50 protein-coding genes and 1 rRNA gene (1 of these 51 cut by a window edge) are annotated in these 50,604 nt (G+C 41.2%); 18 read left to right on the top strand and 33 right to left on the bottom strand.

From position 1 onward, the window contains the following. A 16S ribosomal RNA gene (locus ACQCT8_RS16525) occupies nt 1–108 on the bottom strand; the annotation flags it as partial. A gap of 242 nt (nt 109–350) precedes the next feature. Next, complete coding sequence (locus tag ACQCT8_RS16520; protein WP_426872925.1) at nt 351–1,220, bottom strand: nucleotidyltransferase-like protein; 870 nt, start codon at nt 1,218–1,220, stop codon at nt 351–353. Nucleotides 1,221–1,370: 150 nt separating this feature from the next. Between ACQCT8_RS16520 and ACQCT8_RS16515 the strand changes: the two genes are divergently transcribed. Then, complete coding sequence (locus ACQCT8_RS16515) at nt 1,371–1,748, top strand: YgzB family protein (protein WP_426872923.1); 378 nt, start codon at nt 1,371–1,373, stop codon at nt 1,746–1,748. Nucleotides 1,749–1,767: 19 nt separating this feature from the next. Here ACQCT8_RS16515 and perR read toward each other — a convergent pair whose 3' ends face one another. The 4 genes from perR to ACQCT8_RS16495 form a co-directional block, all read right to left on the bottom strand. After that, on the bottom strand, nt 1,768–2,199 hold the full coding sequence (gene perR / locus ACQCT8_RS16510) for a peroxide-responsive transcriptional repressor PerR (RefSeq protein WP_426872929.1): 432 nt from the start codon (nt 2,197–2,199) through the stop codon (nt 1,768–1,770). 361 nt (nt 2,200–2,560) lie between these two features. Further along, complete coding sequence (locus tag ACQCT8_RS16505; protein ID WP_426872921.1) at nt 2,561–4,102, bottom strand: AbgT family transporter; 1,542 nt, start codon at nt 4,100–4,102, stop codon at nt 2,561–2,563. Nucleotides 4,103–4,263: 161 nt separating this feature from the next. Beyond that, complete coding sequence (bcp, locus tag ACQCT8_RS16500) at nt 4,264–4,755, bottom strand: thioredoxin-dependent thiol peroxidase (protein ID WP_426872919.1); 492 nt, start codon at nt 4,753–4,755, stop codon at nt 4,264–4,266. A gap of 52 nt (nt 4,756–4,807) precedes the next feature. Beyond that, complete coding sequence (locus ACQCT8_RS16495) at nt 4,808–5,209, bottom strand: ion channel (protein WP_426872917.1); 402 nt, start codon at nt 5,207–5,209, stop codon at nt 4,808–4,810. Between the two features lie 76 nt (nt 5,210–5,285). Here ACQCT8_RS16495 and ACQCT8_RS16490 point away from each other — a divergent pair, with 76 nt between their 5' ends. Then, entirely contained in the window at nt 5,286–6,572 is a 1,287-nt protein-coding gene (locus ACQCT8_RS16490; RefSeq protein ID WP_426872915.1) for a glutamate-1-semialdehyde 2,1-aminomutase, read from the top strand. Between the two features lie 285 nt (nt 6,573–6,857). Continuing rightward, nucleotides 6,858–7,940, top strand: coding sequence for an FUSC family protein (locus ACQCT8_RS16485; protein ID WP_426872913.1), 1,083 nt, complete (start codon nt 6,858–6,860; stop codon nt 7,938–7,940). Nucleotides 7,941–7,993: 53 nt separating this feature from the next. Here ACQCT8_RS16485 and ACQCT8_RS16480 read toward each other — a convergent pair whose 3' ends face one another. From ACQCT8_RS16480 to mutY, 6 genes are all read right to left on the bottom strand, one after another. Then, nucleotides 7,994–9,739, bottom strand: a complete 1,746-nt coding sequence (locus tag ACQCT8_RS16480) for an ABC transporter ATP-binding protein (protein ID WP_426872911.1) — start codon at nt 9,737–9,739, stop codon at nt 7,994–7,996. Nucleotides 9,740–10,079: 340 nt separating this feature from the next. Further along, nucleotides 10,080–10,625, bottom strand: coding sequence for a nucleoside tri-diphosphate phosphatase (gene ntdP / locus ACQCT8_RS16475; protein ID WP_278242031.1), 546 nt, complete (start codon nt 10,623–10,625; stop codon nt 10,080–10,082). 158 nt (nt 10,626–10,783) lie between these two features. Beyond that, on the bottom strand, nt 10,784–11,035 hold the full coding sequence (locus ACQCT8_RS16470) for a YgaB family protein (protein ID WP_426872908.1): 252 nt from the start codon (nt 11,033–11,035) through the stop codon (nt 10,784–10,786). A gap of 153 nt (nt 11,036–11,188) precedes the next feature. Beyond that, a complete protein-coding gene (locus ACQCT8_RS16465) occupies nt 11,189–11,383 on the bottom strand; it encodes a gamma-type small acid-soluble spore protein (RefSeq protein WP_278242029.1) in 195 nt (64 codons plus the stop codon). 59 nt (nt 11,384–11,442) lie between these two features. Next, nucleotides 11,443–12,189, bottom strand: coding sequence for an enoyl-[acyl-carrier-protein] reductase FabL (fabL, locus tag ACQCT8_RS16460; protein ID WP_278242028.1), 747 nt, complete (start codon nt 12,187–12,189; stop codon nt 11,443–11,445). Nucleotides 12,190–12,204: 15 nt separating this feature from the next. After that, nucleotides 12,205–13,308 (bottom strand): A/G-specific adenine glycosylase, encoded by a 1,104-nt coding sequence (gene mutY, locus ACQCT8_RS16455; RefSeq protein ID WP_426872905.1) that lies wholly within the window; start codon nt 13,306–13,308, stop codon nt 12,205–12,207. A 179-nt stretch (nt 13,309–13,487) separates the two neighbouring features. Between mutY and ACQCT8_RS16450 the strand changes: the two genes are divergently transcribed. Then, entirely contained in the window at nt 13,488–14,471 is a 984-nt protein-coding gene (locus ACQCT8_RS16450; protein ID WP_426872903.1) for a metal-dependent hydrolase, read from the top strand. Between the two features lie 212 nt (nt 14,472–14,683). Here ACQCT8_RS16450 and ACQCT8_RS16445 read toward each other — a convergent pair whose 3' ends face one another. Both ACQCT8_RS16445 and ACQCT8_RS16440 read right to left on the bottom strand, forming a co-directional pair. Further along, the gene (locus ACQCT8_RS16445; protein WP_426872901.1) at nt 14,684–14,953 is read right to left on the bottom strand and encodes a YfhJ family protein; all 270 of its coding nucleotides are present in this window, start codon (nt 14,951–14,953) and stop codon (nt 14,684–14,686) included. Next, a complete protein-coding gene (locus ACQCT8_RS16440; protein WP_426872899.1) occupies nt 14,950–15,291 on the bottom strand; it encodes a YfhH family protein in 342 nt (113 codons plus the stop codon). The genes ACQCT8_RS16445 and ACQCT8_RS16440 overlap by 4 nt, the downstream gene beginning before the upstream one ends. 88 nt (nt 15,292–15,379) lie before the next feature. On the opposite strand from ACQCT8_RS16440, the gene ACQCT8_RS16435 reads away from it, so the two are divergent. After that, a complete protein-coding gene (locus tag ACQCT8_RS16435; protein ID WP_426872897.1) occupies nt 15,380–16,087 on the top strand; it encodes an SDR family NAD(P)-dependent oxidoreductase in 708 nt (235 codons plus the stop codon). Here ACQCT8_RS16435 and recX read toward each other — a convergent pair. Next, nucleotides 16,084–16,896 carry a recombination regulator RecX gene (gene recX, locus ACQCT8_RS16430; protein WP_426872895.1) on the bottom strand — a complete coding sequence of 271 codons (813 nt, stop codon included), beginning with the start codon at nt 16,894–16,896 and terminating at the stop codon, nt 16,084–16,086. The two genes, ACQCT8_RS16435 and recX, sit on opposite strands and share 4 nt — an antisense overlap. A 95-nt stretch (nt 16,897–16,991) precedes the next feature. Between recX and ACQCT8_RS16425 the strand changes: the two genes are divergently transcribed. Next, entirely contained in the window at nt 16,992–17,894 is a 903-nt protein-coding gene (locus ACQCT8_RS16425) for a TIGR01777 family oxidoreductase (RefSeq protein ID WP_426872893.1), read from the top strand. A gap of 81 nt (nt 17,895–17,975) precedes the next feature. Here the strand turns inward: ACQCT8_RS16425 and ACQCT8_RS16420 are convergent, their stop codons facing one another. The 7 genes from ACQCT8_RS16420 to ACQCT8_RS16390 all read right to left on the bottom strand — a co-directional run bounded on the left by ACQCT8_RS16420 (nt 17,976) and on the right by ACQCT8_RS16390 (nt 26,288). Continuing rightward, nucleotides 17,976–18,932: a phosphotransferase enzyme family protein gene (locus ACQCT8_RS16420; protein WP_426872891.1), complete on the bottom strand. Its 957-nt coding sequence runs from the start codon at nt 18,930–18,932 to the stop codon at nt 17,976–17,978. A gap of 307 nt (nt 18,933–19,239) precedes the next feature. Continuing rightward, a complete protein-coding gene (locus ACQCT8_RS16415; protein ID WP_426872889.1) occupies nt 19,240–20,655 on the bottom strand; it encodes an aldehyde dehydrogenase in 1,416 nt (471 codons plus the stop codon). Between the two features lie 23 nt (nt 20,656–20,678). Continuing rightward, nucleotides 20,679–22,070, bottom strand: a complete 1,392-nt coding sequence (gene rlmD, locus ACQCT8_RS16410) for a 23S rRNA (uracil(1939)-C(5))-methyltransferase RlmD (protein WP_426872927.1) — start codon at nt 22,068–22,070, stop codon at nt 20,679–20,681. Continuing rightward, nucleotides 22,067–22,939: a DNA-3-methyladenine glycosylase family protein gene (locus ACQCT8_RS16405; protein ID WP_426872888.1), complete on the bottom strand. Its 873-nt coding sequence runs from the start codon at nt 22,937–22,939 to the stop codon at nt 22,067–22,069. The genes rlmD and ACQCT8_RS16405 overlap by 4 nt, the downstream gene beginning before the upstream one ends. Before the next feature lie 119 nt (nt 22,940–23,058). After that, complete coding sequence (gene pdaA, locus ACQCT8_RS16400) at nt 23,059–23,829, bottom strand: delta-lactam-biosynthetic de-N-acetylase (protein ID WP_426872886.1); 771 nt, start codon at nt 23,827–23,829, stop codon at nt 23,059–23,061. A gap of 500 nt (nt 23,830–24,329) precedes the next feature. Continuing rightward, nucleotides 24,330–25,871, bottom strand: a complete 1,542-nt coding sequence (locus ACQCT8_RS16395) for a fumarate hydratase (RefSeq protein WP_426872885.1) — start codon at nt 25,869–25,871, stop codon at nt 24,330–24,332. 234 nt (nt 25,872–26,105) lie between these two features. Next, on the bottom strand, nt 26,106–26,288 hold the full coding sequence (locus ACQCT8_RS16390) for an SE1561 family protein (RefSeq protein ID WP_278242014.1): 183 nt from the start codon (nt 26,286–26,288) through the stop codon (nt 26,106–26,108). Nucleotides 26,289–26,500: 212 nt separating this feature from the next. Between ACQCT8_RS16390 and yfkAB the strand changes: the two genes are divergently transcribed. Beyond that, a complete protein-coding gene (yfkAB, locus tag ACQCT8_RS16385; RefSeq protein ID WP_426872883.1) occupies nt 26,501–27,625 on the top strand; it encodes a radical SAM/CxCxxxxC motif protein YfkAB in 1,125 nt (374 codons plus the stop codon). Nucleotides 27,626–28,045: 420 nt separating this feature from the next. Here the strand turns inward: yfkAB and ACQCT8_RS16380 are convergent, their stop codons facing one another. After that, nucleotides 28,046–28,426 carry an OsmC family protein gene (locus ACQCT8_RS16380; RefSeq protein ID WP_426872882.1) on the bottom strand — a complete coding sequence of 127 codons (381 nt, stop codon included), beginning with the start codon at nt 28,424–28,426 and terminating at the stop codon, nt 28,046–28,048. 267 nt (nt 28,427–28,693) lie between these two features. Here ACQCT8_RS16380 and ACQCT8_RS16375 point away from each other — a divergent pair, with 267 nt between their 5' ends. The 4 genes from ACQCT8_RS16375 (at nt 28,694) to ACQCT8_RS16360 (ending at nt 32,075) form a co-directional block, all read left to right on the top strand. Then, a complete protein-coding gene (locus tag ACQCT8_RS16375; protein WP_426872881.1) occupies nt 28,694–29,881 on the top strand; it encodes an MFS transporter in 1,188 nt (395 codons plus the stop codon). Between the two features lie 238 nt (nt 29,882–30,119). Next, the gene (locus ACQCT8_RS16370) at nt 30,120–30,494 is read left to right on the top strand and encodes a GntR family transcriptional regulator (protein WP_426872878.1); all 375 of its coding nucleotides are present in this window, start codon (nt 30,120–30,122) and stop codon (nt 30,492–30,494) included. Next, nucleotides 30,491–31,381, top strand: a complete 891-nt coding sequence (locus tag ACQCT8_RS16365; protein WP_426872876.1) for an ATP-binding cassette domain-containing protein — start codon at nt 30,491–30,493, stop codon at nt 31,379–31,381. The genes ACQCT8_RS16370 and ACQCT8_RS16365 overlap by 4 nt, the downstream gene beginning before the upstream one ends. Beyond that, the gene (locus ACQCT8_RS16360; protein WP_426872874.1) at nt 31,368–32,075 is read left to right on the top strand and encodes a hypothetical protein; all 708 of its coding nucleotides are present in this window, start codon (nt 31,368–31,370) and stop codon (nt 32,073–32,075) included. Before ACQCT8_RS16365 ends, ACQCT8_RS16360 begins: the two co-directional genes overlap by 14 nt. A 257-nt stretch (nt 32,076–32,332) precedes the next feature. On the opposite strand, the gene ACQCT8_RS16355 is transcribed toward ACQCT8_RS16360, so the two are convergent. Genes ACQCT8_RS16355 through ACQCT8_RS16345 form a run of 3 tightly spaced genes read right to left on the bottom strand, consistent with a single transcriptional unit; the run spans nt 32,333 to nt 34,246 of the window. Then, on the bottom strand, nt 32,333–33,325 hold the full coding sequence (locus ACQCT8_RS16355; protein WP_426872873.1) for a YihY/virulence factor BrkB family protein: 993 nt from the start codon (nt 33,323–33,325) through the stop codon (nt 32,333–32,335). A gap of 23 nt (nt 33,326–33,348) precedes the next feature. Continuing rightward, nucleotides 33,349–33,768, bottom strand: a complete 420-nt coding sequence (locus tag ACQCT8_RS16350) for a YtxH domain-containing protein (protein ID WP_426872872.1) — start codon at nt 33,766–33,768, stop codon at nt 33,349–33,351. 13 nt (nt 33,769–33,781) lie between these two features. Next, nucleotides 33,782–34,246 carry a low molecular weight protein-tyrosine-phosphatase gene (locus ACQCT8_RS16345; protein ID WP_426872870.1) on the bottom strand — a complete coding sequence of 155 codons (465 nt, stop codon included), beginning with the start codon at nt 34,244–34,246 and terminating at the stop codon, nt 33,782–33,784. Nucleotides 34,247–34,421: 175 nt separating this feature from the next. Between ACQCT8_RS16345 and ACQCT8_RS16340 the strand changes: the two genes are divergently transcribed. Next, on the top strand, nt 34,422–35,783 hold the full coding sequence (locus ACQCT8_RS16340) for an alanine/glycine:cation symporter family protein (protein ID WP_426872868.1): 1,362 nt from the start codon (nt 34,422–34,424) through the stop codon (nt 35,781–35,783). Nucleotides 35,784–35,860: 77 nt separating this feature from the next. Beyond that, complete coding sequence (locus ACQCT8_RS16335) at nt 35,861–36,088, top strand: DUF1128 domain-containing protein (protein WP_278242003.1); 228 nt, start codon at nt 35,861–35,863, stop codon at nt 36,086–36,088. Between the two features lie 231 nt (nt 36,089–36,319). Here ACQCT8_RS16335 and ACQCT8_RS16330 read toward each other — a convergent pair whose 3' ends face one another. From ACQCT8_RS16330 to motA, 7 genes are all read right to left on the bottom strand, one after another. Then, on the bottom strand, nt 36,320–38,071 hold the full coding sequence (locus ACQCT8_RS16330) for a methyl-accepting chemotaxis protein (protein WP_426872865.1): 1,752 nt from the start codon (nt 38,069–38,071) through the stop codon (nt 36,320–36,322). Between the two features lie 238 nt (nt 38,072–38,309). Beyond that, entirely contained in the window at nt 38,310–38,822 is a 513-nt protein-coding gene (locus ACQCT8_RS16325) for a type 1 glutamine amidotransferase domain-containing protein (protein WP_426872863.1), read from the bottom strand. A 72-nt stretch (nt 38,823–38,894) separates the two neighbouring features. Beyond that, nucleotides 38,895–39,887: a class I SAM-dependent methyltransferase gene (locus ACQCT8_RS16320; RefSeq protein ID WP_426872861.1), complete on the bottom strand. Its 993-nt coding sequence runs from the start codon at nt 39,885–39,887 to the stop codon at nt 38,895–38,897. A 609-nt stretch (nt 39,888–40,496) separates the two neighbouring features. Beyond that, on the bottom strand, nt 40,497–42,641 hold the full coding sequence (locus ACQCT8_RS16315) for a PAS domain S-box protein (RefSeq protein WP_426872859.1): 2,145 nt from the start codon (nt 42,639–42,641) through the stop codon (nt 40,497–40,499). Between the two features lie 146 nt (nt 42,642–42,787). Further along, a complete protein-coding gene (locus ACQCT8_RS16310; RefSeq protein ID WP_426872857.1) occupies nt 42,788–44,161 on the bottom strand; it encodes an alanine/glycine:cation symporter family protein in 1,374 nt (457 codons plus the stop codon). 416 nt (nt 44,162–44,577) lie between these two features. Next, entirely contained in the window at nt 44,578–45,414 is an 837-nt protein-coding gene (motB, locus tag ACQCT8_RS16305; protein WP_426872855.1) for a flagellar motor protein MotB, read from the bottom strand. Next, nucleotides 45,401–46,201, bottom strand: coding sequence for a flagellar motor stator protein MotA (motA, locus tag ACQCT8_RS16300; protein WP_278241996.1), 801 nt, complete (start codon nt 46,199–46,201; stop codon nt 45,401–45,403). Before motA ends, motB begins: the two co-directional genes overlap by 14 nt. A gap of 165 nt (nt 46,202–46,366) precedes the next feature. On the opposite strand from motA, the gene ACQCT8_RS16295 reads away from it, so the two are divergent. From ACQCT8_RS16295 to ACQCT8_RS16275, 5 genes are all read left to right on the top strand, one after another. Further along, complete coding sequence (locus ACQCT8_RS16295; RefSeq protein WP_426872853.1) at nt 46,367–47,599, top strand: aminopeptidase; 1,233 nt, start codon at nt 46,367–46,369, stop codon at nt 47,597–47,599. A gap of 239 nt (nt 47,600–47,838) precedes the next feature. Beyond that, nucleotides 47,839–47,967, top strand: coding sequence for a hypothetical protein (locus ACQCT8_RS16290; RefSeq protein WP_426872851.1), 129 nt, complete (start codon nt 47,839–47,841; stop codon nt 47,965–47,967). A gap of 118 nt (nt 47,968–48,085) precedes the next feature. Beyond that, the gene (locus ACQCT8_RS16285; protein WP_426872849.1) at nt 48,086–48,595 is read left to right on the top strand and encodes an acyl-CoA thioesterase; all 510 of its coding nucleotides are present in this window, start codon (nt 48,086–48,088) and stop codon (nt 48,593–48,595) included. A 195-nt stretch (nt 48,596–48,790) separates the two neighbouring features. Continuing rightward, nucleotides 48,791–49,777: a BMP family lipoprotein gene (locus tag ACQCT8_RS16280; RefSeq protein WP_426872847.1), complete on the top strand. Its 987-nt coding sequence runs from the start codon at nt 48,791–48,793 to the stop codon at nt 49,775–49,777. A 12-nt stretch (nt 49,778–49,789) separates the two neighbouring features. Then, on the top strand, nt 49,790–50,604 hold the start of the coding sequence (locus ACQCT8_RS16275) for a methyl-accepting chemotaxis protein (protein ID WP_426872845.1). It continues 883 nt past the right edge of the window; 815 of the gene's 1,698 nt are visible here — the first part of the coding sequence; the start codon lies at nt 49,790–49,792; the stop codon falls past the right edge of the window.

The following is a 50,604-nucleotide window of genomic DNA, read 5'->3' as shown; positions in this document are numbered from 1 at the left end:
CCGTCCGCCGCTAACTTTCTGGAGCAAGCTCCAGAAAATCCGCTCGACTTGCATGTATTAGGCACGCCGCCAGCGTTCGTCCTGAGCCAGGATCAAACTCTCCGTAAAGTGTTTGATAAAGCTCATAGTGTTTCTTGTAAATCTTGTACTAACGTTGACGTTTTTGGTTGTTTAGTTTTCAAGGTTCAAGGTGTTCTCTATTTAGCCTCTTGTTGAAGCAACTTTCTTATATTAACATAACTTTCAATGTTATGTCAATTACTTTTTTTCGCCGCTGCTAACTTCTTTCAAGTCCTCTGCAGCGACGATTAATATCATAACAAGGATATTTAAAAAGATCAATAGGTTATTTAAACTTTTTTTACAGAATAATATCTGTGGTAGATTCCCTTACCTTTGGTTTCAACTGATTTGGTTAAGATTATATGCTTTTCGATCAGGAATTCGATCATTACGGTAAGATCTACTGAATAGTATTTTAGCTCCTCATGCAATTGAAGATCATGAATTGTCCAATCTTCTTTTTGCATCATTACATCTATAAGGTGGGTTGATCCCGCCTGAATACGCGAGTGGATGAGAAATTCACTCGCCAGGAAAAGAAGCTCCAGCCTTTTTTCAAGTGTTTCCTCACTATTTACAAGCTCCTCATACAGCTTAAAAATTTCCGGTTCAATCTGCTTCACCTGATTCCACACAGTCACCTCTGGATGAAAACCATTTTCGATAACAGCAAGTCTTGCCAAATGATGCAGCGAATGAACAACATGATTGTAAGCATCTAAAAAATGGCGCGATTCAAAGAAGCCTTTTCCATCCACATACCTCCGGATGAGCTTTGCGAATTCAATTCCCATTTTTATTTTCCGTCCGTAGAAGGGAAAATCCCGAAGTTCCGTTCTCATATTCTCGATGTATTCGTTACGGTCAAATACAATTCTCCCCGTCAGAACCCACTCGGTGATTTTTCGGTTGCTCCCTAATAGCAGCCACTCTTTTATTTGCTGCTCTGATACAATATGCATCGCTGCCTTGTTATCTTCATATGTATAATGCTTTATAAACAAAGGAGCGTCTGCTTCTTTCACAATAATGAACAAAATCGTATCAAATGTATCGGTGAGCGGACTTTTAGAGCCCTTTTTTTCAACTATAACGATACCTAAAGTGTTGGGCTGGCTTGCTCTTTCCTGATAAATGGGACGCAGGATGTCTTCCATGTCAATGAACTCCTTCACTATTTAATCCGTACTCTACCAATTCGACAAAGACTGTCATTTTCCTTCTGATATTTCGTAATTATTCCGTCACGAATTTGCTCTTTCGTTCACAAGTTTCTATGATATAGTAAAACTTCAGGGGGGACAATAATGGCTAAAACATATTCAAATAAAATTAATAAAATCCGATCCTTTGCTCTCGCTCTTATATTTGTAGGGTTTGTAATAATGTATGGTGGTATATTCTTCCGGGAGAGCCCCATCATTATGCTCATCTTCATTTCTTTGGGCATGATTGCTCTAATGTTCAGTATGGTTGTGTATTTCTGGATTGGAATGCTTTCAACTAAGGCGATAGTTGTTACATGTCCAAATTGTGAAAAACCCACAAAAATTCTCGGCAGGGTGGATATGTGTATGCATTGCCGCGAACCGCTGACATTAGATCCGGACCTTGAGGGAGAAGAATTTAGCGAAGAGTATAATAAAAAGAATAAAAAAATCCAAACAGTAAACAAAACTGAGTAAACAAAAAAAGAAGCCCACCTTAGTGAGCTTCTTTTTTTGTGCCGCAGTCCTGGCACACTCCGTATACTTCCATCCGGTGGTTATTTACCCTAAACCCTGTAACATGTGAAGCAAGGTGTTCTACTTCATCGAGTCCCGGGTAATGAAAGTCCACTATTTTACCGCATTCCTGGCAAATAGCATGATAATGATCGGTTGTGACGAAATCAAAACGACTTGAAGAATCTCCATAGGTCAGTTCTTTCACTAAGCCAACTTCTCTGAATACACGTAAATTATTATATACTGTGGCAACACTCATGTTAGGAAACTTCCCTTCGAGCGCTTTATAAATATCATCAGCAGTTGGGTGTGACATAGACCCTACCAGAAATTCTAAAATCGCATGACGTTGAGGGGTAATACGTACTCCCGTCCCTTTAAGTGAATCTAATGCATCTCTCAGTTGCATTTCTGACACTGTCATGCACCTCTTTCTATAAAAAGTCTTTCTTTATAATCTTTATAAATAGTGTACTCGTCTAATCTGCACTTTGTCAAATAGTTCTATTGACTAATGAAGCAAAGGCCAGACTCTTTGACCGGATTACTGCTCTTCAGGTGGACGAACCCTGAAGAAACGGGCTTGCTCCTTTTTAGTCGATGCTCTGCAAATTCTCAGCTTGCCATCATACCCTGCTGGAATCGCCACCTTCCGCTGCTCTCTCCTCATCTATTAGTAAACCCACTTAATTTTTTCATTATTTTAATGTCAATTCCTATTCCTTAGTGAAAAAAGACTTCTGCTTAAATTTCAGCAGAAGTCTTTTTCACTATTTAGTATAGAAGACTTCAGCACCAGGGCCTAAGTCAATTCCTGTGTACATGAAGACTAAAAGCATAATCGTCCATACAATTGAAAATACAATGGAGTAAGGAATCATGGTGGAAATGAGCGTTCCGATTCCTACCTTTGGATCGTATTTCTGTGCGAATGCAATAACAATCGCAAAATATGGCATAAGCGGCGAAATAATATTTGTCGTTGAATCAGCAATTCTGTATAAAACCTGCGTTAATTCCGGCGCATAGCCCAGATCCATCATGATTGGGACAAACACAGGCGCCATAAACGCCCATTTTGCGGAAGAACTACCTATAAACAGATTGATGACGCCGACTACAAACATAAATCCAAGAACCAGGAACATTCCTTCCAGCCCTGCTTCACTTAGCCAGCCTGCTGCATTGTAAGCAAAAATCTGTCCTAAATTACTTGTATTAAAATAAGCAACGAATTGCCCTGCAGCAAATGCAAGAACGATATACATTCCCATCGTTGCCATTGTATCAGACATTTGATTGGCAACATCTTTGTCATCTTTGATCACTTTAGTTACATACCCATAAACGAAGCCAGGGATTAAGAAGAAAATAAATAAGATCGGGACAAGTGTCTGGAAAAATGGCGCTTCTAATATATCATCATTTGACAGCCCTGCACGCAATGGCCCCCAGCTCGGAACCACCAAAAGCGCAATAAGAACACTGGTTATAATGATTGAAAGCAGTGCCATCCACAGCCCTTTTTTCTCGACAGGTGTAACAGTTTTCATATCTTCTGCTTCTTCTTTATCGACCTCGCCTTTATAAGTTCCAAGACGCGGTTCAACAATTTTTTCTGTTACAAACGTACCTGCGATTGTCAGCATGATAACAGAAGCAATCATAAAGTAGTAGTTCATTAAGATATTCATGCCTTCAGCATAAGCAGGATCGAATGTAGCTGCTGCTGCGATTGTTAATTCTCCAAGCAATGGATCAAGAGACGTCACAAGTAAATTTGCACTAAACCCTGCCGATACTCCGGCAAAAGCAGCCGCAAGTCCTGCAAGAGGATGCCTTCCCAAACCTGCAAATAAGACTGCCCCAAGCGGTGTCAGAACAACATACCCTGCATCTGCAGCCATTGAGGACATAATTCCTCCAAATACCAATGCAGCTGTTAAAAGCTGTTTGGGAACTGATGTTACTAATGCTTTTAGAGCTGCTGATATTAATCCGCTTCGTTCAGCAATTCCAATTCCAAGCATGGTTACTAAAACAGTTCCAAGTGGTGCGAATCCAGTAAAGTTTGTAACCGCAGACTCAAACATGTATAAAATACCGTCTGAACTTAAAAGGTTAAAAACAGTGATGCTTTCCCCTTCCCCATCTTCAACCGTCCAGCCTAAAGCTGATCCTAACGCGGACGCCAAAACTACGAGCGCGGCAAAAATGAAGAACAGCGTGACCGGATGCGGGAGTTTGTTTCCAACCCGCTCAATTCCGTCGAGACCTTTAGAAAAAAATCCCCGCTTTTTTGTCGTATCCATCGAATCCTCCTACTCTTAAACCTTATTAAATTTTCTAAAAACTTTTTCACCTAAAGGTAGTGTCATTATAATGATAGTATTGATGAAAAAAAAGGGGTTTTAAAAGATCCGCAATACACGGAAAATTATCAATGTTCTAACAAAAATAGTTCTTACAAAAATTAGGTCAGGTTTTCTTTTACAAAATCCAGCGTTTCCTCCACATGCCCTTTTACTCGGACACCACGCCACTCTTTCATAATTTCCCCTTCTTTATTAATAACAAAAGTGGATCTCTCAATTCCCATGTATTCCTTGCCAAAGGTCTTTTTCAGCTTCCATACTCCATACGCTTCTGCTGCTTCATGATCGGTGTCGGCTAGCAATTCATATGGAAGCCCGTGTTTATCGATAAATTTCTGATGCTTTTCTATCGGGTCAGGACTGATTCCGATTATAACCGTGTCAGTATCACCAAAAGACTGCTCTTGATCTCTAAAGTCACAAGCCTGAGTTGTACAGCCTGGTGTCATATCTTTAGGATAAAAATAAAGGACGATATTTTTTTTGCCCTTAAAATCACTTATGGACCTTTTTTCACCCGTATGCGTTAGCAGTGTAAAATCAGGGGCGGCATCTCCTGTAGTAAAATTCAAATTTTTCTCCTCCTTCATTCAGTTGATCTTTCTATAGCTTACTTAAAGAAGTTTTTATTTTCAAAAGATATCATGGATTCTTTCCTTTACGGGTAAACATTAAAGTCCATACAACCGTAACCGGCAATGCATGTCCCAGGTAAGTAGCGAGTATGGAGATCCACCTTCCCCATCCGACAGGGATAATTTCTCCATTACCAACGGAAAACAGCATCATGGCACTAAAGTAAATGGAGGTGCTGAATAAACTCCAAAATGACTGCGATGTTTCATCCACTATCATTACATGGACTCCTTCAAACGTGAGTATGGTAAAAACAGTTGCAAATCCCGTAAGCAGTACAGCATATGTAACCGTCAAAAGGAGAAAATTTCTCAATGAAAAAATCTGTCCTTCCCACGCAGTTGTCAGGAGACGCTTGATCGCATACCCCGTGATGATGATGACACTAATTAAAATCCCCCACCCCATGAACAGTCCCCCTTATTTGCGCATTCAAGTTCATCATATTACAATACCTATGACGCAATGACAGGGAGGAGACATCATGAATTTTTCAAAATCTGAACAATTACATAGTGAAGCACTTGAACATATTGTGGGCGGAGTAAATAGTCCATCCCGCTCTTATAAAGCAGTTGGCGGAGGCTCTCCCGTAGCAATGGAGCGGGGAGAAGGCGCTTATTTCTGGGACGTAGATGGCAATCAATACATCGATTACCTCGCTGCATACGGCCCCATCATCACAGGCCACGCGCATCCTCATATCACAAAAGCTATTGTACGTGCCGCTGAGACCGGTATCTTATACGGGACACCGACCAGGCATGAAGTTACATTTGCTAAAATGCTGAAGGAAGCTATGCCCGCAATGGAAAAGGTCCGTTTTACAAACTCAGGAACGGAAGCTGTCATGACCACAATCCGTGTAGCCCGCGCTTATACGGGTAGAGACAAAATCATTAAATTTGCCGGGTGCTACCACGGTCATTCAGATCTCGTTCTGGTGGCAGCAGGATCCGGTCCTGCTACTTTAGGGACGCCTGATTCTGCGGGTGTGACTAAAAACATTGCAAGCGAAGTCATTACGGTTCCATTTAACGACATCGAACCATTTAAAGAAGCGCTGTCAAAATGGGGAGATGAAATTGCTGGAGTTTTAGTAGAACCAATTGTGGGCAACTTCGGCATTGTTGAACCAGTTCCAGGCTTTTTAGAAGAAGTAAACCGTCTTACGCATGACGCAGGTGCACTTGTAATCTACGACGAAGTCATCACAGCATTTCGTTTTATGTATGGAGGAGCTCAGGACTTGCTGAATGTGAAGCCTGACCTAACCGCCATGGGTAAAATTATAGGCGGCGGCCTGCCGATCGGTGCATACGGCGGCAGAGTGGATATTATGGAGACAATTGCTCCGCTTGGACCCGCTTATCAGGCTGGGACAATGGCTGGAAATCCTGCATCTATTCAGGCGGGAATTGCCTGTCTTGAAGTGCTTAAGCAGGAAGGCGTGTATGAAGAACTTGACCGGCTGGGAGCAATGCTTGAAAAAGGGATTTTAGCGTCAGCTGCCGCTCATGATGTCACTATAACAATCAATCGGCTTAAGGGCGCGCTGACCATTTATTTCTCAGATGAAATCATTCAGAATTACGAACAGGCTGAAGCAACAGACGGAGAGATATTTGCACGGTTTTTTAAATTGATGCTTGAGCAAGGCATTAATTTAGCGCCTTCAAAATACGAAGCCTGGTTTTTGACTACAGCTCATACCGAAAAAGATATTATCCAGACACTCGAAGCGGTCGATGCTGCTTTTAAAAATTTATAATATGGATTGAAGAAGGAGAATGAGGCTGAGACACTTTTGTCCCAGCTTCGTTCTTTTTTTGTTCAACATCAGGGGCAAATTGGAGCTGAATGACCACGCCTCCTTTTAAAATGGATACCGCTGTCTTTTGTAAAAAGAAAAACTGTTTTCCTATGTAAAATCATCTGTTTTTCTCTTGCAGTCCCTTCTGAAGCAGGGTATATTACTACTATTGCCTATTTTTTATTTATAATTAGGTCAATGAATAACGTGAAATTTAACGTCAAGAAAGGATCTATTCACTACATGAAGCTCGGAGCCCGAGTTCTAAAGACCGGAATCGCCATTGTTCTTGCTTTGTATTTGGCTGAACTTTTAGCGCTGCCCAGTCCTATTTTTGCAGGTATTGCCGCTGCATTTGTTGTACAGCCCACCATTTACCGCTCATTTGTTTCCATTTTGGAACATATTCAGGCAAATGTGATCGGGGCTGGATTGGCTATACTTTTTGTTTTGGTATTTGGCAATCATGTTGTAGTCATTGGCTTTGCCGCTGTCATTGCTATTACAATTATTTTAAAACTTAAAATCGAATCGACGATCGGACTTGCCCTCGTTACCCTGATCGCTATCATGGAAGTCCAGCATGAGGATTTTGTAACGTTTGCCCTTCTTCGTTTTGCTACGATTATGCTTGGGGTTTTGGCATCTTTTGCTGTTAATTTAATTTTTCTGCCTCCAAAATATGAGACAAAGCTGTTTTATAAAATTTCAACTACAACTGATGATATGATTAAATGGATCAGACTCAGCACACGCCATGCAACAGAACACCAGCTGCTGAAAAAAGACATCGAAAAGTTTAAAGACCGGCTGATCAATATCGATCAGGTTTATCTGATGTATAAAGAAGAACGGGGTTACTTTAAGCGTAATTCTGTTTCAAAAACAAGGAAGCTTGTGGTTTACCGTCAAATGATTTCAACTGTTCGAAGAAGCTTTGAAATATTAAAAAGACTTCACCGGTTTGAAAATGAACTTCATCATGTTCCTGAATCACTTCAATTGCTGGTGCAGGAGCAGCTTGACTGTTTAATGAGCTACCATGAGCAGCTTCTTTTACGATTTGTACGGAAAATAAAGTTTACGAATGAAGACGATCAGATTAATCACACCTGTATGGATCATAAGGAAGTAACAGACATTTTCATGAAAGAAGTCATCAAAGCGCGGGATGAAGAGGATGAAAATGGCTACCATTTACTTCATGTACTATCGGCCATGCTTGAATATGAAGAACATCTTGTTCATTTAGATACGTTAATCGCAAGCCTTCAGTCTTATCATGACGAGGATAATTACGTCTCTCTGCCTGAACGTGATTTTTAATTTTTAATTAACAAGCCCCTTAGACTGGTTGTGTCTAAGGGGCTTTATTTATATTAGTCGTCCAATTGCTGCACCTGGAAAAGGTTGTAGTATAGTCCTTTCTCTTTCATGAGCTGCTGATGCGTTCCGCTCTCAGCTATTTTCCCATGATCTATAACAACAATTCGGTCAGCATGGGTGACTGTGGAAAGTCTATGCGCGACGATAAAAGTCGTTCGATCTTTGGCAAGCAATTCAATCGATTCCTGAATCAGATGTTCACTTTCAAGGTCGAGCGCTGAAGTTGCTTCGTCCAAAATCAATATTGGGGGATTTTTTAAGAAGACACGTGCAATGGCAACACGCTGCTTTTGTCCGCCTGAGAGTTTAACGCCTCTCTCTCCTACCTTCGTGTCATATCCCTCAGGAAGATCCATTATAAAATCGTGTGCGTTTGCTGCTTTAGCTGCCTGAATCGCTGCTTCATCAGTCGCCTCGGGATCTCCCATTTTAATATTCATCATTACGGATTCACTAAACAGTATATTATCCTGCAAAACCATGCCGATTTCATTCCGCAGACTTCTGACACGGAAATCTCTTATGTCCGTGCCATCTAAGAGAATTCTTCCATCCGTGACATCATAGAACCTTGGAATCAGGCTGACGATAGTGGATTTTCCTCCTCCACTCATGCCGACAAAAGCAATGGTTTCCCCCTGTTTTACATGTAAATGCACATCTTTTAGTACATCCGTTTCGTCTTTATCATATGCAAAGGAAATATGGTCAAACACGATATCTCCTCTTATATCCTTAACTTCCTTAGCATTCGGTTTATCATCTACATCATACTTCTCATCAATTAATTCAAACACTCTGTCCATGGAAGCGATCGACTGAGTCAGCGTTGTAGAACTGTTCACCAGACGTCTGAGCGGGTTATAGAGCCTTTCAACATAGGCGATAAACGCGACCATCACCCCAAGGGTCAAGTCTTCTTCAATAACCCTGTAGCCGGCATACCCGATTACGATCAGAGGGGCAATATCTGTAATGGTGTTAACCACCGCGAAGGCTTTCGCATTCCATTTCGTCTGGTCGATTGCCTTAGATAAAAAGTTGCCATTTTTCCCATCAAACTGATTTTGTTCATGGTCTTCAATCGCAAAGCTTTTTATCACACTCATCCCCTGCACCCGTTCGTGAAGATAACCCTGTACTTCAGCAAGAGCTTGTGACCGGTTTCGTGTCAGAATTCGCAGTCTGCCGAAAAAATATTGGACAGAAAAAGCATATAAAGGAAAAACTAGAATAGCAACTAATGTTAATTTCACATCATACGTCAGCATAATGCCAATCGCAATTATAATAGTAGCAACATCAAGCCATAAATTCATTAACCCTGTCATTACAAAATTTTTCGTCTGCTCAACGTCATTAATCACACGGGAAATGACTTCCCCCGCTCTCGTGTTGGAATAATATTTAAAGCTGAGCTTTTGCATATGAGAAAAAAGACCATCCCGAATATCAAAGAGAATTTTATTACTCGTCCATTGAGCAAAATATTGACGATAATATTCCACAGGGGGACGAACTACCACAAAAAGAACCACTGCAATCCCAATAATCCAAAATAACTCTGATATTTTCGAAGCAGACGAACCATTGCCATCGATTATATCATCTATGACGTATTGTATTAAAACCGGAATCAAAAGCGGAATCGCAAATTTCACAATCCCAATCAAAAGCGTCCAAATAATCTGCCACTTATAAGGCTTCACAAACTCCATATACCGCTTTATACTATCCAAAAAAATCAACCTACTTTCTAATTTAAAAGCTGAAGGCGCTCGTCCAGCTCCGACAAGCATAAGACAACCTGCACATATAGGCGCTTTTTGCCTATTGGGCTGGGTGGCTTATGACTCGAGGAGCTAGCGCCTGAAGCTGGATACCCCTAAAAGCTGAAGCGGGCGTTTACCTCCGACAGACGTAAGACAATCTGCCAAGCAGGCGCTTTTTGCCTGCATGGCGGAGCGACTTACGATCCGAGGAGCTGCCCGCTGAAGCTGGATACCCCTAAAAGCTGAATCCCCTCGCTAAGTTCCAAGAAAAAAACCTGTTGAAAGGACCAACAGGAAAAGAATACGGCTATTCTTTTTGGCGGTATCTTTTTTGAAATAAATAACGGCTGTACCATACATCAATAAAATCTGGAGCAAACGGTCCTCTTCTTTGTTTGATCCATCTGATTAACTTATCTACATTCCTCTGAAGTATATGGTCGATTACATTAGGATACCCCATCAGATTCCGGTGCTCCTCGTATTCATCTTCATCCAAAAGTGTATAGGACATATCCGGATAAACCTTAATGTCCAGGTCATAGTCGATGTACTTCAGTGCTTCTTCATCATACACAAATGGAGAGCTTAAATTACAGTAATAATAAACTCCGTCTTCTCTAAGCATACAAATAATATTAAACCAATGCTCAGCGTGAAAATAACAGATCGCAGGCTCTCGTGTCAGCCATGTCCTGCCGTCTGATTCGGTCACGATTGTCCGGTCATTTCCGCCTATCACAATATTCCGGGTGCCTTTAAGTACGGTAGTTTCCTGCCAGACCCGGTGTATCAGCCCATCGTGTTTGTAACTATGTATTTGTATACTCTGCCCTTCTACCGGTAGCGTCATCGCCCCTCGCCTGCCTTTATACTGCTTGATTAGATTTACCTGATCTATAAGATTTTCCGTTCATATGTGTATTTTTCCATTATACCCTTTTCCACGAAAAAGAGCCACCAAGACACATGGCGGCTCGTTATTCTACTTGTATTCAGCATGCAAAACGGCTAATAGTCAGGGTTGTCAGCACGAAAAGAAGCAATCACTTCATTCATTCTCTCATCAAATTCTAACTGGACCCGCTTTAATCTTTGCTGCAGGTCATTTAATTGACTGGACAGTTGCAGCGCCGACTCCTCGATAGCGAGCGTATTCATGAGTTCGCGCATCTTCTTCTTTTTTTCCACTTCAGCATGCAGCCATAATAGTTCCTCTGCAATTTCCATTTGATCATATACCTGCCTTTTAAATCCATTCATTATGGAATCCCTCCTGACACTTATAGAGTTCCACACTTACTCCAATTGTCCTTTAGCTTTATTTGTCGCAATGTATGTAGTTTTATCGAAACAAAATTGAACTAAAGTAAAAGCCGCTCCTGCTATCCAGAGGAGCGGCTTTTACTTATTTAATTATCGGTTTTGCTGGTTGTTTTGTTGTGAAGCGTTCTTTTTGTTAGCTTCTGCTTGTTGATTTTGACGCTTAACTTCAGCTGCGTTTGTTTCTGAAGCAAACTCAGTTCCATACTGTTTGTTTGCAGCAGCATTTTGTTGTTTTACTTGTTCAACATTTGTGCCAGAAGTTGTTTTGTTTGTTTGTTTTTTCATTGTGATCTCACCTCCACGATAGTTAATGTAACCAGAGTGAAGGAAGTCTATTCATCAAATTAAACGAGCAAAGATCGTCCGCCGTCTACAATAATGGTCTGCCCGCGGATCATTGAAGAATCTTCTGATACCAAAAATAAAACGGTTTTGACCAGATCATCGATTTCGACCATTCGGCCTGCTGGCGTTTTGCTTCTGGCATCTTCCAGAAGCTCTTCCCGATTAGGAAAATGCTTTAAAGCGTCTGTATCGACGGCACCGCCGGATACTGCGTTTACTACGATGTTTTTAGGTGCTAATTCTACAGCAAGATATCTGGTCAGCGCTTCAAGGGCTGCTTTTGAAACCCCTACTGTTGTATAGTTGTCTAAGTACCTTATCGAGCCAAGAGAGGAAATACTCACGATTTTGCCGCCGCTTTCCGGCATCATTTTCGTAGCTTCCTGTGCACAAAAAAGCAGTGCCTTACTGTTAATATTCATGGTCCAGTTCCAGTGAGATTCCTCAAGCTCCATGGCAGGACGCAACACACCTGAGGCTGCATTATTAATAAAGACGTCAAGACGTCCAAACTGTTCTTTTATTTCCTCAAACATTTTTTTTATTTTATCCACATCGCCTACATTTGCCCGAACTACTATCGCTTTTCTTCCAAGCTGTTCAATTTCGGCTGCTGTATCAAGCGCCGCCTGTTTGCTTCTGGCGTAATTCACAACGATGTCATATCCCTTTTCAGCAAGCGCAAGAGCAATTGCTTTTCCTACTCCTCTGCTGCTGCCGGTTACTAACGCTACTTTGTTTGTCATGATCATTCTCTCCTATCATAAATAAAGTGATACAAACTGTTTCCATATTTTCCGATGAGACACAGGCAGTGCCATTTTTTCAACTTCTTCTTTTGTTAACCAGGTTGCGTGTGGTTTATTTTGATTGGAAAGGTTTGATAATTCCCCTTTAAATACAGCCATTTTCCAGGTTAAATGTGAAAAAACATGATCCTGCATCATCCACGGCTCTGACTCAACGACTGCTTCTACATTAAAATCAGATGCAAGAAAATCATTAATTTGAGAGGCTGTACGTTCATTCTGCTGTTTTTCAAAGCTTGGGAATTCCCACAGATTTGCTAAAAGCCCCTGAGACGGGCGTTTGTTCATTAAATACTCACCCTGTTGATTTTGAACGATCACCGTTAGAAGATCAATGACCTTAGTGGATTTTTTTCTTGTTTTTACAGGAAGATCGCGCTGAACCCCTTCGGCAAATGCACTGCAATGCCTCTGAACTGGACATAATAAGCAGGAGGGAGACGAAGGTGTACAAATCAGAGCGCCTAATTCCATCAAAGCCTGGTTAAAATAAGAAGGGTTATCATGAGAAATTAAATGTCGGACTGCTTCTTCAAAACTTTTTCTCGATGAAGGCTTTGCAATATCTTCCCAGATGGACAGAACGCGGGAAAGCACCCGCATAACATTTCCGTCTACTGCGGGTTCTGGGACCCCATAGGCGATGCTTAAAATCGCACCAGCTGTATATGGGCCGACCCCTTTTAAAGATGAAATTTCTTTAGGGGTATCAGGAACAATTCCTTTATATTGTTCATGCACTTCTCTCACTGCTGATTGAAGATTTCTGGCACGTGAATAGTAGCCAAGTCCTTCCCATGCCTTTAAGACATTTTCTTCTGGTGCATTGGCTAAAGCTTCAATCGTAGGGAATTGCTCCATAAAACGATGATAAAACGGAATGACTGTGTCTACTCTCGTTTGCTGAAGCATAATTTCAGACACCCATATTTGGTACGGGTCTTTATTTTTTCTCCAGGGCAGTTCACGCATTTCCTTTTCGAACCATCCGATCAGATCTTTTTGAAATGCCTCTGGGTTTATAGTAGACAGCTTTTGCTGAAGATCTTCCTTCATCTTTATACCTCCGTGATGTTACTCCAAGCTTTAGATTGGGAATAAGTAAGAATAAGCAATTCGTTAAGCAACAGAAAAACAGATTATTGGTTGAAAATAATGAAACAACTGCTCATACTTACTAGTACAAAACAAATGATCTCCATTTGTAATAGCAGTTTAGTAAAGGAGGGATCACTTTGGATACAGGCACTCATATTGTCATGGGGTTTGCAATCGGTGGCTTAGCAGCAATCGACCCGGTTGTCGCAAACGATCCGGTTACGGCTCAAAGCGTCTTAATTGCAGCTGTCATAGGATCACAGGCGCCAGATGCTGACACTGTATTAAAACTTCGCAATAATGCTGTTTATATTCGGCACCACCGCGGAATCACCCACTCTGTTCCCGCTGTTATGCTATGGCCGCTCGGGATTACGGCAGTGATTTACCCGTTTTTCCCTGAAGCAAATTTACTTCATCTGTGGCTTTGGACGTTTCTGGCCGTATTTTTACACGTATTTGTTGATATTTTCAATTCATACGGAACTCAGGCGCTTCGTCCATTTTCAAGAAAATGGGTTGCACTCGGTGTCATTAATACATTTGACCCGATCATATTTGGCATACACGTAATCGGATTGATTATTTGGGCCTTCGGAGCGGATCCGGTCCCTACCTTTCTGATTATGTACTCCGTCATTGTCGGATATTATATCATCCGGTTTATGCTTCAATCAGCTGTCAGGCATTCAATTAAGAAGACGATTCCTCAGGCGGATAGTGTTATTATCGCACCAACCATACGCTTTTACCAATGGAGAATTGCGGCTGAGACGAAAGAGCATTTTTATGTAGGAAGAGCATACGGCAGGTCCATTACAATCTATGATAAGTTTAAACGAATTTCCATTCCTGATAATGAGATCTTTCAAAAAGCCAAAACGGATCCAAATGTATCCGCCTTTCTTTCCTTTTCCCCTATTTACAGATGGGAACTGACAGAAAGCGATGATCAATATGAAGTTCGCTTTATTGACCTGCGTTACCGAAGCAATGACCATTATCCATTTGTAGCCGTTGTACAAATGGACCAAAATCTGACCATCCAAAGTTCTTATACAGGATGGATCTTCAGTGAAGAAAAGCTCAAGAAAAAACTTGATGTACTAACTATAGATTAGTTATAAATCAATTCCCAACAAACTAAAAATTACGATTACAAAGTAAAGAAGAGGCTGGGACAAAACTAAAAAAAGCTTAAAAATGAGGACATATTTATTAATAGTATTAGGTGAGCGCAGCGGAAAGCGTCCGCCTGAAGCGCAGCGAACCGGTCAAAGAGGGTGAGACACTATTGTCCCACCCTCTTTTTTAAAATAATTTCTCAATCTGATTAATGCTTTGTATCCTCCTGGCTGCTTAACAGCTCAGCGTATTTAGGGTTCATAGCAGCTACCTGATGCAGCCGCTCCCCATAATTTACAATCCATTGCCTTACCACCCTGGTGGTCACTTCCTTGCCTTGATAATCATGGCCGGCTTTCGCATAGGTGGCTTCAAAATCCTCCCACAAAAGATCCACTAATGTTTGCGCCTTCGCTGCTGAAAGCTCTTGGTTTTTCTCAAGAAGAAGTGCTGTCAGGGATTGCTTTTCTTCATTCATTGCTGTTTTCCTCCTTCTGAACGGTTGTCGAGCATGGCGATTGGGAGTGCTTCAAGCTTTTTTTCCCCTTTTAAACGGTAGCCCCAGGCAAAAACCCCATTCAGATAATCGATTTTAAAGTAGCTTCCTGGATCATTACTAATCGCATACACCGTTCCCGGTTTGTAATCTTTTGGGTTAAGCAAATAGCAGGATGCCATAATAGCTTTGCGTTCTAAGACTGCAAATTCATTTACATATCCAAGCTGCTCCGCTTTTCTCGCTTTTTCCTTAACATTTGCTATTTCCTGCTCAAGCTCATGCTTGGTCATTAAGCTGTACCTTTTTTCAGTTGACATATGAATACAACCCCCTCTAGTCTTATTTGATTCTTTATTTTATAATAAGCAAACGAATTTAAATTGCGTACCGAATGGAGGAATACGTATGAAAAAACCAATTGCTTTACTAACAGGGGCAGGCACCGGACTTGGAAAAGAGCTGGCCCTGAAACTTAGCCATACCCACACAGTGATCCTGATTGGACGAAGGGAGAATCTGCTGAACGAGCTTGCAGCGGTTATTAACACCTATGGCAGAGCTCTCGCTGTACCCTGTGATATTACGGAGCCGAATGAGATCGAACAGCTCATGGACAAGCTAGTAAGAGAATCACTGCTGCCGGTTGATTTAGTTATTCATAATGCCGGTATCGGACGTTTTGGCAATGTGGAAGATACAAGTTCTTTAGATCTTGAACTCATGTTTAAAACGAATGTGTTCGCACCTATAGCTCTTACAAAGACCCTTTTGCCCCACATGAAAAAACAGAAAAACGGAACCTTTTTGTTTATTTTATCAACTGCCGCACTCCGGGGAAAATCAAATGAATCGGGATATGCTGCAAGCAAATTCGCACTCAGAGGCTTTGCTAAAAGCCTCGTAAAAGAAACTGAACCATTTGGCATCCGTGTGGTCCGGACGTATATGGGAGGAATGAATACACCCTTTTGGGAACACGGGGATCATGTAAAAGATCCTTCACGCTTTTGGAAGCCAAGTGAAGTTGCTCATCTTATAATGGAACAAATCCACGAAAAAGACGAGATTGTTATTGAATCGAAAAAGCATCAGGCAAAGGGCAGTTCCACTTAATAGGACTGCCCCTCTTCCTGCAGACGCTCAATTGCTTTTTCGATCTCTTCTGCGGAAAACCCTTTGCGATAAAGAGCCTGCTTCATTCTTTGTTCGTATTCGTAGCCTTCAAATTTCCGAATGTATTTTGAATGGGCCTTTTTTGCCTGAGAATAAACAGCTGCCCATTTCTCTTCTTCGTTTCTTTCAATTGAGATTTCCGATAGAACTCTTCCTGTTACAGTGCCATCATATCCTTTTCTTGAAAGCGTATCCTGACCTTTTTTCTTAATCTGCAGCTTTGATTGCTTTGGATTTTTTTTAATGACCTTTCCTATTACTTGTTCCGCTCTTTCAAGCCACTCTTCCTGTGAAATCACGGCCAGTGTTTCCTCGATAATACCGGGTTCAATTCCTTTATCCTTCAATGCTTGTCCAATATGTCTCGGTCCTTTATCTGATGTGCGTAGCTGCGTATTTAAAAAAGCCTTCGCAAATTCGGCATCATTCACATATCCATATTTTCTCAGCTTGTGCATCGTTTCTTCGATGGAAGCTTCCCCCATCTCATGTTCTCTTAAGTGGAGGATAATTTCATGCTCAGAACGCATGCGGTAGCTTAAGTAAATAAGTGCTTTATTAAATCCTTTGCGAATTTCATCCTCATATTCTATTTCACCAATATCCAAATCGTTAATTTCTTTGTTTTTGCCAAGCTGATAGCGGGCGAGCACCTCTTCGTCCACACTAAAAGCGTATTTTCCATCCAAAAATATATTGTATCTTTCTTTGTTTTTTTTCTGCTGGGTAATTTTCGTAATAATTGGCATCTTGATCACCTCTTTCTTCACTGTACCACATTTCAAAAAGGTTTTATCGTTTTAAAAAAGGAAATAGTAACTATAACAAGTAGGAGGGATGCGGGATGAAAATCCTTTTAAGCGGAGGAACAGGGTTTTTAGGTCAGGCAATCACAAAATTGCTGACTGCTGAAAAACATGAAGTATTTATATTAACAAGAAATCCTGATCAGCCCAAAGCAGCGAATCAGGTTCATTATGTAGAATGGCTGACAGAAAACGCTGCACCTGAAGAGAGGCTGCCTTCTATTGATGCAGTAATTAATTTGGCTGGAGAATCCATTAACAATGGACGCTGGAATGATGAACAAAAAAGAAAGATATACGACAGCCGGATGAATGCAACAGATGAGATTCTTCGTATAATTCAATTGCTTGATAGTCCACCTTCTGTGTTGGTGAATGCAAGTGCAGTCGGCTATTATCCTACATCAGAAACAAAAATTTACACTGAACAGTCTATTGAACAGGGTGAAGGCTTTTTAGCTCAGACAGTTGTGGATTGGGAAAAGAAAGCCATGCTCGCTGAAGATCATGGAGTTCGTGTTGCCTGTGCACGATTTGGCATCATTCTGGGAAAAGAAGACGGCGCTCTTCCGAACATGGCCCTTCCCTATAAATTAATGGCAGGCGGTACGGTAGGAAGCGGCAGACAATGGTTATCCTGGATTCACCACGAAGATGCAGCTAGAGCCGTGCTTTTTGCGATTGAAAAAGCTATCGAAGGACCATTTAATGTTACTGCTCCTAACCCGATGAGAATGAAGGAATTCGGGGAAACCCTGGGTAAAGTTCTGAACCGGCCGCATTGGGTTCCTGCTCCAGGCTTTGCACTTAAGCTGGCATTAGGTGACAAAAGCGCACTTGTACTTGAAGGACAAAAGGTTTTGCCCAATGTACTAAAAAACAAGGGATTTACATTTTTGTATCCTTCCTTAAATGAGGCGTTAAGAGAAATTTATTCTTAAGATTCAAGAGGGGGGACAATAGGTCTCAGCCTCTTGTTTTCTTCCCCGCACATACTCCATGAAGACTTATTTCGTATACGTTTACGCCTTTAATACCGCCTTCCGCTCCAAGTAAGGAATTCCTTCCACCAGCCTCTTTTTCAATTGCTTCATATATGCATCCTGCCAGGGTGCACCTGTCCATTTTTCCTTGAAAATAGGATAGAGCACCGCGTCGCGCAAGTTTAAAAATAAAAAGAGCTGATCAATCATCTCATCATCCAGCCGGTGGACCGATGAATAACCTTCCAGCATCCCTTTGATCATTTGCGCTGCTAAATCTTTTTCTTCAGGCCTGAACGAATTACCCTGCCAGATGCCATGATATAGTGATACAGCAAGATCCTGCATAATCCAATCAGTCATGCAGTCATCAAAATCAAACGTCATAATAGTATACCCTTCAGTCATAAAATTTCCCTGGTGAAGATCATGGTGAATAAAGTGGTGTGTATCTTCTTTTATTTCATGCTGTACAAGTGCATTCAGCTGATCAGTGTACCAGCTGTGCATCTCCGGTTCCAATTGAGCTTTAATGCCTTCAGGATCCGGATTTTTTTTGCTGCGAACGGCTTTTTTTTCAATGTCTGTATGATGAAAAGACTGAGCAGCATTATGCATTTGACCGATGTATTTTCCCCATTCGCAAAACAACTTGCTTCCCCAGGCCTGATCATCCAGAATTCGGATGGAAGTACCCTTTGCTTTTTCAAAAAAGACTGCGTGAACTTTTTTGTCTTCCATCTCCCATTCATGAATAAACGAACCATTCCATTTTCTTGCTCGAGCAGTCTTGATTTCCCTTTGGTGCAAGTGTTCAATAAAATCTATTTCTAGCTGCAGTTGAGCTTTTGTCCTGCGATTTACGTCTATTAGACGGAGAACAAGCGGGCCTTCTCCTGTTTCAACGTGGAATACTTCATTTTGAAGCCCCCCAATCGTTCGCCTCACAGCTTTATCCGTTACGTGAAGTTTTGAAGCAACCCAGTCCTTATCCATCTGTTCAACCCCTTTTTTCATCAAAATAAATGAGCTTGGGACAAAAGTGTCTCAAGCTCTACGACCGGTTCACTTCGCTTCAGGCGGACGCTTTCCGCAGGGACGGCGCTGAGCCTTTTCAGGGCCTTGCCCTGTAAAGGCTCAAGCAACCGTCACATCCTGCAGGAGTCGCCACCTTCCTCTCCGCTCACCTACTACTAATAATATATCCTCATTTTTAAACTTTTTTGAGTTTCGTCAAAGCCTCATTTAAAGTCAGTGCATTTAAACGGACTTTTTCCGGATCGTTTAGATTAAGCTTACTAAACTATTTTAAAACCTTTTTGATCGTTTCCAGACTTGTGTTATAAGGCGGGAAAGCCAGCTTTAATTCTACTTTCGTGCTTTTCTTCATCATGCTTTTTCTGTGAGAAAATAAATCAAAGCTATGTTTCCCATGGTAGGCGTTGACTCCTGAGTGTCCGACGCCTCCAAACGGAAGCTGGTCATTAGCTACATGGCTTAACGTATCGTTTACGCAGCCTCCGCCGAATGAAAGACTTTCAAGCACTTTTTTCTCTGATTGCTTGTCCTCTGTAAACACATAGAGTGCCAGCGGTTTAGGACGTGACTGAATCATGTCAATTGCTTCATCGAGCTGATTATAGGTTAAGACAGGAAGAATTGGACCAAATATTTCGTCCTGCATCGCTGCATTAGACCAGGTGATGCTGTCTAAAATAGCCGGGGCAATAAATCTTTCTTCGCGGTTGGTTTCCCCTCCTGCTACAATATGCTCACGGTCTTTTTCTAATATAGAGACTAGGCGGTCAAAATGCTTTTCATTTACGATTTTTCCATATTGATCATTCGCTTCAATAGAGTCTCCGTAGAAATCATGAATCGTAGATTTTAATTCTTTAATCAACTGATCTTTAATTGATTGATGAACCACCAGATAATCAGGAGCAATACATGTTTGACCTGCATTGATCAGTTTTCCCCAGAGAATTCGCTGAGCAGCTTTTTTCAAGTCTGCTGTCTCATCCACAATCGTCGGACTTTTTCCGCCTAACTCAAGCGTATGCGGCACAAGATTTTTAGAAGCAGCTTCCATCACAATTTTGCCGACTGGCACGCTGCCCGTAAAAAACAAATAATCAAAAGGAGCATGAATGAGTAAAGAAGTTTCTTCCTTTTCTCCTTCAACAACCTTCAGATAAGCAGGATCAAAATTAGCCGAAATCATCCGCTGTATCACGGCTGTCACTTCAGGGGTGCTTTCAGAAGGCTTAATCACAGCACAGTTGCCTGCTGCAAGCGCTCCAATTAAAGGCTCTATCACGAGTTGAAAAGGATAATTAAATGGTCCAATAATTAAAACGCTGCCGTAGGGCTCCTTCATAATATAGCTTTTCGATGGCATTTGAAAAAGAGGCGTTTTTACTTTTTCTGTTTTCGCCCACTGCTTCACATTATTAATCATCGTTTGAATACTTTTAAGCGTAATGCCTATTTCGGAAACATACGCCTCGAAAGGATTTTTTCCTAAATCTTTTTTTAGAGCGCTTAAAATTTCATCTTCATGCTCTTTAATCAGTGTCTGCAATTTTCGAAGCTGCTTAATTCTAAAATCAATCTTTCTGGTAATTCCGCTGTGAAAGAATGTTTTCTGCTTCTCAATGATCTCCAGCACGTCTTGTTCTGTTTGAATGGACACGGTGATCCTCCTTTGGTGAATCATGGATATTTAACAATTAAAAATCCTTAATCTTTTAATACCAGCTTCGTTACACTTTCCACATGTGCCGTTTGCGGAAACATGTCAAGCGGCTGAATATACTCAATTTTATACGCTGATGACAGCTGCATCAAATCTTTTGCAAGTGTCGATGGGTTGCAGGAGGCGTAAATGAAGCGCTTTGGCCGCACTTTCAAAATGGTTTCAAGCAAAGATGCATCACAGCCTGCACGGGGCGGATCCACAACAACTACATCCGGTCTGAATCCGTCTTCCTTCCATTGCAGCATCCATTTCTCAGCGGATCCCACTTCATACTGAGCGTTTTTTAAATTGTGCTGAGCAGCATTGATTCTAGCATCGTGAATGGACTCCTTAATGACATCCATCCCCCGGATTTCACTCGCTCCTTTTGACAGCCATAAACCAATCGTGCCGGATCCGCAGTAAGCATCGACAATCTTCTCTTTACCTGTTAAATCCGCCGCTTCTTTAATTTGATCGTACAGCTTCTTGGTTTGGATGGGATTTAACTGAAAAAAGGCTCTCGCTGACAAATGAACCGTATACTGCTCCATCCTGTCTTCAATTGTTTCTTTTCCTGATAATAAAACCGTTCTATTACCAAAGATAATAGAGGTTTGGGCAGGGTTAATATTTTGCATGATCGATTTTACTTCAGGCATTTTATTTTCAAGTGCACGAATTAGTTTTTCTTTCTGCGGCAACTCATCATTTGATGTAACGAGTACAATTTGAACTTCACCGGTTTCTACGCCTACACGCGTCACGATGGTTCTGACCACGCCTTTTTTTGTCCGCTCATTGTAAACTGGTATTTTCAGCTTTTCAAGCTGCTTTCGAACAACTTGTGTAGCTTTGTTGGTTTCTTTTCTCTGAACGATGCACTCTTTGATATCAACGAGTTGATGGGAATCTGTTCCATATAAGCCTGCAACTACTTTTTCTCCATTTTTGCCCACTTGAAACTGACTCTTATTTCTGTAATACCAAGGTTCATCCATTCCAATGGTGTTTCGTATTTCCATCTTTTGCACTGGAAGCTTTGTATACCGTTCAAGCGACTGTATCAGAATATCCCGCTTATGTGAAAGCTGGTGGTGATAATCCAGGTGCTGCAGCTGGCATCCCCCGCATGCCTCATACACAGGACATGGCGGTACAACCCGGTTCGGAGATTCCTTGCGGATGGAATGAATCTTTGCCTGAGCGTATTTCGGGTGAATTTTGGTTACTTGCACAACCACTTCTTCACCAGGAAGAGCCCCTGGTACAAAGACCACCTGTTTTTTAAAATAGCCGATTCCTTCTCCATTAATGCCTAATCGCTTAATTGTTAAAGGGAACTCCTGTCCTGCATCTATTTTTTGTACTGATTTCTCACTCAATGAATTCACTTCCCTGTCTCGATGCTCCTCCATAAATAAAGAGAGGCATAGCTTAAGTATGGCTGCCAGGCCTTTGTCCACTCTTCCATCTCTTCTGTGGTGGGCTTTCTTTCCATTTTATATTGCTTTTTTAATGCATTTTGAATACCGATATCGGCAAACGGAAAAACGTCCATTCGTCCAAGACCAAATAATAGCACACTTTGCGCAGTCCAAGGTCCCACACCCCGCAATTGGGTAAGTTCTTTAATGATTTCTTCATCACTCTTTGAAGGAAATGACGCTAAATCCAATTCACCGCTGCTGATTTTTTCTCCCACACCAATGACATACTCTGCTTTTCGCTGGCTGAATTGCAATTCCCTGAGTTCTGTAACCGTTAAATTTGCCACTTTCTGCGGTTTCGGATAAAACCAGACACCGTCCACCTCTTCGCCATAGGTGGTAACAAAACGGTAGGTTAGAGTTCCTGCAAATGCCATGTTCAACTGCTGGTGAATAATACTTTTCAGTAAACAGCTGTAAACGGAAGGCTCTCTTACAAGAGGCGTGCCCTGATGCTCTTGAAAAAGACTTTGCAGACTCGTTTTTGAAAAATGGAGATCGATATGCGAAAGTGTTGTATTCCAGTGGAATATTTCTTTTACATAGTCAATAATATCTTCTTTAACTTCATCCTCTTTGCCTGTTACTTTAAAAACAGGATGGGCTGTTGTTCCTGCTGCTTTAATCGTGACTGCCTGTCTTACCGTTCCTTCATATGGCAATTTCACAAGCTGATTTTCCTGATCCACTGCAGTAAGGGGATCGATTGACATACGCTGAAGGACGCGATCAAAAGCATAAGGTCCTTCCACTTCAATTCGCTCTTGCCACATTCTTCTCACATCCCATTTTTCCTTTATTATATCATGCTGAAAAAAGACCAAAAGAAATCTGGTTCCTTCTCTGCATAATAAAAGCAAGTGAGCCTGAAATCAGGTTCACTTGCCCTTTTTTACGGTTGATTTTTCATTAAATGATCCAGGTCTTCGAACGAATAGCCCTGCTTTTTTAAGTCCTGAATGACACGCTGTAATGCTCCTGCATTATCGGGGGATACTGTATGAAGAAGAATAACCGCACCCGGGTGAATTTGTTTCATAATTTCGCTGTATGCATAATCAGCCCCTCTTGGCTTATCCGCATACCAATCGACAAACGCAACGGACCAAAACACATGCGTATACCCTTCCTCTTTGGCAACTTTAAGTGTTTCTTCGTTAAAAACACCTTCAGGAGGGCGAAGATAGGGCATTTCTTTTTGTCCGGTAAGCTCAGTTGTTTTTTCTTTCACCTTGCGCCATTCTTCTTTCATTTGATCCTCTGTCAGTGTGGAAAAATTCGGGTGTCCCCATGAATGGTTACCAATTTTATGTCCGTCCTTCACCATTCTTTTTACAAGAGGCTCAGCACTTGTTAAATAGTGACCTGTCAAAAAAAAGGTTGCTGGCACTTTTTCTTCCTTCAGCACATCCAGAATTTTTTCTGTGTATCCATTTTCAAATCCATTGTCAAAGGTAAAATAAAGGACCTTTTCTTTAGTGGTCCCCCTATAAACTGAATCATATTTCTTCAGAAGCTCGTTGTATTGAGCACCGGCTTCTGCCTGTTCTCCATTTTGCCCTCTTTTAAATCCCCAGTTCAAGCTCTCAGCAGAAGCAGATAAAGGCGCAGCTATACATAGCAGGAAAATAATGATATAAAGTAAAGCGTTTCTTTTCACCATGCACTCCTCCTTTCTTTAGTATGGTGTTCATTTAAAGAAGGAGCATACATAGAAAAAACACCCACAGGAAGGGTGTTTTAAGGCTGCCATTAATAAAAAAAATTTTATTGAGCATTCTATTATAAATGCATGTACCGGATTTCTCACTAGCTGCTCGAGGTCATAAGTCACGATGTCCCAGCAGGCGAAGGGCATGCCTGCTTGGCCACCGCGCCTTATGCTTGTCGCAGCTGAACGAGCGCCATCAGCACTTAAAGATATCCGGCTTCAACGGGCAGGGGCTCGAGGTCATAAGCCATCACGCCCAATAGGCAAAAAGCGCCTATTCGTTCGTGTTGTCTTATGCTTGTCGCCCCTAAACGCCCGTTTCAGCACTTAGGGGTTATCCGGCTTCAACGGGCAGGGGCTCGAGGTCATAAGCCATCACGCCCAATAGGCAAAAAGCGCCTATTCGTTCGTGTTGTCTTATGCTTGTCGCCCCTGAACGCCCGTTTCAGCACTTAATTAAATACTTTTTCTTTGTGTTTTGCGAGTTTTTGCAGGGAGGTTTGGTTGATGTCGCGGTGCAGGCTGCTGCCGTGTGAGTCCATGGTGACGACTGCTGTGAAGCCTTTTACTTTCAGGTGCCACATGGCTTCCGGGATGCCGAATTGGGTTAAGTCGACCCCTTCCACACGCTGAATGCAATCTGCGTAGTATTGGGCAGCTCCGCCAATGGCATTCAGATAGACTCCTCCGTGCTCTTTCAGGGCGTCTAATGTTTTTGGCCCCATCCCGCCTTTTCCAATGACTGCCCGGATTCCAAACTTTTTCATAATATCTCCCTGGTAGGGTTCCTCTCTTATGGAGGTTGTGGGTCCTGCTGCTTTTACGTGCCAGCTTCCGTTTTCATCCTTCATCATGACAGGCCCGCAGTGATAAATAATTTGACCATTTAAATCTACAGGAGAGTCATGGTCGCTTAAATACTTATGAATGGCGTCTCTCCCCGTGTACATCATTCCATCAATCGTCACCACGTCACCTACTTTTAACGAACGGATTTTTTGCTCCGTTATAGGGGCCTTTAAGGTAATTAGTTTAGAGGATTCAATGGAGGGTGTTTCCTTGCCGTTCCCATCTTTAAATTCAATTTTTTCCCCTTCCTGGTAAAGCCAATCAAGTATGCTTCCTGTTTCAGCATCTACAGTGATGCCAAGTCTTCTGAAAGCCCAGCAATTATATGCGACTGAAACAAAAAAGCTAGCAGGGATCCTGTGCATCACACCTATTTTGCAACCAAGCAGTGTCGTTTCCCCGCCAAAACCCATCGTACCGATTCCCAGATCATTTGCATTCTTCATGATGTATTCTTCCAATTTTTTTAAATCTTCGTTTGGATTAACATCTTCTGCAGAACGAAAAAGCTGCTCTTTTGCCAAATCGTATCCGGATGAGCGATCTCCTCCGATTCCTACCCCGATAAAGCCTGCACTGCATCCCTGCCCCTGTGCCTGATAAATGGAGTGCATAATACATTTTCTGATTCCATCCAAATCGCGCCCTGCACGTCCTAGTCCATCAAGTTCACACGGAAGACTGTATTGAATATTTTTATTTTCACAGCCGCCTCCTTTTAAGATCAAACGTATATCAATTTCTTCTTTTTCCCATTGTTCAAATTTGATAACCGGCAATCCAATCCCCAAATTATCACCGCTGTTTTCTCCTGTCAGCGAATCAACAGAGTTTGGACGCATTTTGCCGTCTTTTGTTGCACGCACCATTGCCTTGTGAACTGCTTCCTTTATTTTTATTTGATTAACCCCGATCGGTGTTTTAATTTTAAAAGTAGGAAGTCCAGTATCCTGACAGATAGGAGAAACATTTTCATCCGCCATTTGAATATTTTGTGTAATGGTTGCTAAGCTCATTGCCGATCTGGTCCCTGCATTTTCCTGATCTTTTCCCTTGCGGATGGCTCTTCTGACATCCTTGGGCAGGTTCGTGGATGTTTCAACGATTAAGTCATATAAACTGTTTTCAAGATTCGAGCTGTTCATTTTAGTCAAACCCCTTTCACCTCTATCTGTGTGCATCTTTTATGTATTCAACTTACATATTATACTTTCTGCTTAAGCGAAAAGGTAGTGGTTTGAAAACGATTTCAAATTTTTCACTTAAAATCTTTTAGCGCTGCCAGATCCGTGTCATTGTGAAGCGCAAAAAAAACACCCGCATACCTATACGGGCGTTCGTTGGCCTGACAAATTCAGGCGCTAAGAACGGGATGTTCTTTATTCCGGCTTTTTAAATTGCTGAACTTTCAATTCCAGATCATCCACCATACCGATCATTCGATCGATATCTTCAAGATCTGTACTCTCAGGATCCACCGACTCCAATACTTCCAAAAACATATTTAAGCGCTGTTTTAAATAAAGTATTTGTGAGTCATTGTCGTGAATGGCGTTGCCCATTGTATCGCTCCTTTCAAACTCGCTTTTATGGTAACGGATTCTTTGTGTTCATGCAACCTCAAGAGGTAATTCGCTCTTAAGCAGATGTTAAATTTTCTCCGTCAATTAGCGCATCACACTGCTAAGGGAAACATTATGCACCTGCCATTGACAGAGCTGCTCTTTATTTAGATAATGAGGCTTAATGCAAAAGCGCATAAGGAGACATTAAAATGAATGAATTAAACTCAAAGGCAATTACCCCGGAATATGATCCTTGGGAGGCTTATGAAGACATAAAAGAGCATGGAAAATTGACTCTTTCAAATATTGAACTGACCACTACTACGCTTTGCAATATGCGGTGCGCTCATTGCGCGGTAGGATATACACTTTCTCCAAAAGACCCTAATGCTTTGCCTTTAGATGTAATTTTAAATGGACTTGATCAAATCGAGCATCTTCGAACGCTGAGTATTACTGGCGGAGAGCCGATGATGTCGAGAAAATCTGTACAGGATTATGTTGCCCCCATTTTAAAATATGCACATGAGCGAGGCGTAAAAACACAGATAAATTCTAATTTAACCGTCGACCTAGAAAAGTATGATCCGATTATCCCCTACCTGGATGTTTTACATATTTCTCATAACTGGGGCACTGTCGATGAATTTATTGATACCGGTTTTGCCATGATGGATCGCAAACCAACGAGAGTACAGCGCCAGAAATTATTTGATCGCATGATCGCCAATTCCAGAGCATTGAGTGAAGCAGGCGTCATGATTTCTGCTGAAACCATGCTCAATAAAAAAACACTGCCTCATATTGAAAGAATTCATAAGGAAATTGTGGAGGATATGAAGTGTAAAAGGCACGAAATTCACCCTATGTACCCAAGTGACTTTGCGTCCTCTCTTGAGACATTATCGCTGTCTGAAACAAAACAGGCCATAACCAAACTGCTTGATATAAGGGATCCCAATACGTGGATGCTGTTTGGTACACTTCCTTTTTACGGGTGCAGTTCAAGTGAAGAAGACCGCAAACTGCTAAAGCGTTTATATGAAACGGAAAACGTAACGGTTCGTAATGATCCTGACGGCCGTTCAAGATTGAATATCAGTATATTCACAGGAGAAGTGATCGTCACTGACTTCGGAGACACACCTCCACTGGGAAATATTCAGCACGATCATTTAGAAACGATTTTTACCAAATGGCTTTCATCTAAAGAAGCAGCTCAAATGAACTGTCACTGTCCAGCTGTTCAATGTCTAGGACCAAATCTGCTCGTGCAGGATATGTACTATAAAAATATAGATTTTACGAAACGGAAAGCGATATTGACCCGTTGAAGAATTTATTAATTGAGAGCTTGGGGACAAAATTTGTCTCAGGCTCTTTTTTTACCGCTAAACTGAGCTTTAATCGGAAATTTGGGCTATGTCGGACCTCAAGGCTTTGCCTCTCAGGGTTCCAAGCAACCGTCCTGTTCTGCAATAAACATCTTGAGATTATTGGTAATGAAAAGCAAGTTAAATTATTGTATTTTATTTATTTTGAATATTTACATTATTATAAAATCATGCTATACTTTTTGTAGATTAAAAAAAGGAGGGCAGCTTCCTGAAAGTAAGAAATGATTTTATTGAAAGGACGTGATGATGAGCGCCTAGAGTGCGATTATATGAACGATTTAACAACATACCAAATAACATAAAAACCCGGTGTCAATCTTTCATTGAAAGACTTTGGACCGGGTTTTTGTGCGTCTTTTAATTTATTTCAAAGGTTTCCGTTATTTCAATGCTTCCAAGAACAGATTGAACCATTGAACAATTTTTCCGTGTCAGTTCCATTGCTTTATGAACTTTTTTTTCATCGAGATCTGAACCGGTAATTTTAAAATGCATGTGAATCTTTTCAACCCGATTCGCCTCTTGTTCGTTTCTTTCGACTTCTGTTTCAATGGCAATATCCTCAAAAGACAGCCTCATCTTGTTTAACACACTTCTCAGCACGCCACCGCTGCAAACAGCGATCGACGCGGTTAACAGCTGATAGGGCCGGTATCCATGTTCTTCATTTCCTGATACATCCAGCATTCCATATGGCAGATCGGTTGTGAATCCATTTTCTTTCATTGTAAAATTCATGATGGGTTCTCCTTCACTATGTTATTTGTGTATAGTAGAATTATATATCACAGTGTTGCAAAACGCTCGCATTCTAAGCTCTCTACCCTGTTTCGGGCGATGATTTACATAAAAAGGAAACACCACTCCGCAACGCGGTAGGCTGCTTAAATGTCAACCGTTTTCAGCCGGCGGGGGCATAAAAGGACGATAGTCTATTCTGCCCTGAATTTCATAGATTCACTATTAGTAATCATACAGGAATTTTATTAGTCGGGAGTTTTAGTCATGCGTGTAACAGCAAAAGTACGTTTTTGGATTTTAGTTTGTATTGTAGCCATCTCGGGATTTTCTCAAGGAATGCTTTTGCCGTTAATTGCGATTATTTTTGAGCAGGATGGGGTTTCCTCTGCCATGAGCGGCATCCACGCAACTGGGATCTATATCGGTATATTAGTTGCTTCTCCTTTAATGGAAGCTCCTTTAAGAAAGTATGGCTACAGACCCTTAATCTTATTCGGGGGATTCATTGTGGGGATGTCTCTCCTTTTATTTCCGCTATGGACCCATTTTTGGTTTTGGTTTATCCTTCGGCTGCTGATTGGGGTTGGTGATCAAATGCTTCATTTATCAACCCAGACCTGGATTACCTCCGCATCTACAACCGAACGGCGAGGAAGGAACATTGCGATCTATGGCCTGTTCTTTTCTCTTGGCTTTGCCATTGGCCCGGCGATGAGTTCTTTGGTAGAAATAGACCGGGCACTCCCTTTTATCGTTTCCGGCATCCTAACCTTTTTAACTTGGGGTCTCGTTTTCTTATTGCGAAATGATTTCCCTGATCAAGGAGAAATAGGAACAGCCACCATGTTTGGCACAGTGAGCCGATTTAAACAAGTATGGAAATATGCATGGGTCGCATTTCTTCCTCCGCTAAGCTATGGTTTTTTGGAAGCTTCACTCCATGGCAATTTTCCTATTTATGCACTGAGGAATGGACTTGATTCAGGGGCCATTGCATTGATTCTGCCCGCTTTTTCAATTGGAGCGATTGTGTTTCAGCTCCCTCTTGGAATAATAAGCGATAAATTTGGCCGGCACCGCGTTTTAATGGGGGTTTTACTGACAGGTGCCATCTGCTTTATTGGGTCCGGTCTTGCGGGTACCTCTGCGGCCTGGCTGATGGTAACATTTTTTGCTGCAGGTATGGCTGTTGGTTCCACTTTCTCTCTCGGTATCAGTTATATGACCGACCTTCTTCCAAAGTCTCTCTTGCCTGCCGGTAACATAATGTGCGGTGTTGCGTTCAGCATTGGAAGCATTACAGGTCCAACTCTTGGTGGTTTAGTCATCCAATTTTTCGCAGACGGATTCTTCTACCTAATCAGCTTTTTACTTTTTTCTGTATACCTAAGCTTATTAGTATTTTCGCTTATCCAGAAAAACAGAGCCAAAAACGTTTCAATCAGCTCTTGAAGCAGGGGAAGAAACCGAATAGTAATGAAGAATGTTCTCAAAAAATTTCTTGAGAACATTCTTTTTTTAATTCTTCTGCTTTACTATCAGTACCTCTATATCCAAACTTACTGTCTCTCTACCACAAAAATTCTCCCTTAGAACTTCTATTCTCCAGCCCTATTGACGTATCACACTTTATGATCTATAGTCATATACATAACTATATAACCATATAACATAAGGTGGTGATCTCCTATTGAGTCAATCATTTAACGACAGTAAGCCGATTTTTCTTCAAATTAAAGATCGAATTGAAGACCAGATTGTGAACAATCAATTAAAAGAAAATGAACAAATCCCTTCCACTACTCAGCTTGTGACGTTTTATAAAATCAATCATTTAACCGTCGCAAAAGGCATTAATTTACTCGTAGAGGCCGGTGTCATTTACAAAAAAAGAGGTGTGGGCATGTTTGTTGCAGAGGGTGCAAAAGAATTGTTAATTGAGGAACGAAAAAAAGGATTTGTTGATCAATTTATGCTGCCAATGATGGAGGAAGCTCAAAAGCTGGGGATATCAGAAAATGAATTAACATCACTAATGAAGCAGCTGAAAGGACGTGAAAGATGATGGAAATGCAGATCGTTTTAGATCGTGTGACGATGAAATATGGCCCCTTTAAAGCTGTCGATGACCTGTCGTTCAAGCTTGATGAGGGCAAAATCTATGGGTTGATCGGCCGGAATGGTGCCGGCAAGACAACCCTTCTTTCGCTTCTTGCATCTTTTTTAGAACCTTCTACGGGGAGCATTACCGTAAAGGGTGAGGCATTATTTGAAAATCCTGACCTTATGCAGAACGTTACCTTTGTTTACGAAAAAGACTATCAGGAAGAAACAGAAAAAGTAAAAACATACTTAAAAGCAGTTGAAGCGTATAAACCTTTTTATGATGCTGAATATGCCATGGACTTGATAGAAGCCTTTCGCATTCCATTAAACAAGCCTGTTAATAAATTGTCTAAAGGAATGCTGTCTGCTCTTAACGTTACAATCGGCCTTGCCAGCAGGTCTCCGGTCACACTTTTTGATGAAGCTTACAGCGGTATGGACGCGCCTACACGTGAAATCTTTTATCAGAAGGTATTAGAAGATCATGCTCTGCACCCAAGAACCATTGTCCTATCCACTCACCTCCTGTCTGAAATGGACTATTTATTTGAAGAAGTGGTCATTTTGCATAAAGGAAAATTGCTTTTAAAAGAGCCGATTGATGTACTGCTTGAAAAAGGGGCATCCATTACGGGATCGGCAGAAAATACAGATCTTTTTGTTCAGGACATGACAAAACTTCATACTCAAAAGCTTGGTGGAACTAAATCTGTCACTGTGCTTGAAACCCTTTCCGATCAACAGAGACTGCAAGCACGTCAATCCGGTCTTGAAATCGGTCCCGTCTCACTTCAGGATTTATTTACTCACCTGACAAAAGAGGGGGATCAAAATGAAAAAAACTAACCGGAATGACCTCAAGGTTGCATATGATATGACCACTGTTCAGCTTGGATGGGCCTTATGGATGATTGCTATTACACTGATTATTTTTATCGGCATACGCTATGTTTTTGGTGATAAGAATGATTTGGGGATTGATGGTTTTTTAGTTTTCATCGAAAATCCTTACAAAATTTTCATGTTGGTGATTGGAATTCTTTCCGTACCAAGTTTTTTAACCTTTTATGTTAAGCTTGGTGTAACGAGAAAGCAGTATTTTGTAGGCACCGTAATTTCTTCAGCTGCACTCTCAACAATCTTCATGATCATTGCAGTGATGATTGGCGGATTAGAACAGCTTCTAGCACCGATCGAGGTTGTAACCTTTTTAGGACCAAATACTCCATGGCTAACAATCTTCTTCGTATTCACGTTGAATATATTCATTTATTACATCGCTGGCTGGCTCATTGGGGCAGGCTACTATCGTTATGGAGGATGGGGACTGTTTATCACCATTAGCGGATCACTTGGATTGATCTTTATGACGGATCTATTTTGGTCACGGGAATTAAATACCCCTTTACACCGATTTTTTTCCCTTCATACCCTTGAGCATTTTTCACTAGTCATCTCTTTTTCTGTATCCTTTATTTTATTGGCTGTATCACTCTGGGCCATCCGTTTGTTAACCAAAAGCGTAAGGATTAAAATGTAAATACAAAATAAAAAAGAGCTTGGGACAAAAGTGTCTCAAGCTCTTTGACAGGTTCGCTGCGCTTCAGTCAGGCGCTTTCCTTAGGGACGGGGGCTTGAGCCTCTCCAGGCCCTTGTCCTGTATAGTCTCAAGCAACCGTCATATCCTCCTGGAGTCGCCACCTTCCGCTCCGCTCTCCTCTTACTATTCATAAAAACTTCTTCATTTCTTTAAATTCTTTTAAGTTTTGTCCCTGCCTCTTTCTTACCTCAAAAACGTCAGACTGTTTTCGGCTTTGACGGTTTATGTCTTTTTCTTGCAGCCATGGTGGCATTGATCTGAGCACCAACCATCATAATGATGCCGGATAAGTACAACCAAATCATTAAGACGATGATCCCCCCTACACTTCCATAGGTAGAAGCATAGTTTCCGAAGCTGCTAACATAAAAGGAAAATAGAAAGGACGTAATGAGCCAGCCTGCTGCGGCAAATACAGCACCTGGGAGAACAGATATAAATCTGATTTTCACATTTGGAACAAATGCGTACAATCCAATAAAAACGACTAAAAGAACAAAAGGAGTTACTGCAAAGCGGAGCACGTTCCATATCGTAAGAAACGCCTCAGATAGTCCAAATGCGGAAAATACAATTTCTCCGATCTGCTGTCCGAAAATTGGCAGCAGCAGCGCAATGACCACTACAGCAACCATAACGATGGTCCATACAACTGCCATCCCCCGTGCAATAATAAAAGGTCTTGTTTCCTCTACTTCATAGGCATGATTAAACGATTTCATAAGCGCGTTCATTCCGTTGGAAGCAGCCCACAGGGTACCAAGCAGACCGACAGACAGCAGGCCGGTGTTCTCTCCGGTAGCCACCTCAGAAATGGTTGTTTCGATTATAGCCATGGACTCGCCAGGAGCAAATTCTCTAAAGAGTTCCAGCATTTGATCCTGGGTGATTGGCAGATAAGGAATAAGAGCAATTGCAAAAATTAAAAGAGGAAAAAGCGATAATAGAAAATAGTAAGCCAACTGTGCGCCAAGTCCGGGTGTGTCAGCCCGTGTGAATCTGCCAAGCACTTCCTTCATAAAACCACCGGCGGAATTATAATTTCCCTGCCTGGCTCCTGTATGTATTGCTTCTGTCATCTCCTCAAGATGTCTATTCTTCATTCCTTCATTCCATTGTTTGTTGCTTTCACTGTTTCTGTTATTTTTATTTTGAGGAATTGCATTTGAATTTTTTTTATGTTCAGGCATGTAATCCCTCCTGCTTTCAGATTTTATACCATCTTTTTTCCCTCAGCGCTATTTCGCTCAAGAAATAAATCGGACCGATTTTGTTCTTCTGATTCTTCACTGCTTAGAGCGTGCTTGTACGTTTCTCCTGATGTTTCAAATGTCTCTTTTGTTTCAACTAAAATATTTTTAAGCTGTGGAGTCATATCTTTCACTTCATCCAGCTTAGCGGACAAAAATTCAAAATCTTCCTGAATCTGCTCTACTGTCACTTTAATTTTTTCGACTTTTGACTTAGTCTGCTGTGACAATTCTTTTGGATGTGTGGAATAGTAAGAAATGGCACGGCTGCTTTTTCTGTAGGCTTCGATTGTACTTCTTCTTGTTTCTTTATCGAATAAACTCACAGCTCCGCCAATCACTGCACCTAATAAGATTCCTGTTGACAATTTGTTTCCCGCCATGTAAATTCCTCCATTAACTAGTTTCTTTAATTTTATCAAGTAATGCCTTACACCCTTCATTAATTAAGCGATAAGCCTCATCGTAGTCCTTCGTATAATATGGATTTGGAACGTCCAAAGTATACGAATGGATTAATTCGAGCAATAAATAATAATGAGCACTGTGTGCGGAGCTTCTCGCCATTTTTTCCAGATCCTTTTGTACTTCCCGGTCAAGAGAAATAATGTAATCTGCAGATTCAAGATTACGTCTTTCAAGCTGTTTGGAATGGAGGCCTTCGGTGGGGAGACCGTGCTCTTTTAGTACCGCTGCGACGGTCTGATCTGCAGCCTCTTTATTCTGCCATTGGAAGGTGCCGGCTGAATTCACATGGATGTTTTCACTGAGGTTCTCCCCCGCAAGTTTATCTTTCAGGATTGATTCTGCAAGCAGCGAACGGCAATTATTCTCTTTTCCAACGAATAACACATGCTTCACTTAAAATCCTCCAACTTTTATTCTCCTCTTTATTTTACCTTAAATAGACAGTTTAAAACCTTAATATCCTCTTGAAGCAAAGCATTTTTATTTTTTGATACTATTCGGAATATTTACTTTAAGGAAAAGTTACTGTATTCTAGTTTTTTGATAGGAAAATAAAAGGGGGAGTTTGATGGAAGCACTCGAAAAGTTTCTTGGTGAAGTGAGTGGTCTCGTCTGGGGACCTCCTCTGCTGATTTTATTAGTCGGCACAGGGATTTATCTGACACTCCGCTTAGGCGGAATACAGTTCAGACTGACAGGCTACTCATTAAAATTGGCTTTTTCGAAAAATCAGGACACAAAATCAAAAGGAGACATTTCCCATTTTCAGTCTCTGATGACAGCTATGGCAGCGACAGTGGGAACAGGAAATATTGTCGGCGTTGCTACCGCTGTTGTTTTAGGCGGACCTGGGGCTATTTTCTGGATGTGGCTCTCAGCCATTTTTGGGATGGCTACAAAATATGCTGAAGCCGTACTCGCTGTGAAGTATCGCGTCCAGGACGATGACGGAGAAATGTCAGGCGGACCAATGTACTACCTGGAAAGAGGCCTGAAACAAAAATGGCTTGGCGTTCTTTTCGCTTTATTTGGTGCAGTGGCGGCATTTGGAATTGGGAATATGGTTCAGTCCAATTCTGTTTCAGATGTAGTGGCAGACACTTTTGGAATTAACACCTGGATCACAGGTATTGTACTTACGGTTTTCACTGCTTTAGTAATACTTGGCGGGATTAAGAGCATCGGTAAAGTTACTTCACTTTTCGTCCCCATCATGGTTGCATTTTATTTAGCAGCAGGACTTATTGTTATGATTTTGAATTTTTCTCTTATTCCTGATGCATTTGCTACTATTTTTTCACAGGCTTTTGGAAATGATGCCATCGCAGGCGGCGTGATCGGCGCCATTATCCGATATGGTGTAGCGCGTGGAGTATTTTCAAATGAAGCTGGTCTTGGTTCTGCCCCGATTGCCGCAGCGGCAGCCAAAACCGATATGCCCGGTCGGCAGGGACTCGTTTCAATGACACAGGTGTTCCTTGACACCCTCATCGTTTGTTCGATAACGGGTCTGACAATTGTTATGGCAGGATTGTATGAAAGTGGAGATTTGGAAGGCGGAGCATTAACCTCCGCATCTTTTGAACATTTCATAGGCGGCTTTGGCCCGATTATTGTAACAATTGGTCTTGTCTTCTTTGCAGCGTCTACTATAATTGGCTGGTCTTACTACGGAGAAAAATGTTTTCAATATCTGGTGGGATCAAAAAAGCTGAATATCTGGTACCGCGTCTTGTTTGTAATTGCCGTAATGATCGGTTCTGTTTCTTCTTTGGATGTGGTGTGGTTATTCTCCGATGTGATGAATGGATTAATGGCCTTCCCTAACTTGATCGGTCTTCTTGGCTTGTCCGGTGTAGTCATTTATGAAACGAAGCGGATTCAAGAGAAAATTAAAGAGGAAAAAGCGGAGAAACGTAAAACCGCATAAACTCTATCAGTTCTTATTGACAGATCGATTAAATCATGGAAAGATGAAGATGACGGATCGAAGGGACTGACGACTAGATGAACTTATCTGTAAAATCTACTGAAAACGCTGAATATATGATTGACCAAATTAAAGATCGCCTGAGAATTGTGAATGCAGGCGCGATTAAAGCGACACATTTTGATGAAGAAATGTATGAAGAACTGCATGACCTTTACACAATGGTTATGAAACGGGATAATTTCAGTCCAAGCGAAATGCAGGCAATTGCTGAAGAACTGGGCAATTTGCGTAAAAATCAATAGTAATTTATTTGTAAAAGGGCCTTGTCATAACTGATAATAGTAATATAATGAGGCAAAAAATATGTAATAATATGAGGTCAACGGAGCGGAAGGTGGCGACTCCTGCTGATGACGGCAAGCTGAGACTTTACAGGGCAACACCCTGAAAGTCTCAGAGCCGTTCCAAGCGACCGCCTGAAGCGTAGTGAACCGATCGCAGAGCTTGAGACACTTTTGTCCCAAGCTCTTTTTCTATGAAGCTTTATCAACCCCGTTTTCGCTCATGGATGGTTGCTCTTCAGCTTCACGCATGTGTGTTTCCTGCTCTACATTAAAGTGTGATAAATGAACATTCAATTGCTCAACATCCTGCTCAAGATCCTGCGCTGTTTCAAATACTTGCTGCATGGCAGCATAAGCGTCTTCTGCGCTTGCTGAGGTTTCTTCAATCCCTGCCGCAGCTTCTTCAGAGACCGCTGCAATTTGTTCAATATCCTGATTAATTTCATTTGTTCTCTTAACGACATCATAGAGGGAATTTGACACTAATTTAATTTCTCCTGATACCCGTTTGACGTGATCATCAATACTTGAGAAGGATCGATTTGTTTTCTCCATTTGTTCCGTACCTTTTTCAACCAGACCATATCCATTTTTTAGCACTTCCACTACCTCTTTTGACTCTGCCTGGATCGTGGAGATATTCGATGTGATGCCTGAGATGGACGATGATACTTGCTCTGCCAGTTTTCGTACTTCATCTGCAACTACTGCAAAGCCCCTGCCATGCTCTCCGGCACGCGCTGCTTCTATCGCTGCATTTAAAGCGAGTAAATTCGTCTGGTCTGCAATCTGCTGGATCACCTGCACGAGATCGCTAATGTTTTCAGTCTGACTGTCAAGCCCTTCCACCCGGTTCATTGCATCCTTAAAGTTACGATTAATATTCTGTACGTTTTGAATGGTTTCGATCATATTAGCTGACCCCTCTTGCGTAAGCACCAGCGTTTTCTCTGCTGTATCCCGGGCTTGCTCCCCCAGCGAAGCAAAGGATGAGATTTCGTCAGAAAAAGCAGTGATTTTATGGCTTAGAGAACTGGAAGATTCAGCTTGAACACCAGCCCCATCAGCAAGCTCGATCATTGTGCCGGCAATTTGACTGCTGCCCTCTCTAACCTCACGTGCATGGGCAGAAAGCATTCTCCCCCGTGATAAAACGGTTGATGAAACCAAATGTATATCTGTTACCAAATGTCGAAGCTGTGCATTCATATCATTTACAGTGTGGACTAAAGTGCCGAGCTCATCTTTGCTGTTCAGCATGAGCGATTCGGCAGGAAGCTGTCCCTGCGCAATCGTTTTCATTCTTAAAGTGACCATTCGAATGGGTTTAATAATTCGATGAGCTGCCAGCATACTTAAGGCAATGGAAGCTGCTAATACAATTAGCGTAACAATACCAATGGTCAACATCATGCTTTCTGCCTGTGCTTCATTTTCCAAAATAGCAAGATCCATTTTCGTCTGTTTTTCCTCAGAGAGAGTCGCTAAACTATCCATTAATGATCTAGCAGTGGGTTCATAATTGGAACGGAAAAGCACTCTGGCTTCTTCTTCTCTTCCACTGTCATACATACTGAACACCCGTTGTTCTACATTGTCCTGCCAGACTCTTGCTATCGTCAGAACCGAACTGACATCACTCCCGGCATTAAATTTAAGAAGCTGCTCAGAAATTTGATCATTTTGTTCTGAAAGCGCTAAAAATCTTTCTTTATAATCTTCCTCACCATATAAAACATATCCTCTAGTTAAAGCGATTTGCTGTGAAATATTATATTTCTTTTCCTGATCGAGAGTCATCATAGCCATATCACTATCTACCAGTTCTTTTGTATGCGCATTCATTTCTTTGATTTCAAAAATAGTAAAACCGGATAACCCTATTATTAATAAAATGACCCCCAGAAAATAAACAAGCAGTTTCCACTTTAATTTTTTCATTTTCATCCTCCCCCATATGTATAAAACAAAAGAACTATTCCCCTGTTAAGTATATCGACCTAAACTATTTATTGTAAATAGAGAAAATAAGATAAATGATCAAGTTTAATATTGTAAAAAGAATCGTCAGTCAGAAACCTTTTCATAACCTGTAGAAATTACAATCGTACACACAAAAAAACGCCTCGTCTTCCTTTTACAGGAAGACTGAGGCGGCTAAGCTATTCTCTATTAATCGTTACGCAAGTAATTTTAAAGCTTCTCTTGTAAAGGCCGGTATGTCATCAGGTGTACGGCTTGTCACGAGCTGATTCCCACAAACAACAACTTCTTCATCCTTATATGTGGCACCTGCATACTCCATATCCACTTTAATCGAAGTAAATCCAGTAGCTGTACGTCCTTCAAGAGATTTAGCTGTGATTAAAAGCTGTGGACCATGGCATATTGAAAATACAGGTTTTTTATCATCCATAAACGATTTTGCGAAAGCTACAAACCTCTCATCTCCGCGCAGCAGATCCGGTGAAAAGCCGCCGGGAATAAAAAGTGCATCGAAGTCCTGAGGAGAGACATCATCGATTGACTTATCAATCGTCACAGTAGCTTCACCCTGTTTGCCTGTTACCTGACTGCCTGCTTCTTTTTCAATAGTTACGACTTCATGACCAGCTTCCTTAAAAGATTGAGCAGGATCTGTAAACTCCACATCTTCAAAATAGCTTGTTAAAACTGTTGCAATTTTAGCCAATGAAAACATCTCCTTCTAAATTAATTCATTCATATAAGTTATTTTCCACCATCAGAGGAAAATAAACATCGATCAGCTTTCCTTTTGAATTTTCACGATAAACCATCCGCCTTCTCTGATAATTGCAGAGGGCTTATCCATTTTAAAGCCTGCCTTTTGAGTGATCTCACGCAGTTCATCCTCAGAAGGAATTGGATATAGGTTGTCGAAGGTTAAAAAGAAACTATTAAATGCGCTTGAGAACTGCTTGCCATGCTTCGCTTTTTGCAAAGGAGATATAATGGTCGCAATCCCATTTTCCTTAATAATTTCGGATAAACGTTCAAAGAATGCCTGCCTCTCTTCAGGATTAATATAGTGCAGTAAATTATTCACCATTACGTAATCCAGCGGCTCTTCTGGTTCATATTCCTCGATATCGGAATGAATGATTTCTATATTTTCATATGGGCCGGAAGCTTCCTTGGCACTATCCGCAACTTCTTTACTGATTTCAACCCCTTTGAGGTTTAGATCAGGATATTTCTTAGCTAGACGGATCAAATATCCAGCCTCTCCACACCCAATGTCCAATATGGACGTTACATTGTGTTTTTTTACATTCCGGTCTATTAGATGGAAGGCGAGCAGCTCCAGCAGTGTTGACGTTTTTGCCACAGTAGGTGCGTGCTGTTCCGAATCAAAATGATTGCGTTTTTTTTCTCTCATCAGTTCCGGATAGGAAAGAAGCGATGGAATATGAAGCTCCATCATTTCTTTCAACAAATCACCGGAAGAAGGATTGTTCTCTTTGCCTCGCGGAAGCTTCCAGGATTTTTTGACACTTACTCTGCCTTTTTCATCTTTTTTTAAATGCTTTAGGGCAACTCCGACCTCTACCCATTGCTCAAGAAGCTCCGGCTCAAGATCATATGCATCCGATACATCCTCCACTCTCACCGGACGCTTAAATGCCTCAAACAAATCTAAATCAAAGCCGACATAAGCATGCCAGCTGTATAAGAACGGAACGTTGGTTTTCATCCATATTCTTGCTTTCCACATATTCTGCAAATCTTTTATCATCCTTGTCTTCCCCTTTCAAAGGAAATCTCTTTTTATTTTTCTCTCTAACCCCATGTCCTGTAAAAAAATATGTACGGTGATTTCATTGGGACATGATTTCGTATAAAATCTATTTATCACTTGTCCCTTTATTGTCTCCACTACTTATACTCCTTTGTGTATCCTTTCTGATGAAAAAGAAAACAAATAAATGTGTTTTTTTATAGCTGAATGTAAAAAATAGTCTAATCTGAGCTATGTAAATCTATTTCTAACCAGCTGAGAAGTTGATGGACGGTAAACAAGGCTGGGAGATAAATAAAAATTTAAAGAAGTATATGACATTTATATGTGGAAAGTGGAACCGGTCAAGAAGAAGTTGGGACAAAACTTAGTATTTGTTAATAGATGAGGTTAGCAGAGTAAAAGGTGTCGGCTCCCTGGCGTGGTATAACGGCGAGCTGAGAATTAACAGGGCAGAGCGCTGAAATGGCTCCAGTCTTCATTCATGCGGAAAAGCGTACCCCTGAAGCGCAGCGAACCAGTCAAAAAGCCTGAGACGTATTTGTCCCAGGCTCTCATCTCTTTTACTTGTTTACGAAGTTCTATCATCTAAAATTATAAAATCTTTCACGAACTCATAAGGGGCAAAGTAAGCCTTACAGTTGTTCCTTCATTCAGCTTGCTTTCGACTGTGAGCGAACCCTTATGAATTTCTATAATTTTTCTGCAAATCATTAAACCCAGTCCTGTTCCTTTTTCTTTCGTGCTGTAGAAGGGCTCTCCAAGCTTTTTCAGCCGCTCTTCATCAATACCGTTGCCCGTGTCCTGGATTGTCACTATTGCTTTTTTACTCTCTTTCTCAAGATGAACAGTTAGTGTACCGCCAGCGGGCATCGCTTCAATTGCGTTCATGAATAAGTTAAGAAAAACCTGCTTAATTTTATGCGATTCGCAGTTACAGGCTACCTCTTCCATTGTGACATCAATTTTGACATTATTTTTTAGCGCTTCAATTTTTATAAATTCGACTGATTGCATCATAATCGTTTTCAATGAATTTATTTTAGAAGTAATGGCCTGGGGCTTCGCGAGAGTCAACAGCTCCCCTGTCACATACTCAATGCGGTTCAGTTCATTTTGAAGAAGCTCTATATAAATAGAAGCATTCTGCTCTTCTCCCAAAAGCTGAAGAAACCCTTTTAAAGTAGTTAGTGGATTTCGGATTTCATGCGCCACCCCTGCTGCAAGCTGACCGACAAGGGCCAGTTGTTCCGATTTTTTCAGCAAATCCTCTGTTGTTTTTAAAGTGGACAGATCCTGAACAATAACAGCTATTCCAATAACTATTCCTTTTTTAGAGCGGATCGAAGATATATGGAGTGAAACCGTACAGGCTTTTCCGTCTTTTTTTCGAAATGTGGTTTCAAGATACTCAAGATCGTCCCCATTTAATGCATTGTTGATTTTTTCTTTGTCTTCAGGAGACAGATCTTCGTGGAACAGTTCCTGGATGCTTCGGCCGATAAACTCTTCTTTTTTCAGCCCGAATATAGATTCGAACTTGTGGTTCATCGCAAGAAATAATCCACTTTCCGAAAGTAAAGAAGCTCCATCATTCGTATGATTAAAATAAGCTTCGAGCAAATACGCTGTTTCCTTTAGCTTTTGATCCATTTTTACAATTTCGGTAATATCTCTGCCGACCCCAAACGCTCCCTCTATTTTTCCATCGATGACAATCGGCACTAATGTACAGCTGATATGACTTTCACTTTCGTCATGATTACGGATGATTGTGTTGTAGGACTGCGCTTCTCCCGCAAGCGCTTTTTGCAGATATTCTTTCGTAAATTCATACCTGTCAGCTCTTACAAAGTCACGATAGTCCTTGCCTACCAGTGTATCATCCGTAATTTTCATCCTTTTTTCAGCAGCAGAATTAATTTCTCTTACAATAAAATCACGATCAATAAGGAAAATATTATCTATATGATCGTACATTAAAGACTGATATTTTTGCTTATTTCGTTCCAATTCCCTTTGTGTATTTTTCATATCTGTAATGTCTGTCACGAGACAAATAATTTCTGTGGTGACCCCCTCTTCTACTGCAGGAATTACAGAAGCAATAAATTCAAGTCCGCAGATCGTCCCTTCATACGTAGCTTCAATCTGCTGGTCCCAAACCCGGTGGCAAAGAGGTACATAGTCCTCAAGCTCCTTTTCTGGAAAGACGGAATGCAACCTTTGATTTTTCAATTCAAGAGGATTCATATTCAATTTTTCAAATAAGCTTCCCGTTCCGAGTTTGATCACAAAATCGTTTTTATCTTTTTTTAATTTCAATAAAAATACTGAATGTGAAATGGATGGAACTTCTTTATCTTCTATATAAATATTTACAGAAGATCTGTTTACCCCCTGGTCAGCACAGTCTTCAAAGGTGATTTGAATCAGTCTAATCTTTTCTGCACCATAATCTGAAGGAGTGACTGTAATTTTCATTCCTTTTTCACCTGACTTTGAGCGAAGTGTCAGTTCAGATATGATTTCCTGATTTTCCTTGAATGCATTTGTTATACAAGAGAGTAAATCTATATTTCGAAAAGAATCAAAATCAGTCAGATGAATGGAAGAACTCGTCTTATTTATACCAAATAACACGGTGAATGAGTCGTTCATACCGACTACTTGCAGCCTCTCATCTACAATGGCCACCGGTTTTTCATTCTGCTTTTTAAAAAATTTGTTTTTTTGCGGGATATGCTCCATATACATTCCCTCTCTCTATATATTGTTGATCTAATTTTATCAATTTTATAGTATAAATGAAAGATTTTAAGGTGTTTTAAGCAGTGTTTATATTATCCTAAACAAAAAAGCACAAGACCGGTTTTACAGGCCTTGCGCTTTTCATTTTATTTTTTCTTAATGTCTTCCAAATAATACTTATCTGAGGTGAAAAATTCATGTTTGAGTTCCTTTACTTTATTGCTCAACAGCAGAATTGCGATTAAGTTTGGTATTAAAATCGCAGCAAGCATGATGTCCAGGAAGCCCCAGATCACTTCTGCAGCTCCAACTGCCCCTAAGATAATGGCTGCCAAATAAACAAACTGAATCGCGTAGGAAGCTTTTAAGCCGAACAGGAACTCTGCCTGCTTTGCTCCATAAAAGATAATAACCAAAATCGTAGAAAGTACAAAGAATATTAAGGAAACCGTTACAAGGATGCTTCCAAAAGTGCCAAAATAGCTTTCAAAAGCAATTGTCGTAAGTGCACTGCTGTTTTCCATCGCGTTTTCACCTGTCCACACTCCGGAAGATAAGACAACAAAAGCAGTGGCTGTACAAATGACGAGAGTATCAATCACGATTCCTCCGATTGACCAGAAGGCCTGGCGTACAGGATGGTCCGTTTGAGCAGCTGCATGTGCCATTGGCGCTGTACCCAGACCTGCTTCATTGGAGTACAAACCACGCGCAAACCCCCAGCGTATGACGTCAACAATTGCTGCACCGGCAAATCCGCCAACTACAGGTGCTGGAGAAAATGCATTAGAGAAAATCAAGTTAAAAAATTCAGGAAGCATTTCTAAATTCATAAACAAAATAACAACGGCTCCCCCTACATAAACGAGTGCCATAAACGGAATAAAAACCTGTGTGACTTGGCCAATTCTTTTTATCCCGCCAAACACAATAATTCCTACAATTACGGCCACTGCAATTCCTGTCCAAAGAGCAGGAATATTAAAGGATTCCTCTACTGTGCTTGATAAAGAATTCCCCTGTACCATGATACTTGGAATCAATTCAAGCATCAGAGCAAAGGAGAACCAGATACCAAGCCACTTCATTCCAAGACCTTTTGTCATATAGTACATAGGACCGCCAACAAATTCACCTTTCTCATTTTTTTCGCGATAATGAACGGCCAATGCGCTTTCTGAAAATTTAAGTGACATACCAATTAAAGCGATAACCCACATCCAAAAGACTGCTCCAGGTCCACCAAACATAATGGCAGCTGGTACTCCGACTATGTTTGCAGCACCGACCGTTGAGGATAATGCCGAGGTCAGAGCCTGAAATGGCGTAACCGTCCCTTCGCCTTTTGGCTTCTTAAAAATACTTCCGAATGTTTGCTTAAAAATATAAATAGGATAGCGAAACTGAATAAAACCAAGTTTTACAGTCATGAAGATTCCCGAAAATAGTAAAATAGCGATTAATGGATACCCCCAAAGCTGCTCTGAAAAAGTAGCCACTCCTTCTAAAAAACCTTCCAAATACTTCTCCCCCTTTTAAGTGAATAGTTTATGTAAACTTAACTAATAATTGGTTTTCCCTGCTTAAACCAAACTAAACAAGAAAATTGATATTTTTTGTCACATAATAGGAAAATAGCTTTTCATTAAACAAGGTAGAAATGGCTGGTAAATGACAGACTCATTTCTGGTGTCTCGCTTCATTCTTATCATTTAGTTTGTATTTTCCTTTCCTTCTCCGAGGAAATACAAAATAAGCCTGAGACATTGGGGTCTCAGGCTCTATATCCGGTTCACAGCGTATTAAGTGGACGACTTCGGTGGGATCAGCTTCCCCTCTGTTCATCTCATACAAATGACAGATATTGCTTACTTTTAAACTTTTCTTAGTTATGTCTATGATACATTCGAATCTAAGATCTAATTAATGCTGTTTGTTAATTCCCACTACTAACTGCATCACTAGATATTCTTGGCAAAATTAAAATTTCCACTCTTCTGTTTTGTGCTCTGCCTGATTCAGAATCATTGGATGCGATTGGCTGGTATTCTCCAAACCCTTTTGCGCTGAACCATTGCGGATCGAGGTTCGGATTATCGATCACCAGCTTCATAAAATTAACTGCTCTCATTACGCTTAATTCCCAGTTAGAACTGAAATCTGCACTTCCAATCGGTACATTATCCGTATGTCCGGATATAATTACGTTCCTCGGCGGGTCAAATTCAAGAAGCTGTGCAACTTCTTCTGCTGCGCCGCTGTATGAAGCCTGAACCGTTGCTGACCCTGAAGCGAACAGGACATTATCCCGGATCGTCAGCAAAAGCCCTTCATCTGTCAGCTGTGTGGCAAATTGGTCACTCAAATTGTTTTTCGAGATGTATTCATCGATGGCACGCTGAATTTCCTTTAGTTCTTCCTGGTCTCTCGCAATAGCTGAATCCCTATCTGCCTGTCCATCCAGAATTTCCTGAACCGTTTGCTCTGCTTCCGTTAACTCCGTATCCGTTTCATTAGCGCCCTCAACAGGGTCAATTTGGTCTTCCTGGTCGTTTTCTTCGATCAGGCTGGCATAATCCAGTACATTTTCTCCACCTGTAAAAATATCATTGAAAACCTGTGACATCTGCTGGAATTTAGCTTCATTCACACTGCTGCTTGCAAATAACACAATAAACAGCGCTAAAAGCAACGTTAACAGATCCGCATAGGGCAGCAGCCAGGACTCATCTACATGCTCTTCATGTTTATGCTTTTTTCTACGCCTCGACACTTTCAACCGCCCCGCTTTCATCCATTAGCTTTTCTCTTTCTTTCGCTGGCAGATAAGATGCAAGCTTTTGTTCGATGACTCTGGGCGCCTCTCCTTCCAAAACAGATAAAATGCCTTCAATCATCATATTTTTGATCATCACTTCATTTGTTGATTTCCGTTTAAGCTTATTGGCAAATGGATGCCATAAAACATAGCCGGTAAAAATCCCTAACAGAGTAGCTATAAAAGCAGCAGAAATCGCATGTCCCAGTGCCTCTGTATCATTCATATCGCCAAGTGCAGCAATCAGCCCTACAACAGCTCCCAAAACACCGAGAGTGGGGGCGTACGTTCCTGCCTGAGTAAAGATTGATGCGCCTGAAAGATGACGTTCTTCCATCGCATCAATTTCTTCTGACAGTACATCTCTTATATAATCCGCATTTTGACCGTCAATCGCTAAACCAAGACCATTTCTTAAAAAAGAATCTTCAATTTCTTCCGTCTTTGTTTCAAGAGCCAGCAGGCCTTCTTTCCTTGCCAGCTCTGCCCATTCACCAAACATCCGGATGACCTGCTTAACATCCGTTGATTTGTTTTCTTTAAAAAGAATGCCAAAAAGCTTTGGGACACGCTTTAATTCTGACATTGGAAATGCAATGGTCACAGACGCAACCGTTCCTAAAATGATAATCATTAAAGCTGGACCATTCAAAAGAGCGCTCGGCTCTACACCTTTCAGCACAATACCGATGCCAATCGCTAAAAATCCGAATATTATTCCAAATACTGTGGACTTATCCAATCATTTCACCTACATTCACAGATTTCTTGCTTACTATCTTTATATCGGTAAACATCGACTGCACTTTAGATTTTTATTTTTTCTCCAGCAGAAGATGGCTTTTTTTGATTTATTAAAATAAATTGATAAAATAAATGTGAATCTATTTACATAAAGGAGACTACAATGATGACTCATCAGGAATTATTAGAAAAATATGCTGACCTTGCCGTAAAAGTAGGCGTCAATATTCAGCCGGACCAGTGGCTGTACATTGGAGCAAGTATTGAAAACGCACCTTTTGTTAGACTTGTTACAAAAAAGGCATACGAAGCAGGAGCAAGACAGGTTTTTGTCGATTGGGCAGATGATGAAGTAAACCGCATGCGGTATGACCTCGCGCCGGAGGATTCGTTCAGTGAATTTCCAGAATGGAAGCGCATAGAGCGTGAATCCATGGCAAAAGAAGGTGCTGCTTTTATGAATATTGTGTCTGCAAGTCCTGATCTTTTAAAAGGAGTGGATCCTGAAAAGATCTCTTCTTTCCAGCAGGCTGCCGGAAAAGCACTTTCACAATACCGCAAGTACATTCAGTCAGATAAAGTCAGCTGGACTGTAATAGCCGCTCCGTCTGCAGGATGGGCAAAAAAAGTGTTTCCGGATCATTCAGAGGTAGAGGCAGTAAGCTCCTTATGGAACGCTATCTTTAAAGCCGTCCGTGTTGACCAGCCAGATCCTGTGGCAGCATGGAAGAAGCATGATGAAACGCTTCACGAAAAAGCAGCTTACCTGAATGCTAAAAAATATACAAAGCTTCATTACACAGCCCCAGGTACGGACTTAACCATTGAGCTGCCAAAAGGGCATCTTTGGGCGGGTGCTGGGAGCATAAATGAAAAAGGACATACCTTTATGGCAAATATGCCGACAGAAGAAGTTTTTACTGTCCCTCATAAAGATGGCGTAAATGGAACTGTTACGAATACAAAGCCTTTAAGCTATGGTGGCAATATTATAGACGGATTCACTCTTACCTTCGAAAATGGCAGGATTGTTGATGTAAAAGCAGATGAAGGCGAACAAATTCTGAAAAAATTAATCGCCACCGATGAAGGCTCTCAACGTCTGGGCGAAGTGGCTTTAGTCCCTCACAAGTCACCAATTTCTCAATCAAATGTCTTGTTTTACAACACGCTTTTTGACGAAAATGCGTCCAACCATCTGGCTATCGGCAGTGCCTACGCATTTTGTGTAGAAGGCGGCAAAACAATGAATGAAGAGGAACTGGCCAGCAGCGGCCTTAACAGCAGCATTACGCATGTTGATTTTATGATCGGCTCAGATCAAATGAATATTGATGGAATTAATGAAGATGGTACTACTGAACCTGTATTTAAAAACGGCGATTGGGCATTTTAATTTCTGATCGCTGACTGCGGCTAAAACTAGAACTGCCCTCCTGTCAGCCCAGCTGGCAGGAGCATTTTTGTTCGGTAAAGGCAACGAACTGGGCTGATGCTGATCATTGTCTTTTACTTATGGATGCTGAACGATCATTCGTTTGTCGTGGATTAATAAAAGATTTTACTAATAGGTGCTCCATACCTTATACTTAAGTCATAAACAGACTTATTCATTTTGAGAGGAGGCTGTGCGTAATGCTTCAGATGACAGCAACTTTAATTGGCTTCGTAGCTCTTATCGGATTGGTAGGCGGCGCCCTAATGTATTTTCTAAGAATTCCTTTAAATTCAAAAGATGCGGAAAAAGTAGATCCTAAACCATAAAACATTGGCCATGCGCCAATGTTTTTTTACTTCAGCCTTCTTTACATAAGTTCAATTTGGCAATTTAGGAATAAAACAGGATCCGTCACCACAGATTACATAAAAAGGAGAATATACAATGCAAAATCAAAAATTTATGAGCGACACGCGAACGATTCAGACCAGCCATGTTCTCCCTCCCGATACGAACCATCATGGAACTTTATTTGGCGGAAAGCTAATGGCTTATATTGACAATGTAGCTTCAATTGCTGCCACTAAATTAGCCAGAGCTGCAGTTGTTACTGCTTCCACTGATTCTGTAGACTTTTTAAAGCCCATTCGAGTGGGAGATGCAGTTACTTTAGAAGCGTTTGTTACCTACACAGGCAAAAGTTCGATGGAAGTGTTTGTAAGAGTGACTACTGAAAAACTTCTGACAGGTGAAGAGTCAGTGGCTGCGATCTCCTTTCTTACGTTTGTGGCTCTGACAGAGGACGGGAAACCGGCTAGAGTACCTCAGATTATCGCTGAAACGGAAGAAGAGAAATGGCTCAATCAAACAGCAGAAAACCGGGCCTCTCACAGAAAAGCCAGAAAGCTCCACAGTCAGGAGCTTGCACAATTTTTTTCAAAAAAGCATTTGTAGTACTCACTTTATTTTCCCGGCCCCTAAAGGCTGGGTTTTTTTTGTCGATATACATTAAGTGAGTTTACAATATATGAGTATTTATTCTCATAAAACTCTTTATTAAGGGAATTTTTACTAGTATAATAGATTTAGTTACATAAAGGACTTTAGTTTTACTAGTTTATTTAATACTTATGCAAATGGAGGATACATATGAAACTATTAACATGGGCACTTTCACTGACTCTTTTCGTGACATTGCTATCGGGCTGTCAGCTGAGCGAGCCGGAGGCAAAAAGTACTTCATTTAAGGCCGCCATCGGAATTTTGCTTTCAGATACAGGTCTTGGAGATGGCTCCTTTAATGATGCCGCATTTAAAGGACTTGAACGTGCTCGAAATGAACTGGGAGTGCGGTTTGATTACCGTGAGGCCCCAGATGGCGACTATGAAGAAAAATTAAATGAATTAATTGAGGAAGACATGGATTTGGTTATCGGTCTTGGATTCTCTGTTCAGGAAGCACTTGAGAAAGTGGCAAAGGAAAATCCTGATCAGTCCTTTCTCTTAATCGATGGTTCTTCTGATGTCAAAAATATTATGTCGATGACTTTTAAAGAGCATGAAGCAAGCTTTCTTGTTGGTGTTGTTGCGGCCATGACGAGCAAAACCGGTGTGATTGGCTTTATCGGAGGAATGGACGCTGACGTCATTCACCGTTTTGAAGCAGGGTACAGAGCCGGAGCATTGTATGCTGATCCGGAAATTAAGATCATCTCAGATTATGCGGGTGATTTCGGCGACGCTGAACTGGGCGGGAAGCTGGCTTCTGAGCAGATAGATAAAAAGGCAGACTTTCTTTATCCTGCTGCCGGCTATACCGGAATTGGGGCCATATTAAAAGCTCAGGAAGAAGGAGTCTTTGCTGCAGGTGTTGACGGGGATCAATTTTTCGTTGCGGAAAAAGCTGTAGTGACATCGATGATGAAAAATGTGGACATTGCTGTATTTGACCTCGTGGAAGCCCTGGTCAATGATTCAGGTGAAATCACCGACTATGAACTGGGACTTGCAGAAAACGGCGTGACTCTTGCTGAAATCAGACTGGCAGACTTATCGGTCACTCAGCAGGCAAAGCTGATTGATGCTCGAAAAAAAATTATATCCGGTGATATAACAGTACCGGATAAAGTGAACTAGGAGGGTTCTCTTATGGCATTGCGCAACCGTTTATTTTTACTCGCTTTCATCCCTCTTGTACTATCTACCATCATTATTGCAATGATTGTCTACCAGATGATTTCAGTGAATTCAGCTTCTGAGGAAGACGTGAATGTTCTTCTGGAAATTGAATCCTTAAACAGTGAACTGCTTATTTCCCAGCAGTCTCTTGCTAATTTTTCCCTCAGTCCAAATGAAAGCAATCGGCTGAATACACAAAATCAGCTGATGGCTACAGAGGAAAACATTACACAGCTTGCAGGAATCCTGCCGACAGAGGACTTACAAAATCAGCTTGGAATTATAAAAAGCAAATATGAAGAACTGATAAAAGAAGCCGGTGATGCCCTGGACCAGGGTTCTGTATCCGAAACGAGCAGACAGTCGTCCAGATTGGCTGGAATAACAAATGACCTTTATTTGCTAGATAGCTTGGCAGACGATTGGCACAGCAATAAAGTACAAATAACCGAACAGAAAATCAATTTCATCGTCACATTTGCTATTTGTTCAATGGCAGTCATCATTCTTTTGTCTATAGGCGTAACATTACTGATTTCAAATAGAATAACTCGACCTTTAAACAAAATGGTCGAAAACGCAAAACGGGTAGCCGAAGGAGATTTGACCATTACTCTCCCTCCAAGCCGCTCCTCAAAATTTGAAATCGATCAGTTAAACCAGTCATTTAATCATATGATCACAAATTTGCGCGGCACGGTAACTTCTATCGAAAAAATAGGGGACCGGGTCAACAGCTTTACAGGCGATATTTTCGAACGGATGACAGGATTGACGGAAAGCAG

It is taken from the genome of Jeotgalibacillus proteolyticus (assembly GCF_050107735.1).
Lineage (GTDB): Bacteria > Bacillota > Bacilli > Bacillales > Jeotgalibacillaceae > Jeotgalibacillus > Jeotgalibacillus proteolyticus_A.
Note: the sequence above shows the minus strand (reverse complement) of the source record. Positions and strands in the feature narration are given on the sequence as shown.

Excerpts from the sequence above, each read along its gene's own strand:
- ACQCT8_RS16520 (WP_426872925.1), bottom strand. The coding sequence starts at position 1,220 with ATGGAAGACATCCTGCGTCCCATTTATCAGGAAAGAGCAAGCCAGCCC.
- ACQCT8_RS16515 (WP_426872923.1), top strand. The coding sequence starts at position 1,371 with ATGGCTAAAACATATTCAAATAAAATTAATAAAATCCGATCCTTTGCT.
- perR (WP_426872929.1), bottom strand. The coding sequence starts at position 2,199 with ATGCAACTGAGAGATGCATTAGATTCACTTAAAGGGACGGGAGTACGT.
- ACQCT8_RS16505 (WP_426872921.1), bottom strand. The coding sequence starts at position 4,102 with ATGGATACGACAAAAAAGCGGGGATTTTTTTCTAAAGGTCTCGACGGA.
- bcp (WP_426872919.1), bottom strand. The coding sequence starts at position 4,755 with ATGAAGGAGGAGAAAAATTTGAATTTTACTACAGGAGATGCCGCCCCT.
- ACQCT8_RS16495 (WP_426872917.1), bottom strand. The coding sequence starts at position 5,209 with ATGGGGTGGGGGATTTTAATTAGTGTCATCATCATCACGGGGTATGCG.
- ACQCT8_RS16490 (WP_426872915.1), top strand. The coding sequence starts at position 5,286 with ATGAATTTTTCAAAATCTGAACAATTACATAGTGAAGCACTTGAACAT.
- ACQCT8_RS16485 (WP_426872913.1), top strand. The coding sequence starts at position 6,858 with ATGAAGCTCGGAGCCCGAGTTCTAAAGACCGGAATCGCCATTGTTCTT.
- ntdP (WP_278242031.1), bottom strand. The coding sequence starts at position 10,625 with ATGACGCTACCGGTAGAAGGGCAGAGTATACAAATACATAGTTACAAA.
- ACQCT8_RS16470 (WP_426872908.1), bottom strand. The coding sequence starts at position 11,035 with ATGAATGGATTTAAAAGGCAGGTATATGATCAAATGGAAATTGCAGAG.
- ACQCT8_RS16465 (WP_278242029.1), bottom strand. The coding sequence starts at position 11,383 with ATGAAAAAACAAACAAACAAAACAACTTCTGGCACAAATGTTGAACAA.
- fabL (WP_278242028.1), bottom strand. The coding sequence starts at position 12,189 with ATGACAAACAAAGTAGCGTTAGTAACCGGCAGCAGCAGAGGAGTAGGA.
- mutY (WP_426872905.1), bottom strand. The coding sequence starts at position 13,308 with ATGAAGGAAGATCTTCAGCAAAAGCTGTCTACTATAAACCCAGAGGCA.
- ACQCT8_RS16445 (WP_426872901.1), bottom strand. The coding sequence starts at position 14,953 with ATGAATGAAGAAAAGCAATCCCTGACAGCACTTCTTCTTGAGAAAAAC.
- ACQCT8_RS16440 (WP_426872899.1), bottom strand. The coding sequence starts at position 15,291 with ATGTCAACTGAAAAAAGGTACAGCTTAATGACCAAGCATGAGCTTGAG.
- ACQCT8_RS16435 (WP_426872897.1), top strand. The coding sequence starts at position 15,380 with ATGAAAAAACCAATTGCTTTACTAACAGGGGCAGGCACCGGACTTGGA.
- recX (WP_426872895.1), bottom strand. The coding sequence starts at position 16,896 with ATGCCAATTATTACGAAAATTACCCAGCAGAAAAAAAACAAAGAAAGA.
- ACQCT8_RS16425 (WP_426872893.1), top strand. The coding sequence starts at position 16,992 with ATGAAAATCCTTTTAAGCGGAGGAACAGGGTTTTTAGGTCAGGCAATC.
- ACQCT8_RS16420 (WP_426872891.1), bottom strand. The coding sequence starts at position 18,932 with ATGGATAAGGACTGGGTTGCTTCAAAACTTCACGTAACGGATAAAGCT.
- ACQCT8_RS16415 (WP_426872889.1), bottom strand. The coding sequence starts at position 20,655 with ATGATTCACCAAAGGAGGATCACCGTGTCCATTCAAACAGAACAAGAC.
- ACQCT8_RS16405 (WP_426872888.1), bottom strand. The coding sequence starts at position 22,939 with ATGTGGCAAGAGCGAATTGAAGTGGAAGGACCTTATGCTTTTGATCGC.
- pdaA (WP_426872886.1), bottom strand. The coding sequence starts at position 23,829 with ATGGTGAAAAGAAACGCTTTACTTTATATCATTATTTTCCTGCTATGT.
- ACQCT8_RS16395 (WP_426872885.1), bottom strand. The coding sequence starts at position 25,871 with ATGAACAGCTCGAATCTTGAAAACAGTTTATATGACTTAATCGTTGAA.
- ACQCT8_RS16390 (WP_278242014.1), bottom strand. The coding sequence starts at position 26,288 with ATGGGCAACGCCATTCACGACAATGACTCACAAATACTTTATTTAAAA.
- yfkAB (WP_426872883.1), top strand. The coding sequence starts at position 26,501 with ATGAATGAATTAAACTCAAAGGCAATTACCCCGGAATATGATCCTTGG.
- ACQCT8_RS16380 (WP_426872882.1), bottom strand. The coding sequence starts at position 28,426 with ATGAATTTTACAATGAAAGAAAATGGATTCACAACCGATCTGCCATAT.
- ACQCT8_RS16375 (WP_426872881.1), top strand. The coding sequence starts at position 28,694 with ATGCGTGTAACAGCAAAAGTACGTTTTTGGATTTTAGTTTGTATTGTA.
- ACQCT8_RS16365 (WP_426872876.1), top strand. The coding sequence starts at position 30,491 with ATGATGGAAATGCAGATCGTTTTAGATCGTGTGACGATGAAATATGGC.
- ACQCT8_RS16360 (WP_426872874.1), top strand. The coding sequence starts at position 31,368 with ATGAAAAAAACTAACCGGAATGACCTCAAGGTTGCATATGATATGACC.
- ACQCT8_RS16355 (WP_426872873.1), bottom strand. The coding sequence starts at position 33,325 with ATGCCTGAACATAAAAAAAATTCAAATGCAATTCCTCAAAATAAAAAT.
- ACQCT8_RS16350 (WP_426872872.1), bottom strand. The coding sequence starts at position 33,768 with ATGGCGGGAAACAAATTGTCAACAGGAATCTTATTAGGTGCAGTGATT.
- ACQCT8_RS16340 (WP_426872868.1), top strand. The coding sequence starts at position 34,422 with ATGGAAGCACTCGAAAAGTTTCTTGGTGAAGTGAGTGGTCTCGTCTGG.
- ACQCT8_RS16335 (WP_278242003.1), top strand. The coding sequence starts at position 35,861 with ATGAACTTATCTGTAAAATCTACTGAAAACGCTGAATATATGATTGAC.
- ACQCT8_RS16330 (WP_426872865.1), bottom strand. The coding sequence starts at position 38,071 with ATGAAAAAATTAAAGTGGAAACTGCTTGTTTATTTTCTGGGGGTCATT.
- ACQCT8_RS16320 (WP_426872861.1), bottom strand. The coding sequence starts at position 39,887 with ATGATAAAAGATTTGCAGAATATGTGGAAAGCAAGAATATGGATGAAA.
- ACQCT8_RS16315 (WP_426872859.1), bottom strand. The coding sequence starts at position 42,641 with ATGGAGCATATCCCGCAAAAAAACAAATTTTTTAAAAAGCAGAATGAA.
- ACQCT8_RS16295 (WP_426872853.1), top strand. The coding sequence starts at position 46,367 with ATGATGACTCATCAGGAATTATTAGAAAAATATGCTGACCTTGCCGTA.
- ACQCT8_RS16290 (WP_426872851.1), top strand. The coding sequence starts at position 47,839 with ATGCTTCAGATGACAGCAACTTTAATTGGCTTCGTAGCTCTTATCGGA.
- ACQCT8_RS16285 (WP_426872849.1), top strand. The coding sequence starts at position 48,086 with ATGCAAAATCAAAAATTTATGAGCGACACGCGAACGATTCAGACCAGC.
- ACQCT8_RS16280 (WP_426872847.1), top strand. The coding sequence starts at position 48,791 with ATGAAACTATTAACATGGGCACTTTCACTGACTCTTTTCGTGACATTG.